This is a genomic window from Sulfitobacter sp. SBS6 (genome assembly GCF_048285585.1).
Taxonomy (GTDB): domain Bacteria; phylum Pseudomonadota; class Alphaproteobacteria; order Rhodobacterales; family Rhodobacteraceae; genus Sulfitobacter; species Sulfitobacter pontiacus.
This window is the reverse complement of sequence record NZ_JBLWBA010000007.1, coordinates 57,672-113,994: the sequence shown is the minus strand read 5'-3', so window position 1 is coordinate 113,994 and position 56,323 is coordinate 57,672. Positions and strand designations below refer to the sequence as shown.

Genomic DNA, 56,323 nt, shown 5'->3' with positions numbered 1-56,323 from the left:
CTGACCCTGTCGCTGGCGAGCCGCTTTGCCTATGATTGCTTTAACATGATGCCCGGACAGGTGATGGGCATCAACTATGGCATGAACAAGCTGCGGTTCCTGACCCCGGTCAAGGCGGGGTCGCGGCTGCGCGGGCGGTTCACGCTGCAAAAGGTCACGGCGCGTAACGCCACCGATATGCTGCGCGAGAACCTGCTAACGATCGAGATCGAAGGCGTCGAGACACCCGCGATGGTCGCCGAATGGTTGGGGCTGGCGGTGTTCAAAGACTAACCCCCCACACCAGCGCAAAGACAAAGGGCCGCGCATCGCCGCGCGGCCCTTTGCTATTTCGTCACCTCGGTTACCCCGCGGGACAGGCGGCACCCGTCTCGATCCAGGCCTTGGTCAGCTCGCCAAAAATCTCCTGACTGCCGGGTGCGGGCTCGCGCCCCTCGCCCGGATGCCACCCCCAGCCGACCAGACCGTCTTCGGCGTTATGCTCGTGCAGCTCTTCCAGCGTCTTACCGCCATTGCGTTCCTCGTCCTTGATCTGGGCACAGATTTCGGCAGCGGATTTGCCGATCCAGCCCATTTCAATCGGGGCCAGCTGCCAAGGGGTATGCCCCGGGATCGACCCGCCCCCCGCGGCAAAGGTAAAGTTCTGTTCCCCATGACAGGTGTTGCAGCGCATACCAGGCGCGCCAAAGTCCGCCTCTCCGCGCACCACGGGGGGTTCATGCATCTGCATATCCATCCCTTGGCGTGGGGAGTTATCGACGGGGTGGCAATTCAGGCAGCGTGGATGCCCGATCACCACCATCATTTCCTCGAAAAGCGCGGTGGAGCGTTCTGCCTCCCCCTCGATCGCGTCAAATTCGTCAACCGTGCGCAGACCGTTGACGGTCTCTGCCATGACAGGGCCCGCCATCAGCGCAGTGATGGCCATGATGTTCAGCGTATTTTTCATGACTTACACTCCTACGGATTTGGTAAAGGGCAGTTTGGTGACAGCTTGCCCCGTCAGGGCACGCCACGCGTTTGCAACGGCCGGTCCGACGGGCGGCAAGCCGGGTTCGCCGATACCGGTGGGGTCGTTGTCGCTTTGCACGATAGCGACCTCTACCTGGGGCATCTCGTTGATGCGCAGCATGCGGTAGGTGTCAAAGTTGCGTTCCATGATTGTGCCGCCTTCGCCAAGCGTGACCTCGTCGAATAGCACCGATCCCAGACCATAGCCCGCCCCGCCTTCGATCTGGGCGCGGATGACATTGGGGTTCACGGCGACGCCACAGTCAACGGCGCACCAGATTTTATGCACCTTGGGGAAGCCGCCCTGATCCGAAACTTCGACGATCTGGGCCACATAGGTGTTAAAGCTTTCGTGCACAGCAACGCCGTAGGCACGATCCCCCTTCACCTTGGTGCCGTCCCAACCGGCCAGCGCGGCCACTTTCTCCAACACGCCACGGTCGCGACCGGCGTCGCCTTTCATCAGGTCCAGACGCCCCTGAACGGGGTCTTTGCCCCCTGCCTCAAGCAGTTGATCCAGAAACACCTCGGTTGCGTAACCGGTATGAGAATGGCCGACCGACCGCCACCAGAGCACGGAAACGGGGCTATCCTGCCGGACCCAGTCCACCTTCAGCGCGGGCAGGTCGTAGGGCATCTTGGTGGCCCCCTCGTAGGACGTGGGGTCCATGCCGTCTTTCATCATGCCTTCCATCGGACCACCGGCCATGATGGACTGGTTCACCACCACGTCATGCCACCCGACGATATTGCCGTCCGCGTCCAGACCGCCCTTCATCTTATGCACGGTCAGCGGGCGATAATAGCCGCCGATCATGTCGTCCTCGCGCGTCCAGAGCAGTTTCCAGGACCCGTTCCCGCCTGCGGCTTTCGCGATCTCGGCGACTTCGGCGGCGACATGGGCCGTGGGCTGCGCGCGGCGGCCAAAGCTGCCGCCCGCGAACATCACGTTGATCTGCACCTCCGATGGATCGATCCCCAAGGTGGCGGCCAGCGTCGGCTTGTCGAGCGACGGGAATTGCGACCCCATCCAAAGCTCCGCCTTGCCATCCGTGACCTCGAGCACGGCATCAAGCGGTTCAAGCGCGGCATGGGCAAGATAGGGAAAGTGGAACTCCGCCTCGATCACTTGCGCGGCCCCGTCGATCCCCGCCATGGCATCGCCAACCTCTTCCGCAGCGCGACCGCCTTCGGCAGCGGCACGCGAGAAATCCGCATAGATCTGCGCGCTCGACCGGGTTTCGGCTTTGCTGTCGTCCCATTTCACCTGCAATGCCTCGCGCCCCTTGAGCGCGGCACCGGTGGTCTTGGCATAGACCGCGACCCCTTGCGGGATTTCACGTACCGCGATGACACCCGGCACCTTCAGCGCGTCGGTATCGTCAAAGCTGGCGACAACGGCACCCATCTTATCGGGGTGCGCCACGACGACCGTTTCCATCCCCTCGCGGTAGACATCCATCGTGTATTCGGCCTGACCGGTGGTCTTGGCATGGGTGTCCAGCTTGGGCACATCGGTGCCGATCAGGGTAAAATCCTTGGCCTCTTTCAGCTTGGGTTCGGCGGGGGCGGTCATGGTCGCCGCCTTCTCGGCGAAAGCACCAAAGCCTGCCTCGGTCCCGTTGGGGTGGGATATCCGCCCTTTCGAGATCGTGATCTCGGACGCGGGCACGCCCCATTCGGCGGCGGCGGCATCAACCAGCATCGCGCGGGCGGCAGCGCCGGCCTTGCGCATCTGCATATAGCTGTTCGCCATCGCGGTGGACCCGCCTGTGCCCTGCAACCCGAACAGCGTGTTGGCATAAAGTTCGTCATTGGCAGGCGCGCTTTCGGCGCGCATCTGCGACCAGTCGGCGTCCAGTTCCTCGGCCACGAGGGTCGCAAGGCCGGTGTTCGGCCCTTGCCCGAATTCGATATGTTTGATCAGCACCGTCACCGTGTCATCGGGGGCGACACGCACAAAGGCGTTCGGCGCGAATGTGGCCGGATCGGCCGCCGGGTCAAAGGCGGTCGCGGCACCGGACTGGGCGCGCGATTTTTCGGGTAGAACAACGCCGATCACCAGTCCGGCAGAAGCGGTAGACAGAAAACCGCGGCGAGAGAGATTAAGATTGGTCATGGCTTACCCCTCCAGCTCTTTGGCGGCGTTCTTGATCGCCTCGCGGATACGGACATAGGTGGCGCAGCGGCAGATGTTGCCGGCCATGGCATTGTCGATATCCTCGTCCGTGGGGTTCGGGATCTCGCGCAGCAGGGCCGTGGCGCTCATCACCTGACCAGATTGGCACCAGCCGCATTGGGGCACGTCGATCGCCTCCCATGCCGCTTGGACCGCTTTGGCCTCTGGCCCGTCGACACCTTCGATCGTGGTCACATAGGAGCCTTCAACCATAGAAAGCGGGGTGACGCAGCTGCGGCGGGTCATGCCGTTCAACTCGACCGTGCAGGCGCCGCATTGCGCGATACCGCAGCCGAATTTCGTGCCGGTCAGCCGCAGGTCGTCGCGCAGCACCCACAAGAGGGGCGTGTCATCGGGCGCGTCGACGCTCACCTCTTTGCCGTTCAGGGTAAAGTTTATCATGCTGGCTCCTCCTATTGGATGTTGGCTGCTGGCGTGGAATGTTGGGGCTTCCCTCGCAGAGGGAACTAGCCCGCAATAGCAGCGCGTCAATGTGCCACAATACAAAAGACGGAGGCAACGCGCGGTTGCCTCCGTCCTGACTTCATCAAAGCAAGGTGGTGCCTAGCCGGTGGTGTCCTTGACGGGATCCTTGCCGGTGAAACGCGCCACCATCGCAAAGAAATACGGCACGAAAAGAACCCCCAGAACGGTTGCGGCAATCGTACCGGCCAGCACACCGGCCCCAATCGCGGTACGTCCACCGGACCCCGCACCGGTGCTGAGCACCAGCGGCAGGACCCCAAGCGAGAACGCCATAGAGGTCATGATGATGGGGCGGAACCGTTGCCGCGCAGCGTCGACAGCGGCGTCAAAGATGCTTTCGCCCTCTTGCCGTCTGTCGCGGGCAAACTCGACAATCAGGATCGCGTTTTTCCCCGTCAGACCCACCACGGTCAGCAGCCCGACCTGAAAGAAAACCCCGTTTTCGAACCCGCCCAGATAGGCGCCGGTCAAGGTCCCCAAAATGCCGATTGGCATGGCGAGCATCACGGCAAAGGGGATCGACCAGCTTTCATAAAGCGCCGCCAGCGCCAAGAAGATCGCCGCCAGGGACAGACCGTACAGCAAGGGGGCCTGGTTGCCGGATTCCTGTTCCTCCAAGGACAAACCAGTCCAGGCGATCTGGAAGCCGGGGGGCAACTGGGTGACCAGCCGTTCAAGCTCTGCAATCGCCTCGCCTGTGCTGACCCCTTCGGCGGGGGAACCCTGGATCTGCATCGCGGGGATACCGTTATAGCGGTTCACCCCCTGCGGCCCGTACGCCCAGCTTCCTTCGGCAAAGTTAGAGAAGGGCACCAGCCCCCCGCTGTCATTACGCACGCGCCATTTCTCAAGATCCGACGGGGTCGCGCGGGCAGCGGCCTCGCCCTGCACATAGACCCGTTTGATCCGCCCCTCATCGACAAAGTCGTTCACATAGCGACCCGCCCACGCGACGGTCAGCAGGTTGCCCACATCCGTGGCACTGACCCCCATCGCACCGGCGCGGCGCCAGTCGATATCCAGATTGAACTGCGCCGCATCTTCCAACCCGCTGGGGCGGGCAGAGGCGATCAGCGGGCTTTGCGCCGCCATCCCCAAAAGCTGGTTACGTGCCTCCAGCAGCTGTTCGTGGCTTTGACCGCCGCGGCCTTGCAGGTAGAAATCAAAGCCCGACACGTTGCCAAGCTGGCTGACCGAGGGCGGCACGATGGGGAAGACCATCGCGTCCTGTATCTGGCTGAAGGCACCAAAGGCCCGCCCCGCCACCGCCTGCACGCTTTGCGCCGCCTCTGTGCGTTCCTCCCAGTCTTTCAGTCGTACGAAGACCAGACCAAGGTTCTGCCCTTGGCCCGCAAAGCTGAAGCCCACTACGCCGAAGACGGATTCAACGACGTCATCCTCGTTTTCCAGATAGTAGTTCTCGACCTGTTTGATGACCTCGAGCGTGCGTTCCGCCGTCGCGCCCGTGGGGGCCTGCACCAGCGTGAACAGCGTGCCCTGATCCTCGGCCGGCAGGAAGCCTGCGGGCGTGCGCATGAACAAGAACACCATCGCCGCGATGATCGCCAGATAGACCAGCCCGACCCGCAGCGGACGCCGCACGAGCCAGCCCACCGTGCCGGTGTACCCACCAAGCGTCTTGTCAAAACCGCGGTTGAACAGGCCAAAAAATCCGCGCCGCTTCTCGTGGCTGCCCTGCTTGAGCAAGGACGCACAAAGCGCGGGCGTCAGAGTCAAGGCGACCACCACGGACAGCGTCATCGCCGAGATGATGGTGATCGAGAACTGTTTATAGATCACCCCCGTCGAGCCGGGGAAAAACGCCATCGGCACAAAGACCGCCGACAGAACCACCGCGATCCCGATCAGGGCGCCGGTGATCTGGTCCATCGACTTGCGCGTCGCCTCAAGCGGGCCGATGTGTTCCTGCTCCATGATCCGTTCGACGTTCTCGACGACCACAATCGCGTCATCGACGAGCAGGCCAATCGCCAGCACCATGCCCAGCATCGTCAGCGTGTTGATCGAAAAGCCAAAGGCCGCAAGCACGCCAAAGGTGCCCAGCAAGACGACCGGCACCGCCAGCGTCGGGATCAAGGTGGCGCGGATGTTCTGCAAGAACAGATACATCACGATGAAGACCAGCACGATCGCCTCGATCAGGGTCTTGATCACCTCTTCGATAGAGATTTTCACGAAGGGCGTCGTATCGAAGGGCACCACATAGCTCACGCCTTCGGGGAAGAACGCCGACAGTTCCTCGATCCGCTGTTCGACGGCGGCGGCTGTATCCAGCGCGTTGGCACCGGGGGCAAGGCTGACCGCCATGCCGGTCGCCGCATTGCGGTTGTAGCGCGAGATCGTGGCATAGCTTTCCGACCCGATCTCGACCCGCGCGACATCGTTCAGCAGCACCAGCCCGCCGTCGGTTTCCGCGCGCAGCACGATCTGGCGGAAATCCTCGGGGCTGGTCAGCAGGGATTGCGCGGTGATCGTGGCGTTCAGCGCCTGCCCTTCGACGGCAGGACGGCTGCCAAAGGATCCCGCTGAAATCTGCGCGTTCTCGGCCGAAACCGCTGCCACGATGTCGGACGGGGTCAATTCAAACGCGGCGAGCTTCACCGGATCAAGCCAGATGCGCATCGCGTATTGCGCTCCGAACACTTGTACGCTGCCCACGCCTTCGACGCGGCTGATCTCGTTCACCAGATTGGATTGCATGTAATCGCCAAGATCGGTGGCGTCATACTTCCCGTTCTCGCCAATCAGCCCGATCACCATCAAGAAGCCCGCAGAGGATTTCTGCACCGTGATCCCCTGCCGCTGCACCGGTTCCGGCAACAAGGCAGAGGCTTGCGACAGTTTGTTCTGCACCTGCACCTGCGCGATATCGACATCTGTGCCGGTCTCGAAGGTCAGCGTAATGCTCGCCCCGCCTTCGCTGGTGGACGACGACGAGATATAGCGCAGCCCGTCCAGACCGGTCATCTGCTGTTCGATCACCTGCGTCACCGTATTGGCCACCGTCTGCGCCGAGGCGCCGGGATAGGACGCGCGCACAGCCACAGAGGGCGGCGCGATCTGCGGGTACTGCGCCACGGGTAGGTTGAGGATCGACAAGACGCCGATACCCATGATGAAAATCGAAATCACCCATGCGAAGATGGGGCGGTCAATAAAGAAACGGGCCATGCAAAACGCTCCGGCTTTTGGTTATTCGGCGGGTGCCGGTGCGGCGTCCTCGGACTTGGCGTCTGGGGCGGCTTGCTCTTGCGGAGTAACGGTCGCACCGGGCGCGGCCTTTTGCAGCCCCATCACGATCACACGATCGCCTGCCGATAGCCCCTCGCTCACGATCCAGTCCGATCCACGGTCCTGAAGTACGGTCAACTGGCGTTGTTCGACGACGTTGTCGCCGTTCACCACCATCGCCAGCGGCTGCCCGCGACGGTCACGGCTGACAGCTTCTTGCGGGACAAGGAAGGCACCTTTCGCGATCCCCGTGGGCATTTCAACGCGCACATACATACCCGGCAGCAACAGACGGTCGGGATTGTCAAAGGCCATCCGCAGCACGACGACGCCGGTTTGCTGGTCCACATCCGGCTCGGCGGCGGTCAGCGTACCGGTCTGGTCATAGATACTGCCATCGGCCAGCGTCAGCTTGACCTCGCGCGGGGTATCGCCAAGGCGCTTTTCCGCATTGCCGCGCCGCCAATCCAGCAGCTCGGCCGCTGATTGCGTGACATCGACATAGACCGGATCAATGTTGCGGATCACGGCCAGCGGGCTGGCCTGACTGTTGGTCACCAAGGCACCGGGGCTGGTCAGGGACCGCCCGATCTCGCCCGATAGACGGGCGCGGACCTGCGTGTGATCCAGCTCGATCTGGGCAGAGCGCAGCCCCGCCTGCGCCGCCTGAAGCGAAGCCGCTGCGCTGTCGCGTGCCGCTACCGCCGCATCCAGCGCCTGATCGCTGGCAACATTGCGCGAGGACAGTTCCTCGAGCCGCTTGGCCTCCCGCTCGGCAGAGCTGGCTTGCGCCTGCGCCTGCGCGACCGATGCCTGCGCCTGCGCGACAGCGGCCTCGTAAACGATGGGATCAATTTTAAACAGCACATCGCCTTCCGCCACGGGCTCACCCTCGGCAAACAGACGTTCTGTGATGATGCCGGCCACTTGCGGGCGTACCTCTGCCTCGGCAGAAGCGACAACGCGTCCGGGCAAGGTTGTGGCAAGCTGCACATCCTGCGGCTGCATCGTCATGACGGTGACGGCAGCGGGCGGGCGTTCGCCCTGCTGCGCCGTTGCGGGGACAGACACCGCACAAATAGCCGTTGCAAGGGCGGCGCAGCGCAGCCCGGAGATCAAGGAGTACATTCTGACGATCCTGTCTTTTAGTTCAAATCGAAAGCACCACCGCGGGGTGCTGTGGATGGGGCGGACAAATTGCCCTATTTTTCCGGTGCCGACACGGGCGACGGCGCCGTCACCTTAGGCCCGCAGGTGGCACGGGTGTCTGCCGGTGCAGCGGCTGCGGGCCGAGGCTGGATCTTGCGATAAACCAGAAACGACACGCAAGCTACCGCGCCCATCATCGGGATTAGGGTTGCCATAGCCAAAAGCGCATTGCCCAGCAAGGCACCAAGCGACCCGACCAACAAACCGGACCCCATCTGGATAAAGCCCAGCATCGACGCCGCCGCCCCCGCAGCCCGCCCAAAGGGGGCAAGTGCCGCGGTGGACATGGCAGGCATCACAAAGGCAATCCCGAAAGAATAGGTCGCGACCGGCACCATCACATGCAGAAAGCTCGGCGGCCAAAGCAGCAGGGTTAACGTCCCCAGACTGCCCAAGGCCACAAACACCAGCCCCGGCCCGACCAGCCGGTCTGCCGAAAACCGGCCCATCAACTGGCGCACCAACAAGGACGCGGTAAAGAAGCTGCCCGATTGCGCCAACATCGACGCCCCGAATTGCGCAGGCGTCAGCCCGACCTCGTCCATCAGGATAAACGGCAGGAACGTCGCCTGCGCATAGAGCGCCCCAAGTGCACCGCCCATCACTAAAGCGGCGGATAGGAACTGCGGATTGCTGAGCAAAGCCTTGTAGGTTCGGCCAAGCGCCTTGAAATTCAGGCGCGAGGGGTCTGCGGTCACGGTTTCTTTCATGGAAAAAAGCGCGACCCAGATCACGAGGAAACCGATCACGGTCATCAGCAAGAAGATCGATTGCCAGCCAAACACCGGCAGCATCAGCCCCCCGATGGTCGGGGCCAGCGCCGGACCAAGGGCTAGAATAATCCCGATCAGGTTCATGATCCGCGACGACCGGTCATCGGTGAACAGATCCCGCACCAATGCCCGCGAGATCGCAATCCCCGCGGAGGCCCCGATGCCTTGCAGGAAACGCGCGCCCATCAGAACCTCTACCGTGGGCGACAGGGTCGCAGCGACACTGGCCACACAATAAAGCGCCATGAAGGCAATCGTGATCGGCCGCCGTCCAAGCGCATCCGACAGCGGCCCTGCGATCAGCTGCGCACAGGCGAAGCCCCCGAAATAAAGCGTCAGCGTCAGCTTGATTGCGGATTCCGTGGTGTCAAAGACGCGCACCAGCTCTGTCATCGCGGGCGTATACAAGGCCATCGACACAGGTCCGATGGCCACCAGAAGCGCGCCGATCAGACTGACCCGTCGTTCTGACATAATGGGCGTTGTCATTCGGCGGCCTCGGATTTGCACGTCGCCCCGCGGGAGGCCGACAGGTTCTGTCGCAGGGTCAGGGCCGTGGCGCGAAAGGTCTGCCACTGCTCTGGCGTCAATCCTTCCGAAATGATCGTCTCTACCCGTGCACCGGCCTGTGCGATCTGCGACAGGATGTCATTGGCTCGCGGGGTCAGGGACGCGATCTTGGCGCGGCGGTCATTCGGGTCGGCGGTACGGGCAATCAGCTCTGCCGCTTCCAGACGGTCCAGAAACCCCGTGAGGCTCATCGGCGTCATGCCAAGACTTTCAGCCAGCATATGCTGCCGCGTCGCCCCGCAGCGCGCCATATGCGCCAGCACCCGTGCCTCTGCCGCCGTCACTGGAAGCTCGGCGGCTTCGATCTCGCGCTCGAATACGCCACGGCTGAGCCTGCCGATGTCGCTGATAAGGAAACCAAAGCTGTCGGGGTTGATCTTGGTACGCATGTCTTGTCCGCTTTTAATATGTTTACCTTATTATATAGCGCACTGATACATCTTGAACCAAGTGTCAATTCGACCCTGCCCCAAAAAAACGTGAGGTTACCACGGTAAAGCTGTCAAATGCGGCGCAGCTCGAACCGGGATCGGTAGCGCACGGGCTTTTCCGGCAGCAGCAAACAATCGGGATACTCGGGGTGGTGCGGGGTATCGGGCCAGAACTGCGGCTCGATCGCGAGCCCGGCCTGTGGCCCATAGGTGCCCCCGTCCACGCCCAGATCCGCACCTGTATCAATATGCGCGCCGTTATAGAGCTGCACCCCAGGTTGATCTGTCAACACATCCAACTGTAGCCGTTCAGTGCATAACCGGCACGCAAGCACCATCTGGTCCCCGCCTTGGGAAAGGCAAAAGTTGTGATCCAGCACCGGCCCGATGGCGCGCGCATGGCGATAGTCGAATTCGCTGCCCGCTACCGAGACGGGCGCGCCTAACGGGAGTTGAGCGTCATCCACAGCAAGGTAACTGGTCGCGGGCACCATCAGGCGGTGATCCGAGAGATCCGCCGATCCCGACAGGTTCCAATAGCCATGAAAGGCGGGATTGAAATAGGTGGGCTGATCCGTCGCGCCCGTCATCTCGATCTCTAGATGTCCCGCATTATCAATCGTGTAAGTAACAGAGGCGTTAATATTCCCGCGAATCCCGCCCAACCCGTCGGGGTGGTGCAGCTCAAGCCGGCAGCGCGTGGGGGTGACATTGGTAAAGCGCCAGTTCCGGCCGGAATATCCCGCAACGCCACTGTGCAATGTGGTCCGTCCTGCTTCGTTTTGATCAAGCTGATGCCGGATGCCCCCAATTTCCATCTCTGCGCCCGCGATGCGATTGGCGACCGGACCGACCACCGCGCCAAAGTACTGCATGCTGCCAAGGTAGGCAGTCACGTCGCGCCCGCCCAGTAGCAGCGAATGCGATTCCCCCATGACGCGAAGCTCTTGAATCGTTGCCCCCCAAGACAAAACGGAAATCGACGTACCGCCATTGCTGATCTGATGCCGGACGATCTTTTCACCCTCTGGCGTTGTGCCGAAAATCGTTGAATCGGCTTTATTTTTCTTGCTCTGCGCCGTCGTCATCGAATGGTCCCTTTCGTCTATTCAACTGCTCAAACGAACATCTAATTAGCCTAAATGCCTAAGTATTTAACCGAGATCGCCCCAATTATGACAAGTTTCGCCATCAGATAGAAAGCAACAGAAACAGCCATACCGAGCTGTTACGGACAAGTAGTAAGGCAAACAAATGAAAATTCTTGCGGTAGATGACGACCCAATCATCCTAGAGCTTTTGTCGCATTTCATTGAAGGCATGACAGACCATACGCTGGTCACTGCCGAATGCGCTGCCGATGCACTTGAGGCGATCAAGGACAACGCCCGCGCCCCGTTCGACAGCTTCCTTCTGGATATCCAGATGCCGGTCACCGACGGTATCCAGCTGGCCAGCCAGATCCGTGCGATGAAGCAATATATGGATGCGCCGATCCTGATGCTGACCGCGATGTCCGAAAAATCCTATATCGACGCCGCCTTCTCTGCCGGTGCGACCGACTATGTGACCAAGCCGTTCGAAATGACCGAGCTTAAGGCGCGGCTGTCGCTGGTTGAACGCGCGGTTGACGGGTTGGCAACCCGCACGAGCAAAGTGTTCGCGGCCAAGGCGGTTACCCATCACGACGGTCGGCCCGAACGCGCCGTGCAATTACACGAGCCGATGGCGATCCATGATGTGAACAACCTGATCGAGTTCATGGCGCTTGAGAACTATGTGCAGCAATTGTCGCGCAGCGACCTGTTCGGGTCGATCTGTTTTGCCTTCAACATCCGCGATGTCGAAATCTTCCACGAAAACATGTCGAACTTTGAATTCTGCAGCATGCTCAGCGATGTCGGAGAGATCATTTCGGATACGCTGGAAGGGTGCCAGTTCCTCATGTCTTACGCAGGCGGCGGCACGTTTGTATGCATCACAGAAAGCGGCTGGCGCCCTGATCCCAAGCTTTTGGCGAATAATATCAACATTTCGCTGGCAAAAACCGAATTGTTCGATAACCGTGGTCAACACATCAACCCACGTATTTGCGCCGGCAAGGCGGTGCGGTTGATGTGGAAGACAAATTCCTCGGTCATGGATGCGCTGTCAGAGGCGCATGCCTCTGCCGAAGAAGCGACAGCCAACTACCAGAAGGTCCAGAACGACTTCTGGAATGTGGGGAGAACAGCGTGATGCACAAGAAGCTGGAGTTACCGGGGATCGAGCGTATTCGCGCGCGGTTCCTCGATATGCTAGAGCAGCGCCAGCGTGCGCTGGCCGAGCACGCGCTTGCCGCCTGGGAAGGCAGCACGCTGCAAGAGATCAACGATAACCTCGCCGAAGCCCGTACCATTCTGCACCAGATCGCGGGCACGGCCGGTTCTTTGGGGTTCGACGATCTGGGCACCGTGGCGCGCGACAACGAGCTTGCGATTGACGCGCATCTGGATGGCCCCAAGGGCAAGATCGCCAACTGCCCGACCGAGATTATCTTTGGTCTGGATGACTTCCTGAAATCCTCCGAAGCGTTGATTGCCGAACAATCCGCGTTGGAATCCGCGTAAACGTTCCTTTGCGCTTCCGGCCCCCACGGGCCATTTGCCGTTGCAGCGCCTCGCGCTCCGGCGATCCGGGATGCGCCCCGCTTTCCCAGACATCCCATTGATTTCCGCACCATGATGTAGGACGTTCGTCGCGCAACGAATTGCCCCTAGTCGAAAGCGGAACTGCACTATGACCCAACCTCATATCCTGATCGCAGGCGGCGGTATCGGCGGCCTAGCACTGGCGCTTTCGCTGCACCAGCTTGGCCTGCGCTGCACCGTTTATGAACAGGTGCGCAGCTTGAAACCGCTGGGTGTGGGGATCAACATCCAGCCTAATGCCGTGCGCGAGCTGTTTGATCTGGGGTTGACCCAAGCGCAGCTTGACGAAATCGGCGTGCCCGCAAAGGAATGGGCGCTGGTCGGGCAGAAGGGGCAAGAGATTTACGCAGAGCCGCGCGGCACCGACGCAGGCTATCGCTGGCCGCAATATGCCGCGCATCGGGGCCAGCTGCATATGCTGCTGTATCAAACGCTGGTGGACCGCGCTGGTGCCGAGGCCGTGCAGCTTGGTGCCAAGATCACCGGATACACCCACGGGCCAGCGGGTGGCGTGACCGCGCATATCGCCCATGCCGACGGGTCACAGACACATGCCGAGGGCACCCTGCTGATCGGTGCCGACGGGATCCATTCTGCCGTGCGTGCGCAGATGCATCCCGATCAGCCGCCGATCCACTGGGGTGGTGCTTTGATGTGGCGCGGCACCTCGCGCGCAAAACCGGTGCGCACGGGGTCTTCGTTTGTCGGGCTTGGCGACCACCGCCAGCGCATGGTGATCTATCCGATTTCAGCCCCCGATGCCGACGGCTATGCCACCATCAACTGGATCGCCGAAGTCACGCTGGACGAGACCGAGGATCGCAAAAGCGGTTGGTACCGTCCGGCGGAGCTGTCGGACTTTGCGCATCACTTTGACGGCTGGACTTACGATTGGCTGGATGTCCCCGGCCTTCTGCGCGGCGCGACAGAGATTTACGAGAACCCGATGATCGACCGTGACCCGATCCCCACATGGGTCGACGGCCCTGTTGCCCTGATCGGCGACGCGGCCCATGCCATGTATCCCACGGGATCGAACGGCGCGAGCCAGGCGATCATGGACGCCCGCCATCTGTGCGCGCGCTTCCTGCAAGACGGGGTCACCCCCGCGGCGCTGCGCAGTTTTGACGACACCCATTGCGGACCGATATCAGAGCTGATCCTGCGCAATCGCGGGGCCGGTCCTTTCGGGTTGCTGAACATGGTTAACGACCGCTGTGGCGGTGCCTTCGACCAGATCGACGACGTGATCCCTCCACAGGAACGAGCCGAGTATATGGCGCAGTACAAGACCGCAGCAGGATTTGCCGTTGATCGGTTGAATGCCTCTGACCCCACTTTGCCCCAAGGCGCACGCCTTACATAGTAAGCCCCTAGGATCACCGCGTATTTTTTGGGCGATGCCAAAAACGTGAGCGGCAAAAAAGTTATCTTACTAAAATTGTCGGGTTGACCTTCCCAACGATACTGTTCAGGTATTGCGCATGATTTCCATGCCTCCGGCGCGGCCCGTCGATCAGCAATTGTCGACAGCATCCGCAGGCGCGATCCGTCAAAAGGAACTGAACGTATGACCCGCAGCTTGATGACCTCTGTGCTTGCATTGACCTTGGCCTCCCCCGCTTTGGCGGTAGAGAAGTCCGAGGTGATCGACACATACGCCGACATCGCCGAAGCCGCCTATGGCGACAGCCTGATCACAGCCCAAGCGCTGGTCGACGCTGTGGATGCCCTGATCGCAGAGCCCTCCGCCGACACGATGCAAGCCGCCCGCACCGCGTGGCTGGCAGCGCGCGTCCCCTACCAGCAGACCGAAGCCTACCGTTTCGGCAATCCCATCGTTGACGACTGGGAAGGCAAGCTGAACGCCTGGCCGCTGGACGAAGGTCTGATCGACTATGTTGACGCCTCCTATGGCGGGGCCACCGATGAAAACGCCGCCGCCGCGTTGAACGTTATCGCGAACCCGACCTTTACACTATCGGGCACCGAAGTTGACGCCAGCACAATCACCCCCGACTTCCTTGCCGAAACACTGCACGAAGCCGACGGGAACGAAGCCAATGTGGCGTCAGGCTACCACGCGGTTGAATTCCTGCTCTGGGGGCAGGATCTGAACGGCACGGAACACGGTGCCGGTGGGCGCGACTGGACAGACTACGCCACGGGCAAAGACTGCACCAATGACAATTGTGACCGTCGCGGTCAGTACCTCAAGGCTGCTGCCGATCTGATCGTGACCGATCTGGAGTATATGGTTGCACAATGGGCCGAAGGCGGCGCCGCGCGCACCAACCTGACCGACAACGAAGACGGCGCGATCTCGGCGATGCTAACCGGCATGGGGTCGCTGTCTTACGGTGAGCTCGCGGGCGAACGCATGCGCCTTGGTCTGATGCTGAACGACCCCGAAGAAGAGCATGACTGCTTCTCGGACAACACACACAACAGCCATTATTACGACGGTCTGGGCATCCAGAACGTGTACCTCGGTGCCTATGCGCGTACCGACGGCACGCTGGTCACCGGCCCGTCCCTGTCCGATCTGGTCGCTGCCGAAAACGCTGATCTGGATGCGGAAATGCAGCTGAACCTGTCGACCACCATGCGCAAGCTTGGCCAGATCAAGACCGCTGCCGAAGCGGGCATGTCCTATGACCAGATGATGGCGCGCGGCAACAAGGGCGGCGAAGCCTTGGTTATGGGCGGCGTGAACGCCCTGATTGCACAGACGAAGACCATCGAACGCGTCGTTGCCACCCTGGGTGTGGATGACGTGGCGATTGAAGGCTCCGACAGCCTCGATAGCCCCGGCGCCGTGTTCGAGTAATACCCGTTTTCATGAGTTCCTCCTCCCACTGAAAGTAAACAAGAATGAAGAAACTAGCTCTCGCCGGTTGCGCTTTGGCGCTGACCGGTGCCACTCCCCTTTTGGCTCAAGAACAGGCATTTGTCTGGGGCGGTGAGTTTGAAATCGGCGTCGACAGCACCGTCACATCCGATGATCCTGCAGGCGAGTTGACCGATAACTACGCCAGCCTGTCGCTCGCCTTCGAAGCCGGGGTCGCGACCAGCATCACGCTGTTTGGTGAAGTGACCCTGGAAAGCGTCACAGACCCGGCCGAAACCCGTCAGTTCGACGATCTGGGTCTTTATGTGAACGAACTTGGCCTGCGCTTTGATCTGGCAGCAGGCGAGCTGAGCGTCGGTAAAGTAAGCCCGACCTTCGCTGTGGCATGGGACGCAGCCCCCGGTTTCTACGGCACATCGCTGGCCGAAGACTATGAGTTGTCCGAAGTGATCGGTGCGACATTCGACATGCCTGTCGCCGCCTCCGGCGGGGTTCTGTCCTTTGCGCTGTTCTATGCGGATGACACGGCGTTCAGCGACTCGCTGGGGACAAAGCGCGGCCGCAATACCACCGCGGACGGCGGCGCGGGGAACACCGGCAAGCTGAACAACGTGGCGCTGCAGTACACGCAAGAAGTTGGCGACACGACCTATTGGGTTGGCGGGCGTTTCCTGACCGCGGGTGACAGCGATGTATCCGACGAAAAAGGGGCCGTCATCGGGATGGCGCATGACTTTGGCAACGGTTTCGACCTGATCGCCGAAGTGGCCTATTTCGACGGGTTCGCAGGCACGGGCGAGGATTCCACCTATGCGACGTTGGGCGGTTCTTACGTTCAGGGGCCGTGGGCCTACTCTGCCAGCTACACCGGCATCGACAACACCGCGAACGGTTACGACGATTTGATCACCGTGGGTGTAGACTACACGTTCGAGAATGATATGTCGCTGGGTGGTGGCGTCGGCTTCTACGATGTAGACGGCAACGACTTTACCGCTGTCGGGGCATCGCTGGTGATCCCCTTCTAATATCGAAATAGGGCAGAATATGCATTTCCTCCGGTCTTTTATCCCTCAGGCCCTGGTGATGTCCCTGCCCCTATTGAGCGGTCCGGTCTACGCCGGGCCGCTTGATGAACCCCATCTGGATATCATCCCGCGTACCGCCGATGAAACGGCCCGTATCGCCGATGTAACCGCCCCACCCGACAGTTTTGACGCCCCCAGCCCGTTCGAGGTGAACAGCGGCGGCGCGGCCACCGTTCGCCCGCGCATGAACGCCGATGCGTTTTCGCAAGCCTCAGGCAATATGTCGTTCGAGGACGAGCTGACCTTCAAACTGGGCAATGGGCTGTTTCGCAAGCTGTGGGTGTCGTCGCCTTCCTCGACGCTGGCCTCTGACGGGTTGGGGCCCTTGTTCAACGCGCGGTCGTGTCAAAGCTGCCACATCAAGGACGGGCGCGGCCACCCGCCCGAGGGCCCCGACGACAGCGCGATTTCCATGTTCCTGCGCGTGTCTATTCCGGGCAATGAAGACGCCGGCAATATCAAAGAGATCGAAGGGTATCTGGCCACGCTCGCCGAACCCACCTACGGCACGCAGATGCAGGATTTCGCCGTCTCGGGGCATCGTGCCGAGTACCGCTTGCAGATCGATTATACCGAAGTCCCCGTGACCCTGTCGGGCGGGCAGGTCGTGTCCTTGCGGCAACCGACATACACCGCGGCTGATCTTGGCTATGGTCCGCTGCACCCCGACGCAATGCTGTCGCCCCGTGTGACGCCGCAGATGATCGGGCTTGGGCTTCTCGAAGCGATCCCTGCCGCGGATATTCTGGCGCTGGCAGACCCGAATGACGCCGATAGTGACGGTATTTCGGGCCGCGCCAATATCGTCTGGTCGCAGGAATACAATATGCCGATGCTGGGCCGTTTCGGGCTCAAGGCCGGGATGCCCACGATCCGCGAACAATCCGCGGGGGCCTTTGCGGGTGATATCGGCATCTCTAACCCGATCTTCGGCGATCCGTTTGGCGATTGTTCGACCATTCAGGATGCCTGCGTAAACGCGCCTCATGGGGCCGGTGACGTGCGCGGGTTCGAGATTGACGCCGAAGGGCTGGATCTGGTCACCTTCTACAGCCGCAACCTAGCCGTGCCCGCCCGTCGTGACGCGGACACACCCGAGGTGCTGCGCGGCAAACAGGTGTTCCATGAAACGGGCTGCGCCGACTGCCACCAGCCCAGCTTTGTCACCCATCGTCTAAAGGACCAGCCAGAGCAAAGCTTTCAGCTGATCTGGCCCTATACCGATATGCTGCTGCATGACATGGGCGAAGGCTTGGCCGATCACCGCCCCGAGGCCCGCGCCACCGGCACCGAATGGCGCACCGCGCCGCTGTGGGGGATTGGCATGACCGAAACCGTATCGGGACACACGCAATTCCTGCACGACGGGCGCGCGCGGTCACTGCTGGAAGCCGTGCTTTGGCATGGCGGAGAGGCCGAGCCCGCCAAGAACCGCGTCATTGACATGACACCCGCAGACCGTGATGCTTTGATCCACTATCTGGAAAGTTTGTAACATGAAAAAACTGGTCCTCGCCCTTGGTCTTTTCTGCGCACCATTGGGTGCTGCGGCCGAGGTAGGCTCCGCCGTTTTGCGCGATGTGGTCGATCATCACATCCTGCCCCGCTATACCACACTGGCAGAGCGTACGGATGCACTGGCCGCCGTTGCCCAGCAGAATTGCGCCGCTGATGACGCCGCGTTGCGCAATGCCTACCACGATGCCTTTGACGCGTGGATCGCGGTGAGCCATCTGCGTTTTGGCCCGTCCGAGACCGACAACCGCGCCTTTGCGCTGGCCTTCTGGCCCGACAGCCGTGGGGCCACACCCAAAACACTCGCGGGGCTCATCACGGATGCCGATCCCGTGGGCCGTGACGCGCAGGCTTATGCCGATGTTTCCATCGCGGGGCGCGGTTTCTATGCGCTCGAATTCCTGCTGTATGACGACCAGATCAGCACGATGGGCGATGCTGGCTATCGCTGCGCTTTGGTGCAGACGGTAACTGCCGATATCGCCACGCAATCCCAAGCCATTCTGGACGGCTGGACCTCTGGCTATGCCGAGGCCGTTGCCACCCCCGCCGAAGGAGGCCCCTACCGCAGCACAGAGGAAGCGGCGCAAGAGCTTTTCAAGGCGCTGAACCTCGGGCTGGAATTTACCGCCGACACACGCATCGGACGCCCGATGGGCAGCTTTGACCGCCCGCGCCCCAATCGGGCAGAGACGCGGCGATCGGGGCGGTCTTTGCGCAATGTCGTGGTCGCGCTCACCTCTCTGCAGGATCTGGCGGAGCGGTTGGCGGCGGATGACGTAGCCGTGGTGGCCGCCTTTGACGACCGGTTTGACGAGGCGCTGGCAATCGCTGCCGACCTGGACGACCCTGTGTTCGCTGGAACGGCCAAGCCGCAATCCCGTCTGCGGGTAGAGGTGTTGCAGCAGTCTGTTGCCGCGATCCGCGATGTGGCCCGCCAAGATCTGGGCCCGCATTTGGGCGTTGCTTCGGGCTTTAACGCATTGGACGGAGATTGATCCCGTGACCAACCGCCGCCATTTCATTGCAGGGATGCTGGCATCAGGATTGGTGCCCGCGCCGACTTGGGCCGATGCGGGCGGGCCGGCCTATCTTGCCGCTGCCGGTCTGCGCGATGGCAGCTTTGTGCTCTGCGGCATCGACGCGGCGCTTGAGGTGGTATTCGAAATCCCCCTGCCCGGTCGCGGCCATGCGGCGGCGGCGCATCCGTCCAAGCCGCAAGCTGTCGCCTTTGCACGGCGCCCCGGCAATTTCGCACTGGTGATCGACTGCATCTCGGGGCGGGTCAAAGCCACGCTGCACGCGCCCGAGGGGCGACATTTCTACGGGCACGGGGCTTTTTCCGCCGACGGGAGCCTACTTTACACGACCGAAAATGACTATGCCAACGGCATCGGGCGCATTGGTGTCTGGGACGTGGCGCTTGGCTATGTACGCGTCGATGAATTTGCCAGCGGCGGTGTCGGCCCTCATGATATCAAACGTCTGCCCGGTGGTGACACGCTGGTCGTGGCGAACGGCGGGATTGATACGCATCCCGATTCAGGGCGCGCCAAGTTGAATATCCCCACCATGCGGCCCAACCTCACCTACATCAACGACCGCCGTATTCTAGAGCAGATAGAATTGCCCCATGACATGCACCGCAACTCGATCCGGCATCTGGCCGTAGGGTCCGACGGGCGTGTCGCTTTCGGGATGCAATGGCAAGGCGACGGCGATGCCCCCGCGCTTGTCGGGCTGCATCAGCAAGGGGAAACACCGCTCTTGCTGGACGGTGCCGAAGATATGCACGGGTACATCGGCAGTATTGCTTTGTCGGACGACGGGTCCGAGATTGCCGTAACCTCGCCCCGTGCCGGTTTGGTGCAGGTATTTGACGCAGCGACCGCGTCATACACCCGTAGTATCGCGCTTACCGATGTCTGCGGTGTTGCCGCGGCGCCGGATGATTTTATCGTGACCAGCGGTACCGGTATCGTTCAGCGTCTCTCTGGCAGGTTGAACCCGGAAAAACCGCTGATGTGGGACAATCACCTCGTCCGGCTTTAAGTCCTGGCGGGTTAGTTTGATGTCACCGGCTTACATCTTCGAAAACGCAAAAAGCCCCCGTGCCCGGCACCTACGCCGGTCCACAGGGCAAAGTAGTAAGGGCCGGAGCAGGCCCGAAAATCGATTAAGCTGATGAACTCTGCCCCGCGGAAATTCGCGCTTTGAGGGTTCACGAAAAAGGGAAAGCGCCGCATTCGATGCCCGTCTGCTGTTAAATCCTTTCAAATCATATCGGGTCGAACACGGTGCTTTCTCGGGCCCTGGCTGCGGCGAGGCATGCCGCTTTGACAGGGCAAACCAGTTAACTTTGACGCATACCTCCTTTCGTTGCCGGGCTTTTGCCCCACAAAAGGGCATCTATTGTTGTGGCTCCCATGTGGTCAGCCATCGCGCCGACCACCGTCTCGTTCACGCCGCTCAGGAAGTTCACAAGTTCCGTCAGCGTCAGCTCTTCGAGCAGCAGCTTGAGCGTGCCGGCACCGACATTGTGCAACAGCTCGTCCAGTTCTTCTGCCTCGAGCACATTCAACAGACGCGTCGCGGCAGGGGTGTCGAGGTTTGCAAGCAATACCGCAGCGCTGCCGACACCAAAGGCGCGGTCGAATTCATCGGTGCCGAGGGCGGTCACAAAGGCGTCGATCTCGGCCGAGGTCGCGTTGTTCAGCGCGTCGGCCAGTTTAAAGGCTGTCTGCCCTTCGGCAGAAAAATCAAACACAGCGTCGATCAGATCTTCGGCCTGGGCAGCGGCACCAACAAAGACCGCGCGGGCCCCGTTTTCCATCGTGATGATGACGTCACCGTCGCGCAAATCGCGGGACGCGGTCAGGCACATGGCAGCGCGCAGATCGGCGCGGGAAGAAAACTGACCCAGGAAGGTGATCGCATCGCCGCGGGCGACGTCAAAATTATTGACGACGATATGCGTGTCGGAGGGTACCACGATAAAGTCAGGCGTGGCGATGGCCATTGTCTCCTGGGTCAGGTCGGGATGTGCAGCCTGGGGCGTGGCCCAGACGTCCTGCACATGAGAGAAGCCAGCGTTGATCTGGATGGCCTGCGTCGGGTCCGCATCTGTCGGCATGACATAGCGGGCGCAGCGCATCCGGTCCGCCGCGAGTTTAAGCGCGGTGCTGTCGGCCGTGATGTCCAAGACGGTGTCGGACGTGTTTCCCGAAACATGGATGCCAAGTACTGCACCCAAAACCGCCTCGCGCAGGGAGGAGTTGTTGGCGATCTGGGCCAGTTCTAGGAATGTTGCGTTTGCCATCGTTTTCACCTTGGGTTTGTTTCAGCCTGTGTTTGGTAGCTGTTAAGATGAAATTAACGCTAAATCCCAAGGGCGTCGCGGGCCTAGGCGGGTAGTCCAAAGCAGCTTGTGGCTATGGCGCTATCCCAAAGGATAGGTACCTGCTGCTGCACTGGCACTATTCACCCTGCCCTGCAGGCAGAAACGGAGTTTACCATTGCCAAAAAAGCCCGCCCCGCCTAGCCTTTTCGCAACTGCAAAAAGCGCCCGATCAACGAGGCGCAGCAAAAAACGCAGTTAGAGCAGTAGTGAAAGGACAGCACCAGACGACATCCAAGTTGCCATGCTCCGCAGCATATGCCGCGGGGGCGCAATGGAATCGATCGCTTTGGATGCTTTTACAAGTGGTTTGACGTTGTGATGTTTGATAGCAGGAGGCGGGCTTTGACTATGCTTTCCGGTGTCCGCAAAGCGACGAGATGAACCAGAAAGAGAATATGGCGGGCGCTAAAATCGTGAAACAGGGATGGGGCAAGCTGCGTCGAACGCTTTTGGGTGCCGCTATCGCCCTGATCGGTGCACTGCAACCGGCGGCTGGTCAGCAGGCCGACATGATGGATGCGCCCCGTGACATCACCATCGGTATTCTCGCCTCCGAAGGGATCACCCGCGCGCTGGACAGCTGGTTGCCAATGGCCGCCGCGCTGAACACCGCCGCACAGGGCGCTGAACTGAACTACCGTTTCAAGATCGCGCCTTACACCGACGCCACAATGATCAATAAAATCTCGCAAGGCGCGCTGGATTTCTTCCTTGTCGATCCCGCGGCCTTTGTCGTGGCAGAGGTCGAAAGCAACGCCCGCCCGCTGCTCTCTGTCGCCCAGATGTGGGAGGGACAGGTCTATGATAAAACCAGCGTCGTCGTCTTTACCACCGCTGACAGCGATATTCGCGCCATCCCGGATATCGCGGGTCGCAGCATCATGGGGGTGTCGGCCGACGAAATGACCGGTTGGAAGCTCGCGCTGCAAGAGTTTCGCAAGTACCGGCTGGATATCGACGATATCGCGTCCCGCGCGCTGTTTTCGGGCGGGAACCAGCGCGAGGTCGTCTATGCCGTGCAAGCCGGTCTGGTGGATGTGGGCGTCGTGCGCGCCGGTGTGCTCGAAGGGCTGGCCCGCGACGGCGTGATCGATATGAACGATTTCCGCCCCGTGTCCCCTGTCGATCATCCGGGCTATCCGTTCTGGGCCAGTACCATGTTGTACCCCGATTGGGTGCTGGGGACGATCCCCGGTGTGCCGCAGGCGGCGTTAACCATTCTTGTCGACACCCTGTTGGGCCAAGATACCGGCAGCCCCGAGGCGATTGCCGCCGGTGGCACCGTCTGGCTGCCCCCGAAAAATTTTCAATCCGTGCACGAGCTGCTGATCTCATTGCGCGCACGCCCCTACGAGAATTACCTGCAACGTTCCGCCTTGCGCATTGCCTCAACCTACAAGTGGCTGGTGTTGGGCACATTGCTGCTGATCGTGTTTTCGCTGTTGTTCCTGATTTTCCAACTGCGCGAAAACGCGCGACAGGCCCATGCCCGCAAGGATGTGCTGAAGTCGGAGGTTCGGTCCAAGCAATTTTATCGCAACGCGGTAGAGGCCCATACCGTGTTCTGCATGCTGAACCAGAACGGCGCGATCACCCATGTGAACGACCAGTTTGTCCAGGCCAGCGGCCGGTCCCGCGAGGCGCTGATCAGCACGCCGTTGGTTGATGTCATGGATGCCGGCAATCGCGGTGTGCTGACGGGCGATGTCTTGCCCGCCATGATGTCGGGCACCCCGTGGAAAGGCACCATCGTTCTGCATAAAACCGACGGCAAGGCGGTCTGGCTGCAATGTAGCTTTATTCCGATCACCGACGGCGAAAAACAGCTGCGCGAGATCGCGATTGTCGCTTCGGATATGACCAAGACCCGCGAAGGCGTGTCAGAGGCGCGGTTCAACAACACGTTGGAACTGTTGCAGGATCATGTTGTTGTCTTCCAGCCGCAAACCTATGCGGTGATGTATGCCAATGCATCGGTCGCACGACACCTGATGCGACATGATGAAAGCGACGACTGGCGCGGCAAGAGCCTGTCCGACCTGATTGGCAAACGGGATTATGACAGTCTGCGCGAACGCTGCGCCGGCCTTATCAAGGGGCCAGAGCGGCGCGTCACCTGGGAAGTCGAGGCGAAATCAGGCATTACCTACGACATCAGCCTTGAATATGTCTGCCCCGCCCAGGACGAACCGCGGTTCATCGCTATCTACCGCGATGTGTCGCAGCGCAAGGTGGCCGAAAAAGCAAAGACCGAATTCCTGTCCACCGTCAGCCACGAATTGCGCACGCCGCTGACCTCTATCAAAGGGGCCTTGGGGCTGGTGCTATCAGGTGCCACGGGGCAGTTGCCTGACAAGATGAAGGGGCTGATCACCATCGCCGCCTCAAGCTGTGACCGGCTGATCCTGCTGATCAACAGTATTCTGGATATGGAGAAAATCGAAACCGGCACGCTTGATTTCCGGATGAAGACGCTGAACCTGTCCGAGACGCTGAATACGGCGCTGGTGCCGAACCAGCTTTATGCCGAACGCGCAGGCGTATCGCTGCGCCGTGTCGATACGCCCGATGACCATGTAATGCTGACCTATGGCGACTCCAAACGGTTGGTGCAGGTGCTGGATAACCTCTTGTCCAACGCGGTGAAGTTTTCGGAACACGGCGGGGAGATCCTGATCGCCCTGCACGCGGTCGGGGATCAGCTGCGCATTTCGATCCGCGACTTCGGCACCGGCATTCAGACTGCCGCGCAGGCGTCGGTGTTTGAAAAATTCACCCAAGGCGACAGTTCTGACAGCCGGTCCAAGGGGGGCACGGGGCTGGGGCTGACCATCGCCAAAGTCATCATCGATCACCATCAGGGACAGATCACGTTCTTCAGCCGCGAAGACGTGGGGACAGAAATTATCATCTCCCTCCCCCGCCTCGCGCAAGAGGACGCGCCAGCACCCGACACGCCGGTGCAAGTCGCCCCGCCAACGGCCTTTTCTGCCGCATTGGAACAGCAGGCCCGCAAGACGCCGTCTGTCATCAAAAAGACCGCCGCGGAACATCTGGTGCAACAGATCACACGCGCGGGATACGGACCGGAGTTCGAGCTTGGCAAAGCCGACGTCGGGCGTCTGGCCGCAGGTGTCGAAATCGTCGGCGCGCCGTTGCTAAATAAATGGATCACCCAGAACGAACGCGACACGCTATCGCAGTTGATCGGCGCGGGCGCGATTGCGGATGCGGCGGTCTGTGTGATCGAAGCCGCCTCGGACACGGATCACAGCGCGGCGGCCAGCGCATCCACCGCTGTGGCTCAGTTGCGGGCATGGTTCGCCACCTGTGCCGAACCCATCGGCAATCCCGCGCAACCGCTGACCATCGCGGCAGTCGATCACCCGGATGTGGCAAGCTGGCTTGAAACCGAAAGCATCGTGACCTTTGACGATACCGTGGATCTCGCAAAATCAGTCGCGACGTCGCAGGCGGATGTCGTGCTGACCTTTGCCATCAACGACGGGTCGGCCAGCGTCATGGCGGTGCCAACCTCGCAAGGTTTGATGCCCTCGGGCTGGCCGGTCTGCGTGCTGGTCATCCGGAATGTAGAGAACAAGAATTCGCTGGGTGTGGTGTCAAAATTCAGCAGCGGGCGCTAAGGTAAAAAGCGTTACCGGCGCTGCAATGCGAACAGCGCGCGCGACGCGTCGTCTAGTGCGGCCTGTTCTGCCCTGTCAGCATCGGCTTTCGCCTCGGTTTGCGCTTTTGACAGCACCGTTTGCGTGGTCTTAAGCGCACGGAACTGCGCAAAAAGCGCATCCTCTAGCGTGTCGATCTGCCCTGACAGCGCATCCCCCTCCGCCGCCAAGCCACGTTGTTGCCGGTCAACCGAGGATAGGTAGGCGGGCAAATAGGCCTGTGTTTCCAAGGTGCTGCCCGTCTGTTCAGCAATCGCCCGCTGGGTCAGCGCCGCACTTTGTTCCGTCAGCGATGTCTGCTGTGCCCGCAGGCCCGAAAGCTGTGCCCCGATCGCATCCAGCTCGTGCTGCCGGATAGTATTGATCAGCTTGAGCGCAGCGATCTGACGGAGTCCGGCCATGGGTTATGCGGCCTCTGGCATCTGTTTGCGAGCCTCTTCCATCTCGTAAAAGCTGGGCTGCAGGCTGGTGGGAATGTTGCCGCGACCGATCTCGGTGCAGATCGCGGGCGAATGGCCATGCAGGATCGCGATAAAGATGTCGCGGATCACGGCGTAGTAAATGCCGTCCTGCTCTTCGATGGCTTGCAGACGGTTGGCGACCGGAGAAACGAAAAGATAGGCAAGGAAAACCCCAAGGAATGTCCCGACCAACGCGCCGCCGATCATCGCCCCCAGAACCGCAGGCGGCTTGTCGATCGACGACATCGTCTTGATCACGCCTAAAACCGCCGCAACAATCCCGATGGCGGGTAGCGCGTCGGAGACGGTGGTCAGCCCGTGGGGGGCCACCAACGCTTCATGATGGTGCTTCTTGAGCTTGCGGTTAATGACATCTTCCGCCTGATACGGATCATCGAACTGCATCGCCAGCATACGGAAACTATCGGTGATCAGATCAATGGCAAAGTGGTCTTTCTGCAACTTGGGATACTGCGAGAAGATCGAACTTTCTTGCGGGTTTTCAATATGTTCATCTAGTGCCAGCATGCCATTTTGCTGGTACTTGCGGGCCAGCGTGTACATGAGGTTCAGCAGGTCCACATAGTCGCCCGAATTCCACTTGGGGCCCTTGAATGCCTTGACCAGTGCGCGCCCTGCCCCCGCGATATTGGCAAAGGAATTCGCCGCAATAAACGAGCCAAGCGCGGCACCGCCGATCATCATACCTTCGAACGGTAGCGCGTGGGTGATGATGCCCATGTCGCCGCCAGAGAGCATATACCCCCCAAAGACCATGCCCATCACGACCACGAAGCCCAGAATAATCGTCATTTGTTTTCCACTTGCAAGTTTCCAAGCACTTTAGGCATTTTCATTGAAATCTCAAGAACAGTTCATGTTCTTCCAAGTTTAAAAATTTGTCGCTCAAGACCAATTGCTATCTTTCCATGGTGTGACTAAGGTAAACCTCAGAATAAGCTGGAGAGTGCCGTGATCTCGGATGTTGAAACCACAATGATTGTCCTGATTGATGCGGACGATGTGAAATTCGCATTCTCGGGCTGGCCGGATCACATCTGCCTCGCGGCGTGCCTGTCCAGCTTTGGGACCTGCAGCATGATCGTGTTTCGCCGCGATGAACGCCACTTGATGCCGGATCGTTTGGTTAAGCTGCTGAAGCTGCGCCGCGAAAACACCTGCTTTGTCCCCGAGGTCGACGGCTTCAAGACCAAGCAATTCCTTTATTCCGACGAACGCCGCTTGATGGCGCTGGTTGCATCGGACCCGGTGGTGCTGGAAGAAGCGGTCGATTACGCCGTGAACTACAACTACGCGCTGGAAGAAGGGCTGGACCCCGCCAAGATGCTCGGCCTTGATATTACCACTGCCGACCCCGTGGTCGCTTCACCGCGCGGCACGATGGTAAATGAAGAAGCAAACCCCATGCTGCCAGAGTTCCTGCGCCGCTCGGTCGAACGATCCCGCCGGCCGATCTTTGCCAGCCGACGGGTCCCCACCTTGGGCGAGTTGATCAGAGCCTGATCACCGCAGCGCGTTGCGCAGGTTCAAGAATACATCATCCTTCAAAGGTGCCGCCACAGGCTCGACATTCTGTGCGACCCGTTGCACCTCGCCACTATTTTGTGGTGCTACGGGCGCAGGGATCGACGCCTTATATAGCTTTTCGCCGGTCTCGGCTGGCGGTGTCGCCGCATCAATCTGCGTCGGGGCTACGTCATCGCCGGCATAGTCCTCGACCTTCTGATATTGAACCGACACCGTGATCCGACGGTTAGACGCGTCGGTCGGGTTTTCGGGCACCAGCGGCGCGGTATCGGCAAGGCCCGACACGCGGATGATACGATCACGTGCGACGCCCGAGGCTTCGAAAACACGGCGCGTGGCGTTGGCACGATCCGAGGACAGATCCCAGTTGTCGTATTTCTGGCTATTGGCAAAGCGGACAGCATCGGTGTGCCCTGACAGCGTGATTTTATTCGGCAGGCGCGCCAAAGACTTACCCAAATTCGCGAGCAGCTGATCTGTGGCACCCTGCATTTCGGCACGGCCACTATAGAACATCGGCTGCCCTTCCTGATCGATGATCTGGATCTGCAAGCCTTCGGGGGTTTGCTGGAAAATCAGGTTTTTCTTCAGCGGATCAAGGTCGGGATTCTCCTGCATCGCCTGCAAGATATCCTGCTCTAGCTTTTTGAACTTTTCATTGTCCAATGCGTGCACATTATCAATGGTCGCATCGCCAGCCGACTTTGACCCATCGGATGCGGTTTGCGACGCGCTGGCAACATTGGCCGCGGCGGGGTTTTCATGGGCACCGTCTTCGGAGCCGATTTGCGTCTCATCCGGCACCGACGTCGCGGTTTCGTCGCGGATTTCCCACTTGGCCGAGGCAGGATCGTCGATTTTGCCAAGCTCGCTGCCACGGGCCACAATCGCCCCATTCGAAGCGGTCAATGTACCGGGTGGCCCCAGGGTAGCACCGTCCAATACACCACTGCCGCCGGGCAGGGTCGCATTGGTAAAGTATTCGGCAATCCCGCGCAGCTTTTGCTCGTCCGCGCTCGAGAGAATCCACATCAGCAGAAAGAACGCCATCATCGCAGTCATGAAATCAGCATAGGCGACCTTCCAGCCGCCACCGTGATGTCCACCGCCTTCGATAACTTCTACTTTTTTAAATACGCGCGGCTGTGTCGTCGCTGCCATATGTCCTGCCTCTATTCTCGCGACCACGGGGGCCGGTTCGGCAGACGTGCTTCTGCACCGACTGCCTCAGAGACATGTATCGAGGGGGATTAGGTGCTCCGCAGGACAAAACGGTGGCAAAGGAAAGGCATTTGAACTTTACAGCTGCGACCCAAGATTTGCCTGCACCGCCTCGTCGCGGGCATAGCGACCAAGGCCGGCTTTCTTTGCATAATCCGCTTTGCGCAAAGAATAGTTCGGTGCGACGAGGGGATGATCATCATCAAGATTGAACTTGATCCGGTATTCGCTCTCGCTCAACCCGTGCTCTGCGCGCAGGTGACGCTTGAGCATGGTAAAGGATCGGCCGCAGCACAGGCAGGTGACGGAATCATCGGTAAAAGATTCGGCAACCGGAACCGCGGGAATGGCGGTTTCAGTCGTAAACTGCGCTGCTACCTTGCTGATTTCGGCCTCGGCGGCTGCAGGCTGGAGCCCGGCGAGTGCGGCGGGAAGCGCCTGCGACAACGCCAGAATGTCTTGCACGGTTGCGGATTCACGGCCAGCGAATGCGGTAATCACGCGAATTGCGGCCTCGGAAACGGGGGGATCTGTAAACTCTGTCACTTTCGTATGCGCCTTTACTACGTCGGTGCGGGATGAAGCCTCGTGAACAAATCTTGGAAACTCTACTAGAATACCAAGATTGTCCGCCAACCTCACAAAAATTGTCAATGTCTCTTAAGTATAGGTTGGCCCGCCGCAAGGAATGGCGAAAGGACAACAACTTATGAACTCAAGATAAACTGCGGTGGATTAATTCAACCGGTGGCGGTCGGGATGCAAGCTCGGCAGGTCAGATGTGGCAAAACCTTGCCGTTTCTGACCACTCTCTGCGACTGCGGACAGAACACCCGACTTGGCCACAACTTCTGCCGCGTGAAGGATCACCGCGCGCATGTTTTCATCCTGCACCGCCTCGTCGCGCAAATGGACCAGCCGTTTGGCCGCCGCGAGCGCACGCCGCTTTGGCGCAACAATTTCAAGTATGTCTGCCATTTTCTAGCGCCTATTCTTGAGGTTCTCTCAGACGCGTTCTGCAGTCTGCAAGGATATACATAGCGTGGAAGGTTAAAGAATAGTGAACGTATGGCTTTTTCATGACAAGCAAGCCCAATTACTGCCGCATAACTCTGACTTTGATTTCGCCCACGGGTTCGTGCAACAAAGGGATAACCCAGTTCATCGCTCCCTTTCCTAGTATATGGCCGTTATCATCGTGTCCTTTCCGCGTCTCGCCGCAATGCTATCCTTTTCCGAACATCCATCGGTCAACCCATTGGGGCAGCGCGATAAATGACCAAGATCCTACTCGTCTCTACGTCACCTTCGGTGCGCAACGCCCTGAACTATTTATTTACGGTTATCCTAAAATTTGACTTTGAATGTATAGACTTTGACGCCTGCGAAGATTGGCTACACAACAATGAAAACGTTAGTGCCATTTTCGTCGATATGACCGAAGCGAACAGCAACCCGGCCCCGCTGATCAGCACGCTTACCACCCACGCGCAGCCCGGAGTCGTGCTCGCAATACAAGAGTTGAAAGGGGTATGGGGTGCCGATGCGTTTGAAGCGGGTGCGATCGATGTCCTCACATGGCCCTGCAATCTGCGCGAGCTGTCTTTGCGACTGAACCGACGCCTACCAACCCCTACGCCGTCAATTGAACAGCCTCACGATGTGAGCTGGGATGTCGAAGCGTATATCGCTCTGCGCGCCGGATTAACGACGGCGGAAGCTCAGATCATGCGGGTATTATTCGCGCAGGACGGGCAAATTGTGACCCGCGATGCGCTAAGTCTCGCCGTAGAATCTCGGCCGTGGCGCTATGGTGATCGGAAATTTGATGTCCACGTCGCGAAAATCCGTAAGAAATTTGCGGACACATTTGACGAGCGTATTTCCGTCGAAACGGTACGCTCCAGCGGGTATATGCTGCGCACGGGCGGCTTGAATGCCTTCGATCCGACGTAAGGGATGCCCGTACCTGCACGGCGAGAGAATCGCACCTTTCCGCACTCACACTTGCCGCACATTCTCAACACATTTATTGTAAATTCGCATATGGGTGAACATGCAGCCATATTTTGCCCCGCCCACCAATACTTGTGCTGTGGATAACATTTCGCCCCATATTTGGTTCCCAAAAATATGGGTGATTGGGGGAATTTTGCCGAAATCACCGCAAGCGTCAGCGCAAAACCGCTGCGCTGATCGTTGTTGGAATTCAAGAACAGCTTGCGAAGTTTAACAAATCCGGAATTCAAAAAACCGTGTCGGGAAGATACCTTGGGGTTGCACACGCGACACTTGGGGAAGTTTTAACTATGCGTTCTGATTTGATGGGGCACATCTGGGGCGGTCGGCTGGAATTTTGCGCCGATCCTTGCAACACGCCCTTGGGCCGCATCCTGTCGTCGCTGCTGGCGTCGCCGATCACCCGTTTCACCGTCGCCGTAGAGGACGCTGATCTGACGCCCTTCGCGATCTACGCCGGAGAAGAGATTATTTCCGGCGCTTCCCTGGCCGATGTTCTAGATCAGGAGTTTGGCCTTGATCTGGAAGATGACGCCATCGTTTTGATTGAACCCTGCGCCCAACCAGCTTTGACGCCTACGTGCCCCGTTCAACTTGGCCACCACATCGGCCATATCATCGTTTCCCTCGCCCAGTCCGAGCGTGACGGCACCGCCCCTGACGGCTTGCTTTCCGCTGATAATATCGCCCACAGCTTTCACCGTGAAATGCTGCGCGCGGTTACTCCGGGCCAGCACATTCATTAACACTGCGGCCCCCCGAAAACCCCGCCACAGTGTGACATGCAAAGCATGATTTAAAAACAAGTGCTTAAAATTATCCTTGCTTTCAAGAAATTAAGGATTTTTTAATTCTCCCTTAACTCTGCCACCCTATAGTTGAACCGAGGCAGAATAAAAAGGCAGTGAAATGAGTGTAACCGCGTATAAGCGGACCATCTCGCACACCGAAGATCCGCGCCAGATTGAGCGTCGGATTTTGGCGAGCGTGACATCCAAACTTGAAAACAAATTCGAAGCATTTGACGGTGCTGCGGAAAAATCTCAAAAGCTTCAGATGCTTGCAGATGGCCTGCGAGACACCCTGTGGGAGAACCAGCGCGTTTGGCTCACGTTCAAGGCCGATTTGGCCGAGAAGGATAACGGGCTGACGGCCGATTTGCGCGCTGCGCTGATCTCGCTGGCTCTTTGGGTGGAAAACCACACCAAAGCGGTCCTGTCAGGGTCTAAAAATGTGAAGCCATTGATTGATATTAACCGCAGTATTATCGACGGTCTGAGCGGACGGGCTGCAAAAGTCGCGGCGGAGTAAGCTTTATGGCGCTGCGATTAACCCTGAAACCGAACGAGCGGATCCTGATTAACGGCTGTGTCGTGCGCAACGCCGATCGCCGTCAGATGATTGTGATCGAGAATCAGGCTGACATCGTGCGTGAAGCCGATCTGCTAAAAGAGGATGAAGAGCGCACCCCTGTAAAAGAGGTCTATTTCTTCATCCAGACCGCCTTGCTTGAGCCATCGACCCGCAAAAAATTGGTGTCGATCATCCAAAGGAAACTAGGCGCGCTTGCGCCGGTTTTCCACGACGAGATGGCCGGCCACATTTTTGAAGCCGCGGCTCACGTGTCTTCTGCTGACTTCTACAAAGCGATGCGCACATTGCGCCCCCTGATCGAATATGAAGAAAAATTGTTCAAAATGATCCGGGAAAAGAACACAGCCACGGCGGCGGAATAGGGTAAACCTATGATCAGCATTTCAGGTTTAGGCAGTTCCACCGCGCTCAAGCTGATTGACGCAACGCGGGACAAACAGCTTGATCTGATGCGTGATTCCGCCGCCAACAAACGCGCGGAAGAAGCGTTTCGCGACAGAATCGGCGACATCTCCAGCCCGGAAGAGCTGATCGCGGATTTTGAAGTCTACAGTTTTGTAATGCGGGCCTTTGACTTGGAAGACCAGATTTTCGGCAAAGGGCTGATCCGCAAAATGCTGGAATCCGATCCGGTCGAACCTTCATCCCTGCTGAACCGACTGACCGATAGCCGCTTCCGCGAAATGCATCTGGCCCTTGGCTTCACGACAGAGGCAGGTCCGCAGACCCCTGATTTGACGGACCCTGATTTCCTGAATGATGTGACGACACGCTTCTATAATCGGCAGTACATTAACGAAAATGACGCCCAGAACGAGACCGTGGGCACGGTATTAGAATTTCGTGACAAGTTTAGCGGCATTGATAACTGGTTCGAGGTGCTGGCCAGCGAGAAGCTAACCAATTTCTTCCAGGTCGCCTTGTCGCTCCCCGAACAGATGTCTGCCCTTGATCTCGACAAACAAAAGGCCCTTCTCGCTGATAAATTCGACCTTGAAAAACTGGCGGATCCGGCGGAGCGTGAGAAGCTGATCGCGCGCTACGTTGCCATTTCAGATGCCGTTAACCCACAGGGATTTCAGGCAAATTCAATAGCGCTTGATCTGCTGCAGTCTTATAATCTGGGCGGCCAGTTCGTGCCGATCACAATCGATGTGACGGCTGTCACATTCTCTGCTTCGCGCCTGTATCGCTGATCAGCTCGGCATATCCGACATCATATCGTCGTCATTTTCGGGCAAGGACACCTCCCCTTCCGACATCAAACGCAATGCGGCTTCGACCAATTGAGCCTGCGCGCCTTTAACATCTTTGGACCGGACAGGGCCCATTGAAGACATTTCATCCTGCAGCATTCCGCGTGATCGCGAAGGCAGGGACGCCAGGAAATGTTCACGCACTTCCTTCTTGGCACCACGCAGCGCCATCGGCAGGGTATTCCCGCTCACTTCGCGCATGATTTTACCCAACATCATTTCGTTGAATTTAACCAAATCATCGAAAACAAACATTTTTTGCTTGATGGACAAAAGCTTATCAGGCTGGCGCTCTTCCAGGTTGCGGGTGAGATTAACCAACATATCTTCATCGAGTTTGTTGAAAATCGACACCAATTGGCTCTCGATCCGGGCTTCAGCGCTGTTCCCGGCCTTGGCCAGCACATCTTCACGCAAGGTGTTCTCAATATTCTGAATCGTATCGATCGGCAGCTTGTCCATGCCCATGATGCGCTCAATCAGATCGGCGGCGCGTTCGCCCCCCAAAAGCGGCAATACCTTTGCCGCGACGTCAGGCCGGATTCGTGTCAGGATGACCGCGATCGTCTGGTTGTGTTCCTTCTGAAGAAAGGCGACCAACTCCTTCTCGTCCAGATCCGACAGGTCTTTCCAAACGTTATCGATCTTTTTGCCGTCAATTTCCTGCAAAATTTCAGCAACACGATCTTCGGGGAGGAATTCTTTCAGCAATCCGCGCGCGGCATCAATCGAGCCGACCACACTGCCGCTGTGATTCACTTTTTCATCAAATTCCGCGATGATTTCTTCGACGATACCGGCGTCGACTTCGCCCATCGTCGAGATAGCGGTGGTGATCTGGCGGATCTCATCAACATCAAGCTGCTGCATGATCGCGCCGCCCCTCTCCTCGCCCAAACACAGAAAAAGGATCGCCGATTTCTGCGCGCCGGACATGTGGCGATGTTTGCGAAGGGGTACAAACTGGTTCATGAGATCGTCGATTCCCGCAGGCTGGATATTATCGCACAAGGATAGCCGAAACTATTCTTGTTTGACATGGCTATTTATGACCGCGGCGGTTTATCCGGAAACGTAGGATTGAATCAGCGATCCAGCCAGCATGTACCACCCATCGATCAGTACGAAAAAGATGACCTTGAAGGGCAGCGAAACCAACACGGGCGGCAGCATCATCATGCCTGCGCTCATCAAAACCGATGCCACGATCAGGTCGATCGCGATGAATGGAAGGTAAATCAGGAAGCCGATGGTAAACGCGCGCCGCAGCTCCGAAATCATGAAGGAGGGCACCAGCACCCGCCAGCTTGGCAGCGCAGCAGGCCCGTCCGAGGGCGGCGAGGCTTCATCCGCAATATCAGTGAAAAGCTGGAGATCCTTGTCGCGTGTATTAACCAACATGAAGTTGTAAAACGGCTCAGATATATTGCGCACGGCTTGCTCTTCGATGATGGCGTTTTCCATCAAAGGGACCAGCCCGCCCTCCCACGCATCCTCGAACACCGGCTGCATTACAAAGAAGGTCATGAACAGCGCCATAGCGTTCAACACGATGTTCGGTGGCGTTTGGTTCAACCCAAGCGCAAGCCGTAACATCGAGAAAACAATGACAAATCTGGTGAAGCTCGTGACCATCACCAAAAGCCCCGGTGCCACGCTCAGGACCGTGATAATCGCGAACAGCTGGATCAGACGGCCCGACAGGCTGGCCCCCTCGTCCGTGCCCGGCGTTACGTCACCGAAAGCCGAAGAGAGGTCCCGCACCATGCTGCCAAGGTCTGCCTCTTGCGCCCATCCGGTCGATGCGGACGCAACGACACCGGCCAAAACCAAGGCCAGACCACACATCACGCGCGGTGCAAACAGGGGCAGCAAACGGGGGGACATCAGATTTCTGAGACGAAGTCTTTGACGATCTCACGCAGCGCAACTCCAAGGGAATCCCCCTGCACGCGCACCAGATCACCGCGCGCGACCATGCGATCGTTAATCATGATGTCGACGGGTTCACCCACGCGGCGGTCAAGCTCGATCACCGACCCTTTGGTCAGGTTCAGCAGCTCCGAGATCGGCATACGGCTGCGCCCCAGAACGACACGGACGTCAAGTTTGACACCAAAAATCGCATCAAGGCTTTTACCATCCAGACCCGCCGGCGCTTTGGTTTCTGCATCCTGAGGGGTGCTGTCAGTCAGGTCTGCTTGGGTTTTATCCTGGTCATTATGTAGCATTATTCAGCAATCCTTGTGGTTGCGGTCAGTTCAACGGCGGCGGTTTGCAAGGCGCTGCGCACGGCCGTGGTTGCCTCTTCAAGATCGTATTCCAGCTTCCCGCCCTGCCAGACGACCCGCGCCGCACCACGGGGCAGATCGCTATCCGCGACAATCTTGATCGACGCGGCGTCTGTTGATGCAGGTAGCCAAACCGGCGGCTCGGCCTGCAGCCGTGCGGCGACTTCGGGGCAGGCGGTGATGGACAGAACCGGTGTACTGCGGCTTAGGGCGACGCTTTCACGGATGCGACCAATGGCCAGATCGACGCCGTAGTTTTGCAGCAACTCTGGTACAAGCCGGTCGCCGATGCCGAGGAAAAGTTCCACGATATCAGTCTCTGTTGCGCGGCACTGTCTCGTATCTTGCGCGATCAGCGCGTCAAGCTGCGCACGGATTTCAGCGCTCTCCGCCTCTAGTCGTGCATCCTCTTGCGCGTCAAACTCCGCCTTTGCATCTTGCTGACCGACGGCGCGCCCGGCATCAAAGCCCTGCTTGCGCGCTTCGGCGAGACGCAGGTTCAGCTCTTCCTCGTCGATTGTAGTGACGGGCGCCGCGGGCGCGTTGTCGCTGTCAAAATTCCGGGCGAAAAGATCGATCATGCGCCTGCCTCGGCAGGAAGCCATGACCGGATCACGCGCAGAACCTCTTGGGGTTTCTCATCTGCAAGCTGTTGGATCGTCTCGATCTTTTTCTTGTGGAGATTCCCGCGGATGCCTTCCTTGCGGACGTATTCAGCCACTTCAGCAGCTTCGATATCCTCATCCGTGACAGTCAGCGGGTCGTCATCCTCGGCAATATCCGCGACGGCTGGCGTGGTGCCAGGCAGCTTGGGGCGCTGGCCTTCCGCTGTCAGTGCGGCGGGTTCGGCGGCCTTCTCTGCGGTCAGGGCGGGATCTTCGTAGCTGTTGAGCTGATCGCCTTCGCTGAACTTGCGCAGCATGGGCCGCACGCCAAAGACGAGGATCAGGCCGACAACCAGCAGGGCCAGAACACCGCGCACAATAGACACGACATTATCGGTCAGCTCATCCCCGATAGATTTGTCGATCGGATCGCCAAGATCCATCGAATAATCCATGAACCGCATACTATCGACAGAGACACTATCCCCGCGTGTAGTGTCGAATCCGACGGCGGTTTTGACCAGTTCGCCTAGCCGCGCGAGCTCTTCCGGCGTGCGTTCAGCGTAGATCACATCGGACCCGTCAACGTTGTAGATCCCATTCACCAGAACCGCGACCGACATGCGCCGCACGTCGCCGGCTTCGCGCACGATCTCTCGGCGGGTGTTGCCGATCTCGTACTGCACGATCTCGTCAGCTTCGGAGCGGCGGGTCGATGTCCCTGCCCCGTTGCCATCGGCCAAAGCGGCAGGGATGTTGTTTTCCACACCAACGTTGCCTGCCTCTTTCGTGCCGGTCTGGTCTTCGGACTTCGTCTCGGTCGACCGCACGACCTGCTGGTCGGGGTCGTATGTCTGCTCGACAATGACTTCGCGCTGCGTGGTCAATTCGACGTTCACATGGACGCGCGCATTCCCCGCGCCGACCCGCGCTGTCAGGATGTTCTGGATCTCTTGCGACAGGCGGTCTTCAATGCCTGCTTTGGCGGATTGGACGCCGCCTTGGCTGCTGCCGTCCGGCCCTTCCGCCAGGATCGTCTCGCCACTGGCCGACAGAACGGTGACGCGCGAAATATCCAGGTCAGCAACGGCAGAGGCGACCAGATTGCTGACCGCCACGGCCTGCTTACGGGTCACCGCACGGCCGGATTCGGGGCGCAGGATGATAGAGGCACGCGGCGCTGGCGCATCGCGGGAGAAAGGCTCGCGGTCGGGCAACACCAGATGAACCCGCGCAGACGAGATCCCGTCAAGCGTCTGGATGGAGCGGGCGAGCTCCCCCTCCATCGCGCGCATCTTATTGATCTTCTGCAGGAAGGAGTTCATCGCCAGCCCGCTGCTTTCATCGAACAGCTCCCATCCCGGATCTCCATCGATGGGCATGCCGGTCTCTGCCAAAACCATACGCGCCCGCACCGCGTCCCCGCGGGGAACCGAGATGCTGGTACCGTCTTCAGAGACCATGGCATTGAAGCCGGCGTTTGCCAGCGTCGCCTCGATCGAATTGGCGGAGGTGATCGACAGATTCGAATAGAGCGGCGCGTAGTCCGGACGGGTCACAGCACCAATGCCGAGAATCATCAACAGCACCACACCAATGCCCGCCCCACCAAGCATCATGAGCTTGTTTTTACCGAGCGACTTGAGATTGTCGATTAATCCTTGCATGGGGCCCCTCAGCATCGATTTGTTGTGAATATATTGATCAATTCATGCCTCAAGGCAAGTATTAAACAATTTTTAACCTTGTGTTTTTGCCCTTAAAAGGGGAATGTGGCATTAACACCAAGTTAAGGTTTCCACATGGCCGACAAAGCGAAAAAAAAGCCAGCTGCGGCAAAGCAGGCCGCCTCTGCTGACGCAGCGGAACGGCCACGCGGGTCGCGCAAAATGCTGATCGCGGCCGCGCTCATGTGCGTGGTATCCTTGGGCGGCGGCTTTTTCCTTGCCCGTGCGGCCTACGTCAAAGACGCCGAAGCCTTCGAGCCCGAGTATAAAAGCGAAGAAGCCGATCAGACGGACACCAAGGATGATCACGCCGACACGGAAGATCATGGTAAAGACGATCACGCCAAGGACGAGGGTGATGCCGAAGACCACGCCGACGATACCAAGGCCGCAAGTACAGGGCTGATCGATCTGGGCGAGATGTTGACCAACATCCAAGGTTTCGATCAGAACGGCACGCCGACATCGGCGTTTCTTAAGGTGAACCTGATGGTAGCCTACCGGCCCGATGCGGGCGCGGACAAGCTGATGGTCGAACGCCAGCCCTTCATGCGCGATCTTTTCAACGGCTACCTGCGGGGGCTGACCGAAAACGACGTGCGCGGCATGGCGGGCATTCTTTATATCAAGGCCGAACTGCTGAAACGGGCGCGCGCCGCCGTGGGCAGCGATCTGCCGCAGGAAATCCTGATCAAAGACCTGATCGTGCAGTAGGAGGCGGCGATGAGCGAGAGCGACACAACAGCACGGCGACCCGACGAAGCAGGCAGCACCCTGATCGACGAAATCATCCGCATGTCGGATTTCACCTTTGATCGCCTGCCCATGCTCGACATCATTGGCGATCGCATGGTCGAAAACCTGTCGGTTGCCCTGCCCGACCTGATGCGCGCCATGTGTGAAGCCTCACTGGCCTCGCTTGACTATATCCCCATGGGCAAAGTGATCGAAGGGCTGCCCAAGCCCACGTTTCTGGCCGTTGGCACAGGTCACCCCTTTGTCGGTGAAATCCTTGTGGTGATGGATCAAGCGGTGCTTATGACCGCGGTTGAACTGATGCTGGGCGGGAACGCCAAGAACGTCGATCTCGACAACACCGATCCCTTTACCGCGATCGAGCTCGGCTTTGGCGAACGGCTTGCCTCTGCCGTCTTTGCCGAGTTGGAGCGGTCTTTGTCGGTTGTGGGGGCTGCGAACCTCGAACTCGATCGCATCGAAACCGAGGCCGAAGGTGCCGCGATTGCCAAAAACACAAGCCTTTGCGCGCGGTTACGGCTGTCGTTGACCCTTGCAGGAAATACCGGAAACCTTGATCTTGTCATCCCCTATGACGCACTTGAACAGATCTTGCCCGACTTGGGCAAAGTCTATTTCGGCGACCGTATGGTGTCGCAAGACCAGTGGCGCGGGTTGATCGGGGCGCAGATCGAACGGGCGAACGTCGATCTGGATGTCGTCCTGTCCGAAAACGTCTTCCCGCTCCAAAAAATCATGTCATGGCGGCCCGGCGACACCATTGATTTCGGCATCGAGGAAGGCCGCGATGCCACCGTGACCTGTGCCGACACCCCGATGTTCAACGTGTCGTTGGGCAAACGCAACAACGGCTATGTGGCTGTGCAAATTACCGAAAAGCTGGAAATTCTGGAGGACCACGAAGATGATGGCAACGATAATTGACAGCCTGATCGTCGTATTGCTGATTGGCAGCATCGGCTATGGCTACGTGGTTTCGATGAAATTGCGCAAGTTGACGGCGACGTTGAAACAGCTTGAACCGCTGGTCGAACAATTCTCCTCTGCGGTCGATAAATCCGAACAATCTGTGCACCACATGCGGGAAAGCATCGAAACCGCGCAACGTGCGCCGGCCCCCGTCGAAGCGCCCCCCCCGCCCGAAGAAACAGCCGCCTCTTTCGCCAGCCGCCGCGCGACCAAGCAAGCGTCGGCAGAACGCAACGGCGTGCGTGTGGTACGGGATAAAAAAGAGATGGTGCGCGCGTTTTTCGAAAATTCTTCTGCGGCAAAGGGCTGATAGATGTTTGGACCAGGTATGTTGAACGGGAAAATTATCCTTGGGGGGCTGGCCCTGACGCTCTGCGCCAAAGCCGCGCTATCCTTTCCTGAATTGCCCTTGTTCAAGGATAGCGCGCTGCCGCAGCAGCCGATGGTCGTTCTTGCCGCTGAAACGAAAGAGGAAACGGGCCTGCAACCGGTTCAGGATGCCCCGCCGCTTGTGGGCAACCTGCCCGAACTTTCAAACGGCTGCGAAGCGCCCGAAGACGTTTTGATCTCGCTCACGAAAGAGCGCGAATTGGTGCGGTTGCAGCAGGAAGAGCTGGAAAACCAACGTGCTGAATTTGCGCTGGCCCGCGAACGGCTTAACATCGAAAAAGCATCTCTGACCGAGCTCAAGACCTCTATCGAGGATCTGCTGGGTCGCGTTGATGCCGCGCAGACCGAAGACCTTGATCGTCTGATCCAGCTTTACACGAATATGAAGCCGACCGATGCGGCGCGTATCATGGATGATCTGGACATCGAGACGACGATTATGATCCTTGGCACCATGAAGCCAAGAACAGCCGCGCCTATCCTTGCAAAGATCCCGCCTGTACGGGCACGCGCCGTCTCCAAAATCATTCTGGAACGTTCGCAGCTTCCGGCGGACCAAGACCTTACAGGTATCAAGCTTCGTTAATATGGATCGGTCCGCAGGGTAGACCCCTGCGGTGCCGCCCGCTTTTTATTGTTGCGCAGGTCAAAGACGAAGCTGATGATCTCGGCGACAATTTCCCAATGGGCGACGGGAATGACCTGATCGACGTCGATTTCGTCATATAGCATTCGCGTTAACGGTTTATTCTCGATCATCGGAATATCGTGCTCCGCAGCCACTTCGCGGATGCGCCGCGCCAGATGATCCGCCCCTTTGGCGATACAGACCGGGGCCATATCCTGCGCCGGGTCATATTTCAGCGCGATTGAATAATGGGTCGGGTTGGTCAGAATGACATCCGCCAAAGGCACAGCAGTGATTGTACGCTGTTGTGACAGCTCGCGCCGACGACGCGCCCGTTTCTGCCGGATTTCGGGGGAGCCTTCGGATTCCTTATGTTCGTCCTTGATGTCTTTCTGGCTCATCCTTTGCTTGCGCCGCCAATCAAAACGACGCCACAGAATGTCGGCAATCGCGATTGGCACAAGCAGAATTGCAGCCGCAATCAACAGCTTAACAGCAGCGGCGGTCAGATAGCCGGGCAGGTGCTCAGGGATAAAGCCCGACGAGGTCCAGATGCGCCGCACCGCTTCATTCGTGAACCACACAGCAAGCCCACCGATTGCCAAGACTTTGACGATACTTTTCGCGAATTCGACCAGCGCATTGGCCGAAAAAAGACGCTTCAACCCTTCCAGCGGTGACAATTTGGAAAGCTTTGGTTTGATACGCTCTGCCGCGACGACGGTTTCCCCCTGAATCACCGCGCCAATCGCGCCGCCCAAGAACAAAACGCCAAAGATAGGAAGGACTGCCCACACGATCATATAGAAGAATTCGCTCATGATCTGCCCCAGCCGGATCACCCCCGGCTCCCCCGTGGCGACCATCAGATTTGGGGAATGGTCCAGCAGAACGGACAGCGCGACGACGATTTGCGGGGCCTGATAGGGCAAGACCAAGGCGGCGATCCCCAACATCGCCACGACAACGACCATGTTCCCCGTCTCCTTTGAAGACGGGACATCCCCTTTCTTGCGCGCGTCCTTAAGCTTCTTTTCGGTCGGCTCTAGGGTCTTTTCCGTGCTGTCGCTATTCTCGGCCATGATTAGATCCTAAAGCCCATGATCCACTCCTGGAATCGCACTAGGAAGTACTCAAGCATGGCCGGCAGGGCGATAGCAAGGATCAGCAGCCCTGCCCCGATCAACAGCGATGCCGCTACGAAAAACACGGGCAGTTGTGGCATCATCCGGTTTGCCAGCCCCATGCCAAGGTTCAAAATCACACCCATCACAAAGAAGGGGGCCGCAATTGCCGTCCCGATATAGAGGCTCGCACTCGCGACACGGAGTATTTGATCGGCAAGATCGGCGAGCACGAACTGTCCGGGTGGGAACACCTGATAACTGGCAAGCAATGCGCGGATGATCAGATGATGGGTGTCTGTGACAAAGATCATCGTCACCGCGCTCATCAGCAGCAAGGTCGCCACCATCGTCGCGCCTTCAAACGACCCGAACGACGGGCCAAAAGCGTTTGCCAAGCCAGACACCTGTCCGACCTGGAACCCCGCAAACTGTAATGCTGACAACAGGATACGCGCACAAAGACCAATCCACAGCCCGATCAGCACCTCGGCGCCCAACAGGAACACCGCGGTCACCGCGCTATCAGGCAGCGCGCTTGCAATGGGCGTCAGCGGAAGCAGAGAAAGACTGATCAGCACCGCCAAGGACAGCCGCGGGCGTACCGGAATCTGCACCTCCCCAAACCCGGGCATAAACATCAGCGCCGTGCCAATGCGGGCAAACACCACGAAAAAAGAGAAAAATAGCGTCGAAATGAAGGGTTCGATTGCCACGATCGGTTAACCGACGGTGCCAACAGTACGTAGCGACGCTTTGCGGTGGACTTCGTTGTGCGAAATCACTTGGGTCATGGGGCTCACCCGTTCGAGGATCGACCGGACGTAGGGCCGCGCTTGCGGGCTGACCAAAATGGCCGGCCATTCATCTGCGCTCGAAAACTTCTGGATTTCCTTGCGTACTGCAAGAACAAACTCCTGCACCCGCGACGGCGACATCAGGAAGGTTTCTTCCCCGTTCGCTTTAGAGATCGAACTCGCAAGCTCGCGCTCCCAATCTCCACCCAGATTTATGACGGGCACATATCCTTGGGAATCCTTCAAGGATTGGCAAATTTGTTTGGCCAGTTTGCTACGGGCGTGCTCGATCACTGTGCGGATATTCTTGGACGTGGCACTTGCCTCCGCGACCGCTTCGATGATCATCGACAGATTTCGGATCGACACCCGCTCTGCTAGCAGCGCCTGCAAGACGTGCTGCAACATAACAGCCGAGCTGCTATCCGAGCCGCTTGAAAGCAGTTTCTGATATTCCTTGCCCTGCCCCTCGATCAATTCCTGCGTCGCGGCATATGTCAGGATCTCGGGCATATGCTCCTTGATCACCTCGGTTAGATGTGTGGTGATCACGCTTTCCGGATCAACGACAGTCATCCCCATGAGCTCTGCTTCGGATGCGCGCGTTTCGTCAACCCAGATCGCTTCCAACCCGAAGGTCGGTTCGCGCGTGCGTTTGCCGGGTAGGTTAATTTCTTGCCCCGACGGGTTGATCACCATCATCATCATCGGGTCCACTTCCCCACGGGCGGCCTCCACCCCTTGCAGGGAAATGGCGTAGGTATAGGCGGGAAGCTCCGCATCGTCCTTGATCCGAACTAACGGCAAGACAAACCCGAAGTCCTTTATAAACAACGACCTCAGGCTTTTGACCTTACCCGGCAGCGCCGCATTGACCGAGGTAATCATCGGCACGAGACCAGAGCCGAGATCCAGCCGGACATCATCAACGCGCAGCATATCCGACAGCTTGTCTTCAGCACTCTCAACAGGTGCTGCGTCGCGCGCGGCGGCGAGCTTCTCGGCCTTGTCGCGCTCCAGAAAAGACTTCTGCATAATATAGCCAAAGCCCGCCATCCCGGCAGAGAGCGCGAGAAAGATCATCAACGGAAAGCCGGGCAGCCAACCGATACAGAATGTCAGCCCCGCCGCGACATACAAAGCCTTGGGGAAATTGCTGAGCTGCCCCAAGACGGCTTCGTTCGCCGCACCCAGTGTTCCGCCCTTGGTCACCAACAAACCAGCGGCAAGAGACACGACCAACGCCGGGATTTGCGTGACCAAACCGTCACCGATCGTTAGCACTGTATAGCGGCTCATCGCGTCGCCCACGCTCAGTCCGTGGCTGATCATACCGATCATAATGCCGCCAAAAACGTTGATCAGCGTGATGATCAACCCAGCAACAGCATCCCCGCGGACGAACTTGGACGCACCGTCCATCGCCCCGAAGAACGAGCTTTCTTCCTCGACCGTTTTACGCCGTAGTTTCGCCTCCTCCTCCGTAATGGCACCGGCACCGAGATCGGCATCGATCGCCATTTGTTTGCCCGGCATCGCATCCAGCGAGAATCGCGCCGCAACCTCCGCGATTCGAGTAGAGCCCTTAGTGATGACGATAAAGTTAATGATCACCAGAATTGTGAAAACAATAATGCCGATGATGAAGTCGCCGCCCAGAATGAACTGCGAGAATCCCTCGATGACATTCCCCGCAGCGCCCGGCCCGTTATGGCCTTCACTCAAAATTAATCTGGTGGAGGATACGTTCAGCGCCAGACGCAGCATCGTGACGACCAGCAAAAGCGTCGGAAAGGAGTTGAATTCCAAGGGTGTACCGATCCACAGGGCCACCATGAGAATCAGAACGGACAACGCGAGGGAAATCGCCAAACCCAGATCCAGAAAGAAGGGAGGCAACGGAATAAACAACATCGCCAGGATGAGAACCATCCCCACGGCGAACCCGATGTCGCGATTGGCACCGCTGAGCTTGGCAAAGCTGAAGGGCTGCGGATTTGTGTCTGGTGTCGCCACGCTCAGTTGACCTCTGCGTAATGGGGCAGGATGGGGGCCAACGCCTGCGTAGAATAGATAGACAGCGCGCCGCCCGCTTTGCCGGAGTTTGCACCGCTCAGATCGGCGCTCCAGTTGAAATCGGGCATCTCGCGGGTGACTGCAACCTGCTGCGGGGTGCTATTGACCGGGCTAACATCGCTTGCAAAGCGGGTCAGGAATGCCTGGGCGATGCGCTGGTTCTGCTGCAACTTCTGCAGATAAACAGCTTTGTAGCTGGGGTTAGACGAATGGTACCGGCCAGCGGCCTGCCACCAATCGCCTGTCTCGTGATACAGCGCGGTCAGAAAACGTGCGGCATAATCGACGTTATGCGCTGGCGTCGTCGCCTCTTCCAGCGAGGAGAACTGGTCGCCATGCCACCGTTGGTTAATCTGCATGCATCCTACATCCGTGGACCGGATGCCGCGGCCCTCTGTCTCGCGCACATGCGCTTCTAGTGCGAGCTTGCTGCCAAAGAACGTGCCGGTGCCGTTTGTGTTTGCGGTCCACGGCCATACCACCAGCTTGTTGTTCACCTGACGGCCAGCTTCCTGAATCCCGATCGCCAGCAACAGGTTACCGGGAATGTTATAGCGCTGTTCAGCCGAAAGGATCTCGTCCACGCAGACGCGCATCGGGTTTGACGTGGCGTTTTGCCGACCCAACTTCACGGCAGGAGCGGATGACGTGTAAAACCCCGTCCAACCGCCTTTGTCCGCCAAGGCAGAGACGGGCAGCAAGAGAACCATGAACAAGGCGGTGAGGCGCACCCTAGAGCCCCCCGTTGGAGACAAGATCGAACACCCGGTCCGAGAGCCCGACAAGTGTCGAAAAAATAAAAGGAATGCTGATGGCGAGCGTCACAAAAATCGCCGCGATCTTGGGCACGAAAGTTAGCGTCATTTCCTGAATCTGTGTCAAAGCCTGGAAAAACGCGATGGCAAGCCCGACGCCAAGCGCCACAACAAGCACAGGTGCCGATCCGATCAATGTCACGGTTAACGTCTGCCGGATGATTTCGTAGATAGTGACAGAATCCACAGCGGACCTCCGAAAAACATGGCGCGTGTTAACCTGACGTTAAACCGGCATACGCATAACTTCTTGGTACGCTTCCACCAGTTTGTCACGCAGCGCGACCGAAACCTGAACTGTCTGCTCCATCGCCATGGTGGCCTGAACAACCTCTTGCAGGCTGGCTTGCCCTGTCAGCCCCTTGATCGCCATCTGGTCGCCTTCGCGCACCGAATCCACCGCCTGCGACGCGGCATCGCCGACCATCTGGGCAAAATCCTTGGGGGCGGGGCCAGCGGGTTTTGCACCCCGCGTTTCGCCCTGCACCGTCTTTGCATAGGCGGCTTCAACGTAGGAAGAACGGATGGCGGAAAAATCTGTCATTCTGGCACCTTACTTCAACAGCTCGACCAACTGACGGCGCATGTCACGCGCCTTGTCCAGCATCGAAAGGTTTGCTTCATAACTGCGCGCGGCTTCACGCATATTGCTCATTTCGATCAGCGGGTTCACGTTCGGCATCTTGATATAGCCGTTCTGATCCGCCGCGGGGTGCGAAGGTTCATACCGCAGTGTGAAATCGGCATCATCCCGCAGCACGCCTGCAGACTGCACAATCGCCGCCCCCGTTGAAGGATCCGTGGCGCTTTCAAAAGAAATCGTCTTGCGCTGGTACGGGTCACCCCCCGCCGTTTGCGCGGTCGAACTGGCATTAGCAAGGTTTTCAGAGACGATGCGCAACCGGTCACCCTGCGCCCGCATCCCGCTGGCTGCTGTTGCCGAAATTCTGGAAAGGGAATCCATCGCGCGTCTCTCCGTTATTTCCGGCCAGCGACGGCGTAAACCATCTCGTGCGCTTTGCGGTACAGGCTCGCGGCCATTTGGAACTGACCCGAGGCGCTGTTCGCCTCGACCAACTGCTCTTCCAGGTTCACGTTATTCCCGGTTGCCGTAGTGCCACCCAGAACCCGCGCCTCAACCACCTCGGCCTCCTGCAAACGTTGCGACCGACCTGCGTCTTCCAGATAACTCGCAAAGCTTTGCACATCCTGCGCGCGGTATCCCGCAACGTCAGAATTCGCGATATTCTCGGACACGACATTCTGCCGCGTGGCAAGCCATTGCAAACGCTTGGGTGCAAGACTGAACAAGGATGTGGGATCTGTATTCATACTAGACTCATTATTTATCCTTGTTATATAGCAAGGATAGAATATTTTCGAAAGAGTATATTTTGACTTCTGCCTTCGCAAACCTGCAAAAGTCCATCTATTCATGCGCCAGCGCAAAGATCTCGGGCACCGTCAGGTCCATCACCGGCATGACCCTCACCGTCAGCGGGCTAGAGGCGATGGCAGCGATCGGCAGCCAATGCCGGGTGCACACCCCCGCAGGACACATCGATGGCGAAGTCGTCAGCGCACAGGGCAGTGATCTATGCGTTCTGCCGTTCGGCACATGGGAGGGCGTGTCCGTCGGGAATACCGTCGAATTGATCGAGCATGACGATATGGTGTCCCCCGACGACAGCTGGATCGGCACGGTGGTCGATGCGCTTGGCCGCCCGCTCACGCAATACACCCGCGCGCGCCGCCCGCGCCGCAAAACCCGCTTTCGCGCCAACCCACCCGGTGCATTCGACCGCAAGAAAGTGGGCGAGAAGCTGGAAACACAGATCAAATGTATTGATATTTTCACCCCGATTTGCCGCGGCCAGAGGATGGGTGTTTTCGCCGGTTCCGGTGTCGGCAAATCGACCATGATGGCCATGCTGGCCCGCAATACGGATGCCGATGTAATTGTCATCGGGCTGATCGGCGAACGCGGCCGCGAGGTACAACAGTTCATCCAGGAGGATCTGGGCGAAGAAGGCATGGCGCGCGCCGTTGTCGTCGTCTCTACCGGGGACGAGGCACCGCTGCTGCGCAAACAGGCCGCATTAACCACGACCGCAATTGCCGAATACTTCAAATCGACGGGAAAGCAGGTGCTGCTGCTGCTGGATAGCGTCACCCGTTTTGCGATGGCGCAGCGTGAAATCGGCCTCGCCCGCGGCGAGCCGCCAACCCTGCGGGGCTATCCGCCGTCGGTGTTCAGCGAACTGCCCCATTTGCTGGAACGTGCGGGCCCCGGCATGGCGGCAGAAGGTGACATTACCGGTCTTTATACGGTGCTGGTGGATGGGGACGATATGAACGAACCCATCGCGGATGCGGTGCGCGGGATCGTGGACGGGCATCTGGTGCTCGACCGGCGCATCGCCGAACAGGGGCGTTTCCCCGCGATCGATCTACAAAAATCGCTGTCACGGATGCTGCCGGGCTGCCACTCTCCCGAAGAATACGAGATCACCAAAGTCGCGCGCAAGGCCTTGGGCCGCTACGCCGATATGGAAGATCTGATCCGATTGGGAGCGTATAAAGCGGGGTCCGACCCGGAAACGGACCAAGCCATCACATTTTTCCGCGCGGCCAGCCCATTTCTGTCACAAAGCCGCGGCGACAAGACCCCAGCCGCCGAAGGCTTTGCCGACACCTACCGGATGATCCTTGAATCCGGCATCGATGACCCGCTGCGTAGTTTTTTCGAGGAACGCGCCCGCGCCGAGGCGACGACAGCGCAATAAAAAACCGGCGGGACGTATGTCCAAGCCGGTGTTTTGTGTCGTCAGGGCCCCTCCCCACCAATGGCGGAGAGGGGTTTTTCATATAACGCCTAAACCGAATTAACGGAACAAGCTCAGGATGTTCTGAGGCGCCTGGTTTGCAATCGACAGGGACTGCGTCGCCAGCTGCTGCTGAACCTGATAGGCCTGCAAACGCGCCGCTTCTTCTTCCATATCCGCATCAACCATCGAGCTCACACCGGAATCCAGCGTGTCTGTCAGGCTGTCGATGAATTCCATCTGACCTTCCAGAGCGTTTTCGGTAATACCCAGCGATGTCGACGCTGTAATAGCCGCAGACAACTGCGCTTCAGCCAAAGCAAGCCGGTCACTCATAGAATCGGCGGTGGCAGGATCAGCATCCTCTGGGGTGGTTACATCAATAGCATCCAACGCGGATTGGATCGCCTTAAGGTCGACAGCCTCAAAGGAAAATGAGGTGGTTCCGAATGTCCCGTCAGACTGACGAGTAACTCCGTTGACGACACTGATCGAATTGGCGACTGGGTTCGCAGGGTCGGTTCTGTCGAAGTTCGAACCGTCTACCAAATTGTCGCCGTTGAAAGTTGCCTGCTCAATCGCGGACAACATGTTTTTGGCCAGCGCATCCAGTTCGTTCTGCACGTCTTGCTTGTTAACACCATCGCTTTGAGCAAAGGCGATACGTTCCACCATTTGCTGAGCAATGTCAGTAACTGTTTCGGCACCCAGACGGGCTGTCGCGACGGAGTTCTTGGTCGCGGTCATGCCTTCGTTGATGGCTTTGAACATGCCGCTGTCGCCTTTCATCGTCTCGGAGACGGCGAAATAGGCAGCGTTGTCTTTACCAGAGGCCACTTTCAGGCCCGTGGAAACGCGGCTTTGGGTATCGTTGAGCCCGCGGTTCACGTCTTTCAACGTGGCCAGAGCGTTCATTGCGGAGCTATTGGTGAGAATGGACGACATTTAATGTTCTCCTTGCTTCTCGTATTGATCCAGTCTTCTGACTGAGGTCAGCCGTAAAGGCTAACCTGAACTACATAGCAGTTCAGGTTAAAGCAGGGTTAACAAATTGGGTAAAATCGACGGAACGCGCGTTAGAATTTCTGATCGACGCGCATGTTCTTATCCGCAACGCCGCTCACACGTTGGCCCATCTTGCCATAATTTCCGTCTAGCGCGTTGCGATTGCTGATCTTTTTAACCTCGCGCAGAATGGTGCGGGCGGCGACGGCCATGCGGGATAAAATTGCGCTATCCTCTTCAATCGCCCCCTTTAACTGCTTGAGCTGCGCCTTCACCTCCAGCTCAACCATAATCGGGTGATCTATAAAGGGTTCGACCAGCGGGGTTTGCAGCTCCAGCCACTTCAACGCGCGGGATTTTTCTTCAAAAATCGCACTGACGACATCCAGATTGCCGGCTTTGATCGCCTCGACCTCGCGGTTCAGCACGTCGATGGTGTCGTGGATTTTCGCGACATAGGCGTGAATGTTTTCCTCGTCCTGCGGGGTCAGCACCAGCTGGTCAGGGGCCTCGCCCTCGGGCGCGGTGCCGCGTTGACCGAAACGGAAGGTGCGCGGGGTCATTCGCCCTGCTCCGCAAATTTGGCTTTGCCCTGCCCGTAGGCGTCCAGCATTTGCGACACGCTACCGGAAAAGCCCAAACCGCCCTGCTCTACCAATTGGCCGGCGACGGCTTCGGACATGAAGGACCGCCACATATCCGCCTGCTGTTCCCCGCCGAAAGCAGAGGCACCGGCGGTTTTCATCATCTCGTCGACGAACTGGGTTAAGAACACCTTTTCGAATTCTTTACCTGTCTGCACCGCGCGGTCGGGTTTGGCGATATCGAAACTAGGCAGTGACGGGGGGATTGAACCGGTCATCAGATAATCTCCAGATCGGCGTGAAGCGCCCCTGCGGCTTTGATGGCCTGCAAAATCGCAATGGTTTGCCGTGCGCCAACGCCGATGGCGTTCAGCCCGTCAACAAGCTCTTGCAGGCTCACGTCACCGTTGAGAATGGTAAAGCTGCCGTCAGTTTCTTCGATATCAATCTCGGTTTCCGGCACGATCACGGTCGTCCCCCCGATAGAGATAGGTTCCTCGCTGATCACGGCCGTATTCCCGCCAAGGCTGATCGGACCGGGCTGGCTGACGCCGAAATTCTCGCGCACGCGCACGGTCAGGCCACCCTGGCTGATCGCGACCTGCGCGATCCGCACGTCCGAGCCCATGACGATGGTGCCCGATTTTTCGTCAATCACGACCCGCGCCACGGCGTCCGGCGTGACCAGCAGGTTTTCCACCGCCATGATCGTCTCGGGCGCGTTGCGTTTGTCGCCGACCCAGACCTCGATTGTGCCGGAATCCAACACCTCGACCTGACTGGACCCAAGGTGTTTCGCAATGGCTTCGCGCACGCGATCCGCCGTGGTGAAATCGGGGTTGTTCAGCGCAATCCGGATACTGTCGAGCTGAAAGAGGCTGAATTCGATCTCGCGCTCGACGATGGCCCCGTTTTCGATCCGTGCGATGGTCGGCACACCATCCACAACGCTCGCGGCATTGCCATCCACCCGATAGCCCGAGGCCGCAACCGCGCCCTGCCCCACGGCATAAACCTCGCCATCCGCGCCCGTCAGCGGGGTGATCAACAAGGTACCGCCCCGCAGACTTGTCGCATCTCCAAGCGAAGAGACCGTGATATCGATGGGCGAGCCGCGCCGCGCAAACGGGGGTAGCTTGGCCGTCACCATCACGGCGGCGGTATTCTTGGTTTTCAGCGCCTCGCCATCAAGGTTCGCAACGCCAAGCCGTTCAAGCATCCCCCGAATGGATTCACGGGTGAACGGGCTGGAGTTCAGCTTATCCCCCGTCCCCAAAAGCCCGACAACGAGGCCATACCCGATCAGATGGTTTTCCCGCACACCTTCAAAATGCGCAATATCCTTGATCCGGACCTCGGCCCAGGACGGCATCGCGGGCACGACCAACAGTGCTGCGGCGGCAAGGGCCCGCAGGCAGCGCAACAGGCGGGTCATGGGGCGTCGCTGGCTGTGCGCCATTGCGAAATCTCCGGTACAAGAACAGTTCAACTATCCTTGGCATAATCACGTAATAACCGGATTTATACAAGTTAAATCATCTATTAATTGTTGCTACCGCAGAATATACTTGCTACCGATAGGAATAGTCAGGGTTTAGGGCACACAAACATGCGCATGTATATTTTCGAACAGCGGAAAGAACGATGCGCCGGCCTTACGGCAGAGCTGCGCAGCGCAGGTATCGAGCTTCAGTTCGTCACCGCCGAGTTTTTCACGACGGGTCTTGGCCCTTTGCTGCAACCCGGCCATCAGACCAATGCGGTTCTGATCGGTGAATGTGACGATACGCGTGAATATATCCGCGCGATGCGTACCGCAGGCTGCGTCAACCCGGTGATCGTGCTCAAGGATTTCCGCAACGCCAAGGATACGTCGGACCTGCTGAACCTTGGCGCGGATGATGTGATCGTCAGCCCGATCCGTGGCGCCGAAGTGCTGTCGCGGACTAATTCGATCATCCGGCGTCACTATGGCCATGCCTCCGAAAGCGTGATCGTCGGAGAGCTGACCGCCTATTTCGACGGGCGCGATCCGATTGTATCGGGCAGCCGCATCAAACTGTCGAAACGGGAATATTCGGTGTTCCAGCATCTTGCGCTGAACTCGAACAAAGTCATCTCTAAAGACGCGATTTATGACGCAATCTATGGCAGCAGCATCGATCAGCCGTTCGATAAGGTCATCGACGTCTACATCTGCAAACTGCGCAAAAAGCTCGCTTCCGCGTCGAAGTCAGGCTGGCAGTATATCGAAACCGTGCATGGCCGCGGCTACAAGTTAAGCTCGCCCGAGGTGACGTCGAAAGCCGGTTGATCAGCGCAGGTAATTCAGGATCGAAAGGCTCGATAGCCGCGAGGAAACCTGATAGCTCGCCTGCAACTGCGTCTCGAGGCTATTCATGCGCGTGATCGCCTCGTAGGGATCAACACTTTCGTAGTTCGAGATTTGCGTCCGCTGCACAAGCGACAGATCGGTCAGCTGCGTTTGGGTCTTCTCGACGATCTGCTGGTTGAACCCGATCCGCGCCGAGATATCCAACATACCCTCTTGCGACGCCGACAGGCTGTCGACCACCTCTGACATCCAAGTGCTATAGGCCGCTTCGTCCATCTGGCTCACGTCGGTCACGGCCAGCATCGCCAACCCTTTGTAGGCATCGCGGAAGGACTGGTCATTGGCGCGCACACCGTAGACGACCTCTTGTCCGGTATTCACCCAGGCGCTGATCTGTTTTGTCTCGGCCCCACTGGCATCAAGCTCGGGCGAGCCTTGATAGAAGGTGCCCTGAAAGTTCCGGCTGGCGTCGGCGTCTTGCGAGTTGAACACGGTCTCTAGCTGATCCGCGATGGCTTGGGCGCTGGCTGGGTCGGTTGGACCGGTGCCAAAAATCTCTTCGACCACCGATTGCGGTGAACGGCCTGTGTCGGCACTGGTTTCGGGCCAGCGGGTCAGCGAGGTCTTGTTGGATTCCAGCCCCGAAAACAGGTTCTCGCCATTATAGGACGTGTTCATCGTCGACACGAGGCTTTCCAGCGCGGCGCGGGCCTGCATCTGCAACACCTCTGCCCCGTTGCCATTGCGTGTGGCGTTGACCAGCGCGCTTTCCAGCACCGATTGTACCTGCGTGCGTGCGGCATCGACGGACGCAAGCATCGCGTCAAGCTTGCTCGCCAGCACGTCGTTCGATGTCATGAAGGTCTGGGTATTCGCCTCGCGCCCGTGCAGCTTCATCACCGAGGCCGCGCGCGGGCCCAGGTCGGCATAGATGTCGGCCTTTTTTCCGGTAGAGACTTCTTCGCTCACCCGTTGCAATTCCAGCGTCGTGCGCTGCACGTTCTGACGGTTGAACAGGTTAAACTGGAACGACGAAAAACTGCTGATACCTAGAACCATTGTCCCTGCCTCATACCGCTGCGATCAGCGTGTCGATCATCTCTGACACCGCTGTAAGCACTCTGGAGTTTGCCGCATAACTTTGTTCGATCAACAGCAGTTGCTGCATCTCGTCGTCAATATTCACACCCTCGGAATTGCGCCGCGCCGACATCACGACCTCTGCGGCAGAAGCCGCGGCGTTAAAGTCATTCTCTGCCCGTGCGCGCGTGGCCGCTTGGCTGGTGATCATCTCTGCCGAAAAATCGCGCAAAGTGACCTCGGCGGGAATACCCGTGCCCGTCGCCGCATTCATCGCCGTGTCGAGCCCTGCCAGAAATGCGTTGATCTGCACCGTTTCAGACCCTGCACCGGGGGACGTGGCCCCCAGACCATCGCGGATACGCCAAACCTCCGCCTCGCCGGTAGAGGAAATCTTGCTGTTTATTTGCAAACGGCTCGCCAGACCGGTGATATTCGCCGGATCAAACGCGATCCCATTATCTGTGAACAGCCCCGCCTCGCCCGGTGCAAGGCTGGCATCGGCCTCTTCAAAGGTCTGAATCAGCCCCCGCGCGTATTCGTCCAACTGTTGACTAAACTGCGGTATAGTCTCTCTCTTCAGCTCGGAAAGCCCCGCAAGACTGCCGTGCTGAATACCACGCACACCGTCTTTGAACGGGGTGATATCCTGATTGCCCGCCATCAATGTGCCGTCACTAGGGTTAAAAGTCACATCCTGTACGACGCGCCCTTCCAGCAAGGCGGCCCCGCTGACCGTATAAAGGCTGATCGACCCGTTCGAAGACCGATGTATCCGCGTGTCAACGATCCCGGATATCTGGTCAAGGATCGTGTCGACCTTTTCATCAAACTGCGCGGCCTCCAGCGAACCGGGGGTAAAGCCGCTGCCCGAGGCATTCAGATCACGCAGTTGGTATAGGGCCGTGTTCAGGTCCGCGACTTCATAGCGGATTTCCATATTCACGTCGTTCAACGTCGTCGACAGCGTTGTCGCCGCCCCTTTGACCGACCGCACCAGATCCTCTGCCGCCAGCGCAACCGATGTCTGCGCCCCGTTCGACGACGGCATATTGACCAGCGTTGTCAGGCTGTTCTGGAAATCGTTAAATCGGTCTGCGGGCGATGTGCCGTCACCGGGTTGCCCCAGATAGGCGGTATAGGTGGTCAGCCCTTCCTGAATAGACTGATACTGCGTCATCCGACTGTTTTCGAGCCGCGACATCCGTTGCAGCGTCGCATCGACCTCGCGGCGGACCTCGCTGATGACGGCACCGCCCTGCCCGCCGCTGGCGGTGACCAGCACCGCCTCGCGCCGGACATATCCGGGGGTCATCGCATTCGACACGTTATCGGCCGCGATCCGCGACTGACCCTGTGTCGTATGCAAACCGGCTGTGGCCGAATTCAGCGCGCCCGTAAGGCTCATGTCATGCTCCGGTCAGACCGTCTGGCTTATCGTTTCAGACGGGTGGTTTCATCCATCATATCGTCGACGGTGGTGATCACTTTGGCATTGGTCGAAAACGCCCGCTGCGCCTTGATCAGGTCGGTCATCTCTTGCGCAATATCCACGTTAGACCCTTCAAGCGCACCGGCGTTGATCGACCCCACGGTCGAAGAATTGGCCTGCAGTGCAGAGAACGACCCTGTTTCACCCGACAGGCGATAGGCGTTGCCCTTCACTTCGACCAGCCCGTTGGGGTTGGCGACGACAGCGACGGGAATGTCATAAAGCGCGCGGCGCATGCCATTATCGAAAACGCCGAACAATGTGCCGTCTTCGGTAATCTCGGTGCGCACAAGCTCACCCGCGCTGGACCCGTCCCGATCAAACGCGAGGCTGAAATCCCCCGCGAACTGGCTGATCCCGTCGAATGCGCCGGGCTTGCCAAGGGTGATGTCGATCTCTTGCGGAACAACCCCGTTATCAAGGGTGATCGTCGCCACGCCTGTCGCGGGGTCCACGGTAAAGGCGGCAGGTGCCGTCGCGGTAGAATTGATGTTGCTATAGCTCAGCGGAGAGCCCGCCGCAGGTCCGGCGTTGTTGAACTCGATCGTGACACTGCCCAGCCCATTGCCATTCTGATCCGCAATCGCCAGATCCCATGTGTTCGCCGTGGTGCCAGGTGCCCAGGAAAAGCTCACGCGCTGGCTTTCACCCAAGGCGGTGAACACTTCGGACGAGGTGACAAAAGGTGCGCCGGGATCGGCTTGGCCTGTGTCCTGCGATGGCAGATTGCCAAAGGCGGTGATGGTCGAGGTCACGCCGGCAGAGATGTTCAGATTGCCGATGTTAACCGTTTCCATATCCTTGAAGGACGTCCGGTCGACCGACCCGATGTCCCCTTCCAGCCCGTAGGGGTAGCCCGCAAGATAATATCCCGCCGCGTTCTTCAGGTTGCCCTGCTCGTCCGGCAGGAACGACCCCGCGCGGGTCAGCATGTAGTTGGTCTGCACTGTCTCGTTCGGGTTCATCGACACCGCGAAGAAACCGTTCCCGCCAATCGCCAGATCGGTAGAGGAGTTGGTCGAGATCAGGCCGCCTGCTGTCGCGATGTCCAGCTCTTCAACGGCGTTGACCGACAGGACCCCGTCGCCATTCCCGCCCGAGGCAGTGGTCGTGACCATATGCGCGAACCCGCGGCGGTACCCCACCGTGTTCGAGTTTGCGATGTTCTCGGAGATGCTGCCAACCGCCTTGGAGTTGGCGCGCAGCCCGCTGACACCCGTCTGAAGCGCGCTTGAAATGCTCATTTTCCTACCTCGTTGTCGTTCTTGGTATTCTTGCCTAACAGGACAAATAATCGAATTGGTTTAAAGAAGGTTAAATTTTCGCGATTTATTTTTGTCTAACCTTGGTTTAGCCGAAATTTGCAGCCGAGTTCATGGAGATATCCCTGAATTCGCGATGCTTTCAAACGCATTCTCTAGCTGCTCCAGCCGCTTCGCCGCCCCGCCCGCGCTCAGCGGCAGCACGTTATCGCGCACCTCAGATATGCTATTCGCCAGTGAAATCAGATCCTTGGACGGCGTGAGACTGGGAAACGAACGCGTCACCTGCTGTAGCGCCTCTTGGTCTTCGGACCGATAGGCCGCGATCAACAGGCGTGTGGCATCCTGCAAGGAAAAATCCTGCGGATATGTCCGCCAAAGCTGCGAAAGAACGTCCGCCGCCTGCGGCCAGCGCTCTTCTTCTGACAGCGCGAGCCCCACATCTCGCAAATGCTGCGCCGTTGGTGCATCGACGGACGCATTCAGCAACGCAGGCTTATCCCCCAGTTTAGAGAGGGTTTGCGCCAGCAAACTCTGATGCGCCT

The 56,323-nt window shown here is 58.7% G+C and carries 57 protein-coding genes (2 of these 57 only partly in view); 22 read left to right on the top strand and 35 right to left on the bottom strand.

Translation table 11 applies throughout. The features are described 5' to 3' along the window. Positions 1–273: the 3' portion of a MaoC family dehydratase gene (locus ACNQ62_RS13475; RefSeq protein WP_418095059.1), read on the top strand. The gene continues 198 nt to the left of window position 1, outside the view; only the last 273 of its 471 coding nucleotides appear in the window; its start codon lies beyond the left edge, outside the window; it ends in the stop codon at positions 271–273. Between the two features lie 70 nt (positions 274–343). Here ACNQ62_RS13475 and ACNQ62_RS13470 read toward each other — a convergent pair whose 3' ends face one another. The 8 genes from ACNQ62_RS13470 to ACNQ62_RS13435 all read right to left on the bottom strand — a co-directional run bounded on the left by ACNQ62_RS13470 (position 344) and on the right by ACNQ62_RS13435 (position 10,999). Then, a complete protein-coding gene (locus ACNQ62_RS13470; protein ID WP_005849102.1) occupies positions 344–949 on the bottom strand; it encodes a hypothetical protein in 606 nt (201 codons plus the stop codon). Between the two features lie 3 nt (positions 950–952). Then, positions 953–3,130, bottom strand: coding sequence for a molybdopterin cofactor-binding domain-containing protein (locus ACNQ62_RS13465; protein ID WP_418095058.1), 2,178 nt, complete (start codon positions 3,128–3,130; stop codon positions 953–955). A gap of 3 nt (positions 3,131–3,133) precedes the next feature. Further along, complete coding sequence (locus tag ACNQ62_RS13460; protein WP_009824309.1) at positions 3,134–3,592, bottom strand: (2Fe-2S)-binding protein; 459 nt, start codon at positions 3,590–3,592, stop codon at positions 3,134–3,136. A 162-nt stretch (positions 3,593–3,754) separates the two neighbouring features. Further along, a complete protein-coding gene (locus tag ACNQ62_RS13455; RefSeq protein ID WP_037966597.1) occupies positions 3,755–6,868 on the bottom strand; it encodes an efflux RND transporter permease subunit in 3,114 nt (1,037 codons plus the stop codon). 21 nt (positions 6,869–6,889) lie between these two features. After that, entirely contained in the window at positions 6,890–8,056 is a 1,167-nt protein-coding gene (locus ACNQ62_RS13450) for an efflux RND transporter periplasmic adaptor subunit (protein WP_037941872.1), read from the bottom strand. A gap of 74 nt (positions 8,057–8,130) precedes the next feature. Continuing rightward, complete coding sequence (locus ACNQ62_RS13445) at positions 8,131–9,399, bottom strand: multidrug effflux MFS transporter (protein ID WP_243252113.1); 1,269 nt, start codon at positions 9,397–9,399, stop codon at positions 8,131–8,133. Continuing rightward, positions 9,396–9,869, bottom strand: coding sequence for a MarR family winged helix-turn-helix transcriptional regulator (locus tag ACNQ62_RS13440; protein ID WP_005849095.1), 474 nt, complete (start codon positions 9,867–9,869; stop codon positions 9,396–9,398). Before ACNQ62_RS13440 ends, ACNQ62_RS13445 begins: the two co-directional genes overlap by 4 nt. Before the next feature lie 113 nt (positions 9,870–9,982). After that, complete coding sequence (locus ACNQ62_RS13435; protein WP_184583817.1) at positions 9,983–10,999, bottom strand: aldose epimerase family protein; 1,017 nt, start codon at positions 10,997–10,999, stop codon at positions 9,983–9,985. Positions 11,000–11,165: 166 nt separating this feature from the next. Between ACNQ62_RS13435 and ACNQ62_RS13430 the strand changes: the two genes are divergently transcribed. The 8 genes from ACNQ62_RS13430 (at position 11,166) to ACNQ62_RS13395 (ending at position 20,107) form a co-directional block, all read left to right on the top strand. Next, positions 11,166–12,149 carry a response regulator gene (locus ACNQ62_RS13430; protein WP_037942088.1) on the top strand — a complete coding sequence of 328 codons (984 nt, stop codon included), beginning with the start codon at positions 11,166–11,168 and terminating at the stop codon, positions 12,147–12,149. Next, positions 12,149–12,520 carry an Hpt domain-containing protein gene (locus ACNQ62_RS13425; RefSeq protein WP_005849092.1) on the top strand — a complete coding sequence of 124 codons (372 nt, stop codon included), beginning with the start codon at positions 12,149–12,151 and terminating at the stop codon, positions 12,518–12,520. Before ACNQ62_RS13430 ends, ACNQ62_RS13425 begins: the two co-directional genes overlap by 1 nt. Positions 12,521–12,689: 169 nt before the next feature. Then, a complete protein-coding gene (locus ACNQ62_RS13420; RefSeq protein WP_418095057.1) occupies positions 12,690–13,967 on the top strand; it encodes a flavin-dependent oxidoreductase in 1,278 nt (425 codons plus the stop codon). A 204-nt stretch (positions 13,968–14,171) separates the two neighbouring features. Next, complete coding sequence (locus tag ACNQ62_RS13415; RefSeq protein WP_418095056.1) at positions 14,172–15,431, top strand: imelysin family protein; 1,260 nt, start codon at positions 14,172–14,174, stop codon at positions 15,429–15,431. 44 nt (positions 15,432–15,475) lie between these two features. Continuing rightward, on the top strand, positions 15,476–16,480 hold the full coding sequence (locus ACNQ62_RS13410; protein ID WP_005849086.1) for a hypothetical protein: 1,005 nt from the start codon (positions 15,476–15,478) through the stop codon (positions 16,478–16,480). Between the two features lie 58 nt (positions 16,481–16,538). Beyond that, positions 16,539–18,035 carry a di-heme oxidoredictase family protein gene (locus ACNQ62_RS13405; protein WP_418095055.1) on the top strand — a complete coding sequence of 499 codons (1,497 nt, stop codon included), beginning with the start codon at positions 16,539–16,541 and terminating at the stop codon, positions 18,033–18,035. Between the two features lies 1 nt (position 18,036). Further along, on the top strand, positions 18,037–19,053 hold the full coding sequence (locus ACNQ62_RS13400; protein ID WP_260005712.1) for an imelysin family protein: 1,017 nt from the start codon (positions 18,037–18,039) through the stop codon (positions 19,051–19,053). 4 nt (positions 19,054–19,057) lie between these two features. Continuing rightward, positions 19,058–20,107: a DUF1513 domain-containing protein gene (locus tag ACNQ62_RS13395; RefSeq protein WP_418095054.1), complete on the top strand. Its 1,050-nt coding sequence runs from the start codon at positions 19,058–19,060 to the stop codon at positions 20,105–20,107. Between the two features lie 301 nt (positions 20,108–20,408). Here ACNQ62_RS13395 and ACNQ62_RS13390 read toward each other — a convergent pair whose 3' ends face one another. After that, a complete protein-coding gene (locus ACNQ62_RS13390) occupies positions 20,409–21,374 on the bottom strand; it encodes a hypothetical protein (RefSeq protein ID WP_418095053.1) in 966 nt (321 codons plus the stop codon). A gap of 458 nt (positions 21,375–21,832) precedes the next feature. Between ACNQ62_RS13390 and ACNQ62_RS13385 the strand changes: the two genes are divergently transcribed. Then, positions 21,833–25,099 (top strand): ATP-binding protein, encoded by a 3,267-nt coding sequence (locus tag ACNQ62_RS13385; RefSeq protein ID WP_418095052.1) that lies wholly within the window; start codon positions 21,833–21,835, stop codon positions 25,097–25,099. A gap of 11 nt (positions 25,100–25,110) precedes the next feature. Here ACNQ62_RS13385 and ACNQ62_RS13380 read toward each other — a convergent pair whose 3' ends face one another. Both ACNQ62_RS13380 and motA read right to left on the bottom strand, forming a co-directional pair. Then, positions 25,111–25,539, bottom strand: coding sequence for a flagellar motor protein (locus ACNQ62_RS13380; protein WP_243252091.1), 429 nt, complete (start codon positions 25,537–25,539; stop codon positions 25,111–25,113). Between the two features lie 3 nt (positions 25,540–25,542). Beyond that, positions 25,543–26,412, bottom strand: coding sequence for a flagellar motor stator protein MotA (gene motA / locus ACNQ62_RS13375; protein ID WP_005849072.1), 870 nt, complete (start codon positions 26,410–26,412; stop codon positions 25,543–25,545). A 159-nt stretch (positions 26,413–26,571) separates the two neighbouring features. On the opposite strand from motA, the gene ACNQ62_RS13370 reads away from it, so the two are divergent. Then, complete coding sequence (locus tag ACNQ62_RS13370) at positions 26,572–27,123, top strand: flagellar motor protein (RefSeq protein WP_418095051.1); 552 nt, start codon at positions 26,572–26,574, stop codon at positions 27,121–27,123. On the opposite strand, the gene ACNQ62_RS13365 is transcribed toward ACNQ62_RS13370, so the two are convergent. From ACNQ62_RS13365 to ACNQ62_RS13355, 3 genes are all read right to left on the bottom strand, one after another. Beyond that, a complete protein-coding gene (locus tag ACNQ62_RS13365; protein ID WP_037942066.1) occupies positions 27,124–28,308 on the bottom strand; it encodes a flagellar motor protein MotB in 1,185 nt (394 codons plus the stop codon). It abuts the gene before it with no gap. 138 nt (positions 28,309–28,446) lie between these two features. Next, on the bottom strand, positions 28,447–28,914 hold the full coding sequence (locus ACNQ62_RS13360; RefSeq protein WP_418095050.1) for a MucR family transcriptional regulator: 468 nt from the start codon (positions 28,912–28,914) through the stop codon (positions 28,447–28,449). Positions 28,915–29,103: 189 nt separating this feature from the next. Further along, the gene (locus ACNQ62_RS13355; RefSeq protein ID WP_005849065.1) at positions 29,104–29,346 is read right to left on the bottom strand and encodes a hypothetical protein; all 243 of its coding nucleotides are present in this window, start codon (positions 29,344–29,346) and stop codon (positions 29,104–29,106) included. 297 nt (positions 29,347–29,643) lie between these two features. On the opposite strand from ACNQ62_RS13355, the gene ACNQ62_RS13350 reads away from it, so the two are divergent. The 5 genes from ACNQ62_RS13350 (at position 29,644) to ACNQ62_RS13330 (ending at position 32,957) form a co-directional block, all read left to right on the top strand. Continuing rightward, a complete protein-coding gene (locus tag ACNQ62_RS13350) occupies positions 29,644–30,324 on the top strand; it encodes a winged helix-turn-helix domain-containing protein (protein ID WP_418095049.1) in 681 nt (226 codons plus the stop codon). Positions 30,325–30,677: 353 nt separating this feature from the next. Then, the gene (locus ACNQ62_RS13345) at positions 30,678–31,133 is read left to right on the top strand and encodes a hypothetical protein (protein WP_418095048.1); all 456 of its coding nucleotides are present in this window, start codon (positions 30,678–30,680) and stop codon (positions 31,131–31,133) included. 163 nt (positions 31,134–31,296) lie between these two features. Further along, complete coding sequence (gene flaF, locus ACNQ62_RS13340) at positions 31,297–31,698, top strand: flagellar biosynthesis regulator FlaF (protein WP_005849061.1); 402 nt, start codon at positions 31,297–31,299, stop codon at positions 31,696–31,698. 5 nt (positions 31,699–31,703) lie between these two features. Next, complete coding sequence (locus tag ACNQ62_RS13335) at positions 31,704–32,123, top strand: flagellar biosynthesis repressor FlbT (protein ID WP_064216633.1); 420 nt, start codon at positions 31,704–31,706, stop codon at positions 32,121–32,123. A gap of 9 nt (positions 32,124–32,132) precedes the next feature. Beyond that, positions 32,133–32,957 (top strand): DUF1217 domain-containing protein, encoded by an 825-nt coding sequence (locus ACNQ62_RS13330; RefSeq protein ID WP_037942060.1) that lies wholly within the window; start codon positions 32,133–32,135, stop codon positions 32,955–32,957. On the opposite strand, the gene ACNQ62_RS13325 is transcribed toward ACNQ62_RS13330, so the two are convergent. From ACNQ62_RS13325 to fliF, 5 genes are all read right to left on the bottom strand, one after another. Continuing rightward, complete coding sequence (locus ACNQ62_RS13325; RefSeq protein WP_340241867.1) at positions 32,958–33,989, bottom strand: flagellar motor switch protein FliG; 1,032 nt, start codon at positions 33,987–33,989, stop codon at positions 32,958–32,960. Between the two features lie 90 nt (positions 33,990–34,079). Then, the gene (gene fliP, locus ACNQ62_RS13320; protein ID WP_005849053.1) at positions 34,080–34,904 is read right to left on the bottom strand and encodes a flagellar type III secretion system pore protein FliP; all 825 of its coding nucleotides are present in this window, start codon (positions 34,902–34,904) and stop codon (positions 34,080–34,082) included. Then, positions 34,904–35,248 carry a flagellar motor switch protein FliN gene (gene fliN / locus ACNQ62_RS13315; RefSeq protein WP_009824335.1) on the bottom strand — a complete coding sequence of 115 codons (345 nt, stop codon included), beginning with the start codon at positions 35,246–35,248 and terminating at the stop codon, positions 34,904–34,906. The genes fliP and fliN overlap by 1 nt, the downstream gene beginning before the upstream one ends. Continuing rightward, positions 35,248–35,889, bottom strand: a complete 642-nt coding sequence (locus ACNQ62_RS13310) for a hypothetical protein (protein WP_005849051.1) — start codon at positions 35,887–35,889, stop codon at positions 35,248–35,250. Before ACNQ62_RS13310 ends, fliN begins: the two co-directional genes overlap by 1 nt. After that, positions 35,886–37,580, bottom strand: a complete 1,695-nt coding sequence (fliF, locus tag ACNQ62_RS13305; RefSeq protein WP_418095047.1) for a flagellar basal-body MS-ring/collar protein FliF — start codon at positions 37,578–37,580, stop codon at positions 35,886–35,888. The genes ACNQ62_RS13310 and fliF overlap by 4 nt, the downstream gene beginning before the upstream one ends. Before the next feature lie 135 nt (positions 37,581–37,715). On the opposite strand from fliF, the gene ACNQ62_RS13300 reads away from it, so the two are divergent. The 4 genes from ACNQ62_RS13300 to ACNQ62_RS13285 are packed head-to-tail and all read left to right on the top strand — an operon-like array spanning position 37,716 to position 40,341. Continuing rightward, positions 37,716–38,354, top strand: coding sequence for a flagellar basal body-associated FliL family protein (locus ACNQ62_RS13300; protein ID WP_418095046.1), 639 nt, complete (start codon positions 37,716–37,718; stop codon positions 38,352–38,354). A 9-nt stretch (positions 38,355–38,363) separates the two neighbouring features. Next, a complete protein-coding gene (locus ACNQ62_RS13295) occupies positions 38,364–39,320 on the top strand; it encodes a flagellar motor switch protein FliM (protein ID WP_005849047.1) in 957 nt (318 codons plus the stop codon). Further along, entirely contained in the window at positions 39,301–39,675 is a 375-nt protein-coding gene (locus ACNQ62_RS13290; protein WP_037942048.1) for a hypothetical protein, read from the top strand. The genes ACNQ62_RS13295 and ACNQ62_RS13290 overlap by 20 nt, the downstream gene beginning before the upstream one ends. A gap of 3 nt (positions 39,676–39,678) precedes the next feature. Further along, positions 39,679–40,341 carry a MotE family protein gene (locus tag ACNQ62_RS13285; protein WP_005849044.1) on the top strand — a complete coding sequence of 221 codons (663 nt, stop codon included), beginning with the start codon at positions 39,679–39,681 and terminating at the stop codon, positions 40,339–40,341. Here the strand turns inward: ACNQ62_RS13285 and ACNQ62_RS13280 are convergent. Genes ACNQ62_RS13280 through ACNQ62_RS13245 form a run of 8 tightly spaced genes read right to left on the bottom strand, consistent with a single transcriptional unit; the run spans position 40,338 to position 46,527 of the window. Then, positions 40,338–41,465, bottom strand: a complete 1,128-nt coding sequence (locus ACNQ62_RS13280; RefSeq protein WP_005849043.1) for an EscU/YscU/HrcU family type III secretion system export apparatus switch protein — start codon at positions 41,463–41,465, stop codon at positions 40,338–40,340. The two genes, ACNQ62_RS13285 and ACNQ62_RS13280, sit on opposite strands and share 4 nt — an antisense overlap. Before the next feature lie 2 nt (positions 41,466–41,467). Further along, positions 41,468–42,223, bottom strand: a complete 756-nt coding sequence (locus ACNQ62_RS13275; protein WP_418095045.1) for a flagellar biosynthetic protein FliR — start codon at positions 42,221–42,223, stop codon at positions 41,468–41,470. Positions 42,224–42,229: 6 nt separating this feature from the next. Beyond that, complete coding sequence (gene flhA, locus ACNQ62_RS13270; protein ID WP_037942043.1) at positions 42,230–44,320, bottom strand: flagellar biosynthesis protein FlhA; 2,091 nt, start codon at positions 44,318–44,320, stop codon at positions 42,230–42,232. A 2-nt stretch (positions 44,321–44,322) separates the two neighbouring features. Further along, positions 44,323–45,111 carry a lytic transglycosylase domain-containing protein gene (locus tag ACNQ62_RS13265; RefSeq protein WP_288960702.1) on the bottom strand — a complete coding sequence of 263 codons (789 nt, stop codon included), beginning with the start codon at positions 45,109–45,111 and terminating at the stop codon, positions 44,323–44,325. 1 nt (position 45,112) lies between these two features. After that, on the bottom strand, positions 45,113–45,382 hold the full coding sequence (locus tag ACNQ62_RS13260; protein WP_005849035.1) for a flagellar biosynthetic protein FliQ: 270 nt from the start codon (positions 45,380–45,382) through the stop codon (positions 45,113–45,115). Positions 45,383–45,421: 39 nt separating this feature from the next. Next, the gene (locus tag ACNQ62_RS13255) at positions 45,422–45,739 is read right to left on the bottom strand and encodes a flagellar hook-basal body complex protein FliE (protein ID WP_005849033.1); all 318 of its coding nucleotides are present in this window, start codon (positions 45,737–45,739) and stop codon (positions 45,422–45,424) included. Positions 45,740–45,748: 9 nt separating this feature from the next. Continuing rightward, positions 45,749–46,159, bottom strand: coding sequence for a flagellar basal body rod protein FlgC (gene flgC / locus ACNQ62_RS13250; protein WP_074636865.1), 411 nt, complete (start codon positions 46,157–46,159; stop codon positions 45,749–45,751). Between the two features lie 14 nt (positions 46,160–46,173). Then, positions 46,174–46,527, bottom strand: coding sequence for a flagellar basal body protein (locus tag ACNQ62_RS13245; RefSeq protein WP_037942041.1), 354 nt, complete (start codon positions 46,525–46,527; stop codon positions 46,174–46,176). A gap of 62 nt (positions 46,528–46,589) precedes the next feature. Between ACNQ62_RS13245 and ACNQ62_RS13240 the strand changes: the two genes are divergently transcribed. Beyond that, positions 46,590–47,981, top strand: a complete 1,392-nt coding sequence (locus ACNQ62_RS13240; RefSeq protein ID WP_184583845.1) for a FliI/YscN family ATPase — start codon at positions 46,590–46,592, stop codon at positions 47,979–47,981. A gap of 99 nt (positions 47,982–48,080) precedes the next feature. On the opposite strand, the gene ACNQ62_RS13235 is transcribed toward ACNQ62_RS13240, so the two are convergent. The 4 genes from ACNQ62_RS13235 to ACNQ62_RS13220 form a co-directional block, all read right to left on the bottom strand. Continuing rightward, the gene (locus tag ACNQ62_RS13235) at positions 48,081–48,965 is read right to left on the bottom strand and encodes a flagellin (RefSeq protein WP_353628592.1); all 885 of its coding nucleotides are present in this window, start codon (positions 48,963–48,965) and stop codon (positions 48,081–48,083) included. A 131-nt stretch (positions 48,966–49,096) separates the two neighbouring features. Then, entirely contained in the window at positions 49,097–49,588 is a 492-nt protein-coding gene (locus tag ACNQ62_RS13230) for a flagellar biosynthesis protein FlgI (protein ID WP_418095044.1), read from the bottom strand. Then, positions 49,585–49,887, bottom strand: coding sequence for a hypothetical protein (locus ACNQ62_RS13225; RefSeq protein ID WP_064216621.1), 303 nt, complete (start codon positions 49,885–49,887; stop codon positions 49,585–49,587). The genes ACNQ62_RS13230 and ACNQ62_RS13225 overlap by 4 nt, the downstream gene beginning before the upstream one ends. Beyond that, entirely contained in the window at positions 49,887–51,044 is a 1,158-nt protein-coding gene (locus ACNQ62_RS13220; protein ID WP_184583851.1) for a flagellar basal body P-ring protein FlgI, read from the bottom strand. Before ACNQ62_RS13220 ends, ACNQ62_RS13225 begins: the two co-directional genes overlap by 1 nt. Before the next feature lie 174 nt (positions 51,045–51,218). Here ACNQ62_RS13220 and ACNQ62_RS13215 point away from each other — a divergent pair, with 174 nt between their 5' ends. Next, positions 51,219–51,923, top strand: a complete 705-nt coding sequence (locus ACNQ62_RS13215) for a response regulator transcription factor (RefSeq protein ID WP_005849021.1) — start codon at positions 51,219–51,221, stop codon at positions 51,921–51,923. Here the strand turns inward: ACNQ62_RS13215 and ACNQ62_RS13210 are convergent, their stop codons facing one another. The 4 genes from ACNQ62_RS13210 to ACNQ62_RS13195 all read right to left on the bottom strand — a co-directional run. Continuing rightward, positions 51,924–53,003, bottom strand: coding sequence for a flagellin (locus ACNQ62_RS13210; protein WP_418095043.1), 1,080 nt, complete (start codon positions 53,001–53,003; stop codon positions 51,924–51,926). 10 nt (positions 53,004–53,013) lie between these two features. Further along, the gene (gene flgK, locus ACNQ62_RS13205) at positions 53,014–54,432 is read right to left on the bottom strand and encodes a flagellar hook-associated protein FlgK (RefSeq protein WP_180829497.1); all 1,419 of its coding nucleotides are present in this window, start codon (positions 54,430–54,432) and stop codon (positions 53,014–53,016) included. Between the two features lie 26 nt (positions 54,433–54,458). Beyond that, complete coding sequence (locus tag ACNQ62_RS13200; RefSeq protein WP_005849017.1) at positions 54,459–55,760, bottom strand: flagellar hook protein FlgE; 1,302 nt, start codon at positions 55,758–55,760, stop codon at positions 54,459–54,461. Positions 55,761–55,889: 129 nt separating this feature from the next. After that, positions 55,890–56,323 carry the final stretch of a tetratricopeptide repeat protein gene (locus tag ACNQ62_RS13195; RefSeq protein ID WP_418095042.1) on the bottom strand. 1,384 nt of this gene lie beyond the right edge of the window, so 434 of the gene's 1,818 nt are visible here — the last part of the coding sequence; its start codon lies beyond the right edge, outside the window; the stop codon is at positions 55,890–55,892.

What these genes read in the sequence shown, in the direction of transcription:
- ACNQ62_RS13470 (WP_005849102.1), bottom strand. Translation starts at nt 949, where the DNA reads ATGAAAAATACGCTGAACATCATGGCCATCACTGCGCTGATGGCGGGC.
- ACNQ62_RS13465 (WP_418095058.1), bottom strand. Translation starts at nt 3,130, where the DNA reads ATGACCAATCTTAATCTCTCTCGCCGCGGTTTTCTGTCTACCGCTTCT.
- ACNQ62_RS13460 (WP_009824309.1), bottom strand. Translation starts at nt 3,592, where the DNA reads ATGATAAACTTTACCCTGAACGGCAAAGAGGTGAGCGTCGACGCGCCC.
- ACNQ62_RS13455 (WP_037966597.1), bottom strand. Translation starts at nt 6,868, where the DNA reads ATGGCCCGTTTCTTTATTGACCGCCCCATCTTCGCATGGGTGATTTCG.
- ACNQ62_RS13450 (WP_037941872.1), bottom strand. Translation starts at nt 8,056, where the DNA reads ATGTACTCCTTGATCTCCGGGCTGCGCTGCGCCGCCCTTGCAACGGCT.
- ACNQ62_RS13445 (WP_243252113.1), bottom strand. Translation starts at nt 9,399, where the DNA reads ATGACAACGCCCATTATGTCAGAACGACGGGTCAGTCTGATCGGCGCG.
- ACNQ62_RS13440 (WP_005849095.1), bottom strand. Translation starts at nt 9,869, where the DNA reads ATGCGTACCAAGATCAACCCCGACAGCTTTGGTTTCCTTATCAGCGAC.
- ACNQ62_RS13435 (WP_184583817.1), bottom strand. Translation starts at nt 10,999, where the DNA reads ATGACGACGGCGCAGAGCAAGAAAAATAAAGCCGATTCAACGATTTTC.
- ACNQ62_RS13430 (WP_037942088.1), top strand. Translation starts at nt 11,166, where the DNA reads ATGAAAATTCTTGCGGTAGATGACGACCCAATCATCCTAGAGCTTTTG.
- ACNQ62_RS13425 (WP_005849092.1), top strand. Translation starts at nt 12,149, where the DNA reads ATGCACAAGAAGCTGGAGTTACCGGGGATCGAGCGTATTCGCGCGCGG.
- ACNQ62_RS13420 (WP_418095057.1), top strand. Translation starts at nt 12,690, where the DNA reads ATGACCCAACCTCATATCCTGATCGCAGGCGGCGGTATCGGCGGCCTA.
- ACNQ62_RS13415 (WP_418095056.1), top strand. Translation starts at nt 14,172, where the DNA reads ATGACCCGCAGCTTGATGACCTCTGTGCTTGCATTGACCTTGGCCTCC.
- ACNQ62_RS13410 (WP_005849086.1), top strand. Translation starts at nt 15,476, where the DNA reads ATGAAGAAACTAGCTCTCGCCGGTTGCGCTTTGGCGCTGACCGGTGCC.
- ACNQ62_RS13405 (WP_418095055.1), top strand. Translation starts at nt 16,539, where the DNA reads ATGTCCCTGCCCCTATTGAGCGGTCCGGTCTACGCCGGGCCGCTTGAT.
- ACNQ62_RS13400 (WP_260005712.1), top strand. Translation starts at nt 18,037, where the DNA reads ATGAAAAAACTGGTCCTCGCCCTTGGTCTTTTCTGCGCACCATTGGGT.
- ACNQ62_RS13390 (WP_418095053.1), bottom strand. Translation starts at nt 21,374, where the DNA reads ATGGCAAACGCAACATTCCTAGAACTGGCCCAGATCGCCAACAACTCC.
- ACNQ62_RS13385 (WP_418095052.1), top strand. Translation starts at nt 21,833, where the DNA reads ATGAACCAGAAAGAGAATATGGCGGGCGCTAAAATCGTGAAACAGGGA.
- ACNQ62_RS13380 (WP_243252091.1), bottom strand. Translation starts at nt 25,539, where the DNA reads ATGGCCGGACTCCGTCAGATCGCTGCGCTCAAGCTGATCAATACTATC.
- motA (WP_005849072.1), bottom strand. Translation starts at nt 26,412, where the DNA reads ATGACGATTATTCTGGGCTTCGTGGTCGTGATGGGCATGGTCTTTGGG.
- ACNQ62_RS13365 (WP_037942066.1), bottom strand. Translation starts at nt 28,308, where the DNA reads ATGGCAGCGACGACACAGCCGCGCGTATTTAAAAAAGTAGAAGTTATC.
- ACNQ62_RS13355 (WP_005849065.1), bottom strand. Translation starts at nt 29,346, where the DNA reads ATGGCAGACATACTTGAAATTGTTGCGCCAAAGCGGCGTGCGCTCGCG.
- ACNQ62_RS13350 (WP_418095049.1), top strand. Translation starts at nt 29,644, where the DNA reads ATGACCAAGATCCTACTCGTCTCTACGTCACCTTCGGTGCGCAACGCC.
- ACNQ62_RS13345 (WP_418095048.1), top strand. Translation starts at nt 30,678, where the DNA reads ATGCGTTCTGATTTGATGGGGCACATCTGGGGCGGTCGGCTGGAATTT.
- flaF (WP_005849061.1), top strand. Translation starts at nt 31,297, where the DNA reads ATGAGTGTAACCGCGTATAAGCGGACCATCTCGCACACCGAAGATCCG.
- ACNQ62_RS13335 (WP_064216633.1), top strand. Translation starts at nt 31,704, where the DNA reads ATGGCGCTGCGATTAACCCTGAAACCGAACGAGCGGATCCTGATTAAC.
- ACNQ62_RS13330 (WP_037942060.1), top strand. Translation starts at nt 32,133, where the DNA reads ATGATCAGCATTTCAGGTTTAGGCAGTTCCACCGCGCTCAAGCTGATT.
- ACNQ62_RS13325 (WP_340241867.1), bottom strand. Translation starts at nt 33,989, where the DNA reads ATGAACCAGTTTGTACCCCTTCGCAAACATCGCCACATGTCCGGCGCG.
- fliP (WP_005849053.1), bottom strand. Translation starts at nt 34,904, where the DNA reads ATGTCCCCCCGTTTGCTGCCCCTGTTTGCACCGCGCGTGATGTGTGGT.
- fliN (WP_009824335.1), bottom strand. Translation starts at nt 35,248, where the DNA reads ATGCTACATAATGACCAGGATAAAACCCAAGCAGACCTGACTGACAGC.
- ACNQ62_RS13310 (WP_005849051.1), bottom strand. Translation starts at nt 35,889, where the DNA reads ATGATCGATCTTTTCGCCCGGAATTTTGACAGCGACAACGCGCCCGCG.
- fliF (WP_418095047.1), bottom strand. Translation starts at nt 37,580, where the DNA reads ATGCAAGGATTAATCGACAATCTCAAGTCGCTCGGTAAAAACAAGCTC.
- ACNQ62_RS13300 (WP_418095046.1), top strand. Translation starts at nt 37,716, where the DNA reads ATGGCCGACAAAGCGAAAAAAAAGCCAGCTGCGGCAAAGCAGGCCGCC.
- ACNQ62_RS13295 (WP_005849047.1), top strand. Translation starts at nt 38,364, where the DNA reads ATGAGCGAGAGCGACACAACAGCACGGCGACCCGACGAAGCAGGCAGC.
- ACNQ62_RS13290 (WP_037942048.1), top strand. Translation starts at nt 39,301, where the DNA reads ATGATGGCAACGATAATTGACAGCCTGATCGTCGTATTGCTGATTGGC.
- ACNQ62_RS13285 (WP_005849044.1), top strand. Translation starts at nt 39,679, where the DNA reads ATGTTTGGACCAGGTATGTTGAACGGGAAAATTATCCTTGGGGGGCTG.
- ACNQ62_RS13280 (WP_005849043.1), bottom strand. Translation starts at nt 41,465, where the DNA reads ATGGCCGAGAATAGCGACAGCACGGAAAAGACCCTAGAGCCGACCGAA.
- ACNQ62_RS13255 (WP_005849033.1), bottom strand. Translation starts at nt 45,739, where the DNA reads ATGACAGATTTTTCCGCCATCCGTTCTTCCTACGTTGAAGCCGCCTAT.
- flgC (WP_074636865.1), bottom strand. Translation starts at nt 46,159, where the DNA reads ATGGATTCCCTTTCCAGAATTTCGGCAACAGCAGCCAGCGGGATGCGG.
- ACNQ62_RS13245 (WP_037942041.1), bottom strand. Translation starts at nt 46,527, where the DNA reads ATGAATACAGATCCCACATCCTTGTTCAGTCTTGCACCCAAGCGTTTG.
- ACNQ62_RS13235 (WP_353628592.1), bottom strand. Translation starts at nt 48,965, where the DNA reads ATGTCGTCCATTCTCACCAATAGCTCCGCAATGAACGCTCTGGCCACG.
- ACNQ62_RS13230 (WP_418095044.1), bottom strand. Translation starts at nt 49,588, where the DNA reads ATGACCCCGCGCACCTTCCGTTTCGGTCAACGCGGCACCGCGCCCGAG.
- ACNQ62_RS13225 (WP_064216621.1), bottom strand. Translation starts at nt 49,887, where the DNA reads ATGACCGGTTCAATCCCCCCGTCACTGCCTAGTTTCGATATCGCCAAA.
- ACNQ62_RS13220 (WP_184583851.1), bottom strand. Translation starts at nt 51,044, where the DNA reads ATGACCCGCCTGTTGCGCTGCCTGCGGGCCCTTGCCGCCGCAGCACTG.
- ACNQ62_RS13215 (WP_005849021.1), top strand. Translation starts at nt 51,219, where the DNA reads ATGCGCATGTATATTTTCGAACAGCGGAAAGAACGATGCGCCGGCCTT.
- ACNQ62_RS13210 (WP_418095043.1), bottom strand. Translation starts at nt 53,003, where the DNA reads ATGGTTCTAGGTATCAGCAGTTTTTCGTCGTTCCAGTTTAACCTGTTC.
- flgK (WP_180829497.1), bottom strand. Translation starts at nt 54,432, where the DNA reads ATGAGCCTTACGGGCGCGCTGAATTCGGCCACAGCCGGTTTGCATACG.
- ACNQ62_RS13200 (WP_005849017.1), bottom strand. Translation starts at nt 55,760, where the DNA reads ATGAGCATTTCAAGCGCGCTTCAGACGGGTGTCAGCGGGCTGCGCGCC.